The following is a 57,671-nucleotide window of genomic DNA, read 5'->3' on the forward strand; positions in this document are numbered from 1 at the left end:
GAACCGCTTATGAAGATAAAGCGACAGATACGATGTTTGAGACGTATCAAAAAGAAGCTGCCAGCTATTTTGTAATTGAGTATAAAAGTACGATTATAGGTGGATGTGGCTTTGCTAAGCTAGATGGTGATGAGGAAAAAAATATTTGTGAATTACAAAAGATGTATTTCTTACCAGAAGCTAGAGGAAAAGGACTGGGTAGTCTCTTAATAAAGAAATGCTTAGAAAAAGCGGCTTCAATAGGATTTGAGCAGTGTTATTTAGAAACAATGCCATATATGCAAGCTGCTAGAGCTTTGTATAAAAAAAATGGATTCATAGCATTGGATGCTCCTATAGGAAACACAGGACATTACTCTTGTAGTGTTTGGATGCTTAAAAACTTATAAACATATTTTAATGCTATTAAATCAATTTAGAGCTAAATTTTCAGAAGAACTTTCCGCTATTTACCCTAAAACAGAAATAGATGCTATCTTTTTTATTTTGATGGAAGATGTTTTAGGGCTTCAAAGAATAGAGGTTGTTATGCAACCTAATTTTAAGATTCCTTTAGAAAAGGTTTCTTTTTTGAATACCTGTTTAAAGGAGTTATATAAGGAAGTTCCCATTCAATATCTTTTAGGAAAAACAATGTTTTACGAACTTCCTTTTTATGTAAATGAGCATACTTTAATTCCCAGGCCAGAAACGGAAGAGTTAGTTCATTGGGTGTTAAACGAAATTGCTGATTTTCCGAACCAGCAAAAAAGCCATAAAGTATTGGATATCGGTACCGGAACTGGGTGTATTCCTATCGCTATAAAAAAGAATTCTAAAAATACTGCTGTTTTTGCTATTGACATTTCTAAAGAAGCCTTAAAAATAGCTCAAAAGAATGCTCTCTTAAATGAAGTAAATGTTGGTTTTTTTGAGGTAGATATTTTAACTACCAAAAAGTTAGATGGGATCTTTAATACGAGTAATAGTCAAAAATTTGATATTATCATCTCTAACCCTCCATATGTTAGAGAATTAGAAAAAGTTGAAATTCAGAATAATGTTTTAAAAAACGAGCCTCATTTAGCATTATTTGTTACCAATGATAATCCACTGATATTCTATAAGAAAATAGCTGATTTGGCAAAAAAATCCTTATCTCCAAAAGGAATGCTCTTTTTTGAAATCAATCAATATTTAGGAAAAGAAACTATAAATATGTTAAAAGAAAAAGGATTTAAGAGCATTGTTTTACGCAAAGACGTATTTGGCAATGATAGAATGATTAAAGCTAGTTTCTAAAAAACTTTTAGTTAAATTTAGTTAAACCCACTCTTTACTCTTAAGGCTTTTCATCATTTTTCGTACTTTTATAGGTATGAAAAAACTCGTAAAAATAGTAGGTATTTTATTGTTGTTATTGATAGTTATTGGTGCTATTTTCTATACCAGAAATAACGATGATTTACCTAAAGGAAAACAAGGAGCAAAAGCGGATAAATTAGCTCATAAAATGTTAAATGCTTTGAATTATGAAGCCTATAAAAATACTCGTTTTTTAGAATGGTCTTTTAGAGGAAAGCGCTTTTATAAGTGGGATAAAAAAGAGCATGTAGTAACCGTTTCTTGGGAAAATACAAAAGTGATCTTAAATACAAAAGAACCTAATAAAACAAAAATATTCGAAAATGGTGCTCTTGTAAAAAATGAAGCAGTGTTAAAAAAAGCTACTGATTATTTTAATAATGATAGCTTTTGGTTGGTTGCTCCATATAAAGTGTTTGAAAACGGAATAGAAAGACGCCTTGTTAACTACCAAAATAAAGAAGCTTTGCTTGTTACATATACCTCGGGAGGCTCTACTCCTGGAGATTCTTATTTATGGATTTTAAATGAGAAAGGATTGCCAATCAGTTATAAAATGTGGGTATCTATCATTCCCATAGGTGGAACGGAAGCTTCGTGGAGTGATTGGGTAACTACTCAATCTGGCGCTTTGTTACCTACTAAACATGAATTATCAGTAGGAACACTAGATCTTGGAGAGGTAAAAGGTTATAATTAAATATCGTAAAAAATACATCAAAAAAAAAGGAGTAGGATTGAAATCCTACTCCTTTTTTTTAACTAAGAAATAAAAATTACTTACCAAAAGTGTATGTTACACCAATATTGATTCCAAAAGAAGAATAAGGTACTTTTTGTGATAATTGCTTAGTAGCATCAGTATTGTTTAAAGGCAACTCATCAACATACTCAATATTATCATACAATGAATTTGCTAAAGGATTACCTCCTGCTGCTAAAATTCCTCTAACTTGCTCTAGCGATAAAGAAGAACCAGGCACCTCTCTTAAGCTAGCACTAAACTCGGCTATACTAGAGGTATCTCTTGTTACACTAATTCCCATATATTCTAATTCAGCAAATAATGAAACATTGCTAGCTACATCATATTTGTAACCAATAGCTCCTATAAATCCTAAAGGTAAACGACCTTTATAATCTTGAGTAAAGTTAACATCTAATGTTGTTGGAATAGGTAAGTTAGGAATTGCTCCTGCTGGTAATGAAATGCCTTCTAATGTTCCTACAGCCTCTGTTTTTCCACCTACCTTTATTAATGCTCCAAAACGACCATAAATATTGTTTGTAAATTTATATACAAAAGACGCTGAAGCACCATAAGCTCTTCCTCTACTTTTAATATCTACTTCTGGTTGGCTAGGTATTCCTGAAACTTTTAATATTGTTTGATCTGCTCCATATAAATATCCTAAACCTACTTCAACACCAAACTTATCATTAAAGAAGTACCCACCTCTTAATTGAGTGTGCAAACCTTCTCCATAACTTCCATACGTATTTTTAACTCCTGATGGAGTTGTTTCTGTTCCAAATTTAACACCTGCACTTGGTATAGAGTAGCCTCCACTTGCAGACATATAAAATTGTGCACTAACACTTACTGTTGCTAAAAGCATAGCAACCATTATAATACCTTTTTTCATAATTAAAGTTTTAGATTCATATATATTTTAAAGGGAAAGCAAACCTACTAAAAAACTTTGAGTAAGTCTAAGTATCCTATTATAAATATGTGTACATTTACCCTCATTTTTATTCAACTACATGACTTCTAGAAACATATCTAATGGAATTTTGAGAGCCTTAGCTATCATAACAGGCGTTTTTACGTTGTTATATTTCCTATACACTATCCAATCGGTAATTATTTATATCATTATAGCAGCAGTTGTTTCGTTAATTGCAAGACCTATAGTTCTTTTTTTACAACGAAAATTAAAGTTTCCTAATACGCTATCTGTAGTCGTTGCAATGATTCTTATGGTCAATTTTATTTTTGGGTTAATTAGTATGTTCATCCCTTTAATAACGAAGCAAGGAGAAAGTTTATCGCTTCTTCATATAGATAAATTACAAGCAGATGTACAAGATGTATTCAATCAAGTAGATGCTTATTTTGCTTCTAAAGGGATCGATATCTTAGGAGAACTGAAAAATATAGACATTTTTTCTCAAGTAAAAGCTATTCCTAACTTATTAAACTATGTAGTTGGCACGGTTGGTTCGTTAAGCGTAGGCTTATTTTCTGTACTTTTTATCTCTTTTTTCTTTATGAAAGATAGTCAGTTACTTAAAAATGCAGTTATGACAATCATCCCTAATAAAACAGAAGGACGTTTTTCTAAATCGCTAGAAAAAATAAACGACTTATTATCGCGTTATTTCATAGGGCTAATTACTCAAATTACAATTTTATTCATTCTATATACAGTCATCTTATTAGTCTTTGGAATATCCAATGCTATTGTGATAGCATTTTTATGCGCTCTTTTGAATTTAATTCCCTATATAGGGCCATTAATTGGTGCAGTTATTATGTTTACTTTATCTATGACAAGTAACTTGGGATTAGATTTTCAAACAGAAATTCTTCCAACTACATCTTATGTTATGATAGGTTATCTAATAGCGCAACTAATAGATAACTTTTTTAGCCAACCTATTATTTTTTCAAAAACAACAAAGTCACATCCTCTAGAAATCTTTTTAATTATAATTATAGGAGGATTACTTTTTGGCATTACAGGAATGATTACTGCTGTTCCAATGTACACTGCTCTAAAAGTGATTTTAAAAGAGTTTTTAGCAAACAATAAAATTGTAAAATCATTAACAAAAAATATTTAGTCAAACTTGAATTCATATATCTTACAAGAAGAAGTTCAACAATTCATTGCTAACAATTTGCACATAGATGTTGCGAAACTCATCTTAAAAGGAAGTCCCTTTACTAATATTACCGCGCAAGAATTAGCTAATCAGCTCACTGCAAAGGAAAAATCTAAAAAAAAGCTTCCTACGTGGTTCACCACGAAAAATATATATTATCCTTCAAAAATAAGCATTGAGCAAACGTCTTCTGAAATTACAGCCAATTATAAAGCTAGTTTGGTTTCAGGAGATTCTTTAATTGACATAACAGGAGGTTTTGGAGTAGATACTTTTGAGTTTTCTAAAAAATTTAATAACGTTACTCATTGCGAAATTAATACTGAATTATCTACTATTGTTGCTCATAATTATAAGGAATTAAAGATAGCTAATGTAAATTTGATAGCAGGCAACGGATTAGACTACTTAAGAAAAAGTTCGTTAGAGTTTGATTGGATTTATATTGATCCTTCCCGAAGAAATGAAGCAAAAGGCAAAGTCTTTTTACTGAATGATTGCCTACCTAATGTGCCTCAGAATTTAGATTTTTTATTTTCCAAATCGAAATGCATCTTGCTCAAAAATTCTCCTATGTTGGATATTTCAAAGACGATAAATGAATTAAAATTCGTAAAAGAAGTTCATGTAGTTGCTTTGCAAAATGAGGTTAAAGAATTACTTTTTATATTAGAAAAAGGGTTTGATGGTACCCTCAATATAAAAACAATCAATCTACAAAAAACAGACTCTCAAATTTTTAATTTTGAATACAACAAGGAAGTCTTTTCAACATATTCTGAACCTTTAAATTACCTTTATGAACCTAATGCTGCTATCTTAAAGTCAGGAGCATTTCATCAAGTATCGATGCAATTAAAGCTTCATAAGCTACATAAAAACACACACTTATACACCTCAAAAGAATTCGTTTCTTGTTTTCCTGGAAGAGCCTTCCAAATCAAAGCAGTACTTCCTTACAACAAAAAGAATATATACAAAGAAATTGAAAAAGGAAAAGCCAATATTACTGTTCGTAATTTCCCGAAAACAGTCGCTCAAATTAGAAAAGAAACTAAAATAAAGGATGGAGGAACTGATTATTTATTTTTTGCAACGATAAACTCCAATGAAAAAAAAGTGCTTTTTTGTAACCAACTATTCCATACCCAAGAAAAATAACCTTTAGAAGCTTTTGTTAAATTAAAGATAAGAATAATAGTTTTCATTACCTTTGATTCAGTTTATGAAAATCATGCAGAAATTAAACTATCAAGCCATTAAAACAAGTTCTTTAAAATCATTAAAATTTGATGATGAACTGGTTATGGAAGCTCCTCTACAAATTAATATAAACAGTAGCGCTTACACTGTTGTAATGAGAACTCCCAATGATGATATAGAATTGATAAGAGGCTTACTATATGCAGAAGATATTTATAAAGAAAAAAGAGCCATTCAAATTCAAATTGAAGAAATAAAAGAAAATCAATCAGCTATCATGAACTGTATAATTCCTACAGAAAATTTAGGCAAAGGTTATTTAAATAAGCGAACTTTATTGTCTGTATCATCTTGTGGGATTTGTGGCAAACAAGAATTGGAAGATCTTACAATACATGGAAAGGAACTACAGAAAAAAAAGACTATCAAATTGCATGAAATAAAAGCAATGTATCAACAAATGCATAAAAATCAATCTCTTTTTCACGCTACTGGAGGAAGTCATGCAGCTGCTATTTTCAGTAAACAAAATAAATTACTAGTAGTAAAAGAAGATATTGGTCGTCATAATGCAGTTGATAAATGCATAGGAAAGTTATTACTTCATGATACATTAAAAGAGGCTAATACAATGTTAGTTAGCGGACGTGTTTCTTATGAAATAATATCGAAAGCTTTTTTTGCTAAAATACCAATTATAATAGCAGTTTCTGCCTGCTCTAGCTTAGCGGTAGATTACGCTAAAGAGTTTGGTATTTGTTTAATTGGTTTTCATAGAAATAACACAATGACAATTTACTCTAATCCTCAATATATAAGTGATGAGCGATAAAAAAATACAAGCACAACCACCTGCAAAATTAACAGGAATAGAATTAATAGATATTCCTAGGTCCGCCGTTGGAGTAAAAGCAATAAAATCTGCTTTAACTCATGTTACCAATGAAATAGGAATAACCAAAGGCATTGGTTTACTAGCAAAAATAAATCAAAAAGAAGGCTTTGACTGCCCAGGATGTGCATGGCCTGATCCTGATGAAAAACGAGCTTTTTTAGCAGAGTATTGTGAAAATGGTGCAAAAGCTATTGCTGAAGAAGCTACCAAGAATAGAGTTTCTCCCTTATTTTTTGCTACCCACTCTATAGAAGAACTTTCGCAATTATCAGATTACGAAATAGGAAAAAGCGGTAGAATAACCCACCCAATGATATTGAAGGAAGGAGCTAATTACTATGAAGAGATTTCATGGGATGCTGCTTTCAATTTAATAGGAAAAGAATTGAATGCCCTACCCTCACCCGATGAGGCTATTTTTTATACATCAGGAAGAACTAGCAATGAAGCTGCTTTTTTATACCAATTATTCGTTCGTCAATTTGGAACTAACAACTTACCTGACTGCTCTAATATGTGTCATGAAAGTAGTGGAACCGCTCTTTCTGAAACCTTAGGAATAGGTAAAGGATCTGTTACCTTAGAAGACTTTAATCATGCTGATTTAGTTATTGTTATAGGGCAAAATCCTGGAACAAACCATCCTCGAATGCTAACTGCTCTCGGCGAAACGAAAAAAAATGGTGGCCAAATAATTACTATAAATCCTCTGCCAGAAGTTGGATTAATGAATTATAATGACCCTCAAAATCCTATTAAATGGTTTGGTGCTGGACAAAAACTAACCGATTTATTCTTGCAAGTAAAAATAAATGGAGATGTAGCCTTACTGAAGATTATTTTAAAAATGATGAAACAGAAAGAATTAGAAACTCCTAATTCTGTATTTAACCATCAATTTATTAATGAGAAAACTCATGGACTGGAAGATTTTTTACAAGATTTAGATACTTATAGTATTGATGAATTGCTTCCTCAAACAGGGTTAGCACTAAGTGAAATAGAAGCAGCTACCCAACTGATTATCAATAATGATAAGATTATTATTTGCTGGGCAATGGGACTAACACAGCATAAAAATGCAGTAGATAATATTCGTGAAGTTGTAAACCTGCTACTATTAAAAGGGAGCATTGGAAAAAAGGGAGCTGGAACTTGTCCTGTTCGTGGGCATTCAAATGTTCAAGGAGATAGAACTATGGGAATCTGGGAAAAACCAAAAGAAGCTTTTTTACATAAACTGGAAGAAGAGTTTCATTTTGAAGCTCCTAGAAAACATGGTTATGATGTTGTGGGTGCTATTGAAGCTATGCACAAAAAAGAAGCAAAAGTTTTTATAGGTATGGGAGGTAACTTTATTTCAGCTACTCCTGACACCGAATTTACCGCAAAAGCATTACAAAACTGTAGCCTAACAGTTCAGATATCTACTAAATTAAATAGAAGTCATCTTATTCATGGAAAACAAGCTTTAATTTTACCTTGTTTAGGACGCTCTGAAAAGGACTTTCAAGAAAGTGGAGAGCAATTTGTTACTGTAGAAAACTCTATGGGAGTTGTACACCAGTCTCATGGCCACCTAACTCCTTTATCAGAACACTTATTAAGCGAGCCAGCTATTGTTGCAGGAATGGCAAGTGCTACATTAAAAAACACCAAAGTAAACTGGAATAAATTCATCACAAATTATGATTTTATTAGAGATAAAATAGAAGCAACCATACCTGGATTTAATAATTATAATGAACGCTCTCGTATAAAAGGAGGTTTTTACCTCCCTAACAATGCTCGCGAAAATAATTTTGAACCAACAAAAACAGGAAAAGCTAATTTTACGATTAACAAACCTTCGGAAGTTACATTAAATAAAAATCAGTTTCTAATGATGACAATTAGAACTCATGATCAGTACAACACTACAATTTACGGGCTAAATGATCGTTATAGAGGGGTTTTAAATGAAAGACGTGTCATTTTTATGAACCTTCACGATATGAAAAAACTAGGTCTTAAAAAGTTAGATAGCGTAAACTTAGTAAGCCATTTTCAAGGTGAGCAAAGAAAAGCTCCTAACTTTTTAGTAATTCCGTATGATATTCCTGAACAATGTACCGCTACTTATTTTCCAGAAGCAAATGTGTTAGTTCCCATAAAAAGTAAAGCAGACATCAGTCATACACCTGCTTCAAAAACAGTAATAATATCGATTCACAAGTTATAATAAAAAATCTTTGTACTTTAGTGCCTCGATAAACTAAATAATTATAAAATAACCATGCCATATATAGAAGAAGAGAAATTTTTGTTAATGCAACAAGATTTCGATAATGCAAAGCTAGGAAAAGAAGAAGCTGAAAAAGAGCTGGAGCAAATAAAGCAAGATCTTATTAAATATAAAAAAGGTTCAAAAAAAACTTCTATTTTATTAGGAATACTCATAGGTTTATTAGCTGCTTCTACTCTTTATTTTTATAATCGTAAAGCTACTATTGCTCCTACCGTTGATATTGCAGCTATAAAAGCAGCAGAAGCCGAAAGAGTATTAGATAGCATTAGTTCTTTGGAAATAGTAACTACAACAAGTAGCGATACGCCCAATGAAGCATTAGGGTCCTCTGAAGAAAGCCTAGAAGAAAATATTCATACAATTAAGAATAACACTAACAATCAACTTATTTATTCTGTACAAGTAGGTGTTTTTTCAGCTAAAAAATACCCACTAATATCTTCTAAGTTTTTACCAGGTACAATTACTAATAAAAACGGATATTTTAAGTATTCCTTAGGTTTATTTAGTTCGTTGGGAGAGGCTAAATTCTTAAAAAAAGAATTAACAAAAATAGGTTTTAAAGATGCTTTTGTTGCTTCTTATAAAGGAGGAAAACGACTGAAAATTCACAACTAATTAAACGATGTAATTTATGTTTAACAACATAGTTAAAAGAGCACTCCTGTTATGCACAACAATGAGTGTTCCTTTTTTTTATGCTCAAAATAAGGTTCCTGAAAGGAAGACTCAAATAGGCTTTGGGCAATTAGATTTTCTTTCTATTAAGATGCCTAAAAACGAAGTAAATATGGACTTTTCAGGAGTTCATTATAACTTAAAACCTACTAATTGGAGCTATGTAGGTCTAGGTATATATGGAGCTATTGGCGGTATTAGGGGTGGTTTTTTTACGCTAGGAATAAATGCAGGAATTCAAAAAAATATTAGTAAAAAACTTTTTATAGATACTGGAGTTCATTTTGGCGGCGGCGGTGGTGCTAGTGCTCCTGATGGCGGTGGTGCTTTTATTTTACCTCACATCAATTTAGGGTATGATTTTAAATACTTTTCAACAACTGTAGGATGGAGTTATGTAAATTTCTTTGATCAAGGAGCCATTAAAAGTCATCAAATAAATGCAGCTATTCAAATCCCATTATCTTTCGATTATAGTAATTTCGATAAAAGAGAAAATCAATTCTCTATCGAAAATTTAAAAAATACTGATTGGGATCAATCTTCCAGTGATTACTCATTGTTAGTGCATTTAAATAATCTTTCCGTAAAAGGAAAATCTAGATTTAACAATAGTGAATTAACATCTATAAAAGGTAGAATTATTCGCTTAGCAGGGTTTGAATTAGATGCTTATATCAACGAGTCATTTTTTACTTTTATAAAAGCTGATGGTGCTTACGAAGGAATTCCAGCTGGATATATGGATTTATTTGTAGGAGCTGGATACCACCTTTCTATGAATAAAAATAGAACAAATATTTTAGCTAAATTTGGTATTGGAGCTGGTGGTGGTGGTGGTGTAGATACTAAAGGAGGCTTCTTAATTTATCCTGACCTTTCTATTGAACAAAAGGTTTTTGATGATATGTACATTTCTCTTAACAAAGGGTACTTGATGACTCCTGATTCTCATTTTCTCACTTCTACCTTTGGTTTTGGTTTAAAATATTACATCAATAAAGATGGTATTTCATCTAATAGAGGTATTTTTAACGATTTTGTCTTTAAGGGATTAGAAGCTATTGTAAAACAAGATGTATATTTCGACGCAGCTAGGAATGGTCATTTTACTCAAGATATGCATCAAATATCTCTTCAAATTAACTTTTTCCTTAACAAATATGTATATGGGGCTGGCCAAACTTCTTTTGCTAATTTTGGGAGTGCTGGTGCTTATGCTGAAGGAATTATCGGTGTAGGGATTCAAACTACCCCTTTTCTAAATAAAAAAGTAGCCACTTTTCTGCAAGTTTTAGGAGGTGCTGCTGGAGGTGGTGGTATTAGCACTGGAGAAGGTTTAATTATAAAACCAAGTGCTGGTATAAGCTATAAATTAACAAATGCTTTAAATATTAGAAGTAGTTTTGGATATGTAAAAGCTAGTGGAGGAAACTTAAGCAGTCCTTTTGTGAATTTAGGGGTTAATTATAGCTTTTCTTTTTTAAAATTAAAAAAATAACAACCTTTTCTAAGTCCCCCCCCTATTTTTAAGCTATCGATTTAACAAAATATAAGTCTAAGCTCTGTTTAAAATTTAGTAAATTTAATGTTCATAAAATTTTAATTTAAAACTAAAAAAAATGAACACAATTAGATTAGGAGATGAAGCCCCAAACTTTACAGCACAATCAACAGAAGGTGAAATTAATTTTCATAATTGGCTAGGAGATAGTTGGGGAATTCTTTTTTCTCACCCCGCAGATTACACGCCTGTTTGTACAACAGAGTTAGGAACAGCTGCTAAATACAAAGCTGAATTTGATAAAAGGAATGTAAAGGTGGCTGCACTTAGTGTTGACGGGCTTGACTCTCATATAGGATGGGTTAAAGATATAAACCAAACTCAAAATACTACAGTCAACTTTCCTATAATTGCCGATGAAGAAAGTAAAGTTGCTAACTTATATGATATGATTCATCCAAATGCAGATAGTAAACTTACAGTGAGATCTGTATTTGTTATTGGAGCAGATAAAAAAGTAAAATTGATGATTACTTATCCTGCTTCTACAGGTAGAAATTTTGATGAATTATTAAGAGTAATAGATTCTTTACAATTAACTTCTTACCATAAAGTAGCTACGCCTGCTAATTGGAACAATGGCGATGATTGCGTAATTTCTCCAGCTGTAACTAATGATGAAATACCCAGTTTATTCCCTAAAGGGCATAAAGAAATTAAGCCTTATCTAAGGTTAACTCCTCAACCTAACTTAAATTAATTAAAAATTGAATCTAATATAATAACATTGCAAAAAGCATCATCATCCTTTTTGCAATGTTCCTCTTTTCTCGCTATCACAAATCAATGAAAAACATACGTCCTCTTTCTATACTTCTTTTTATGTCTCTTCTTTTTATTGGTTGCGCTGTTAAAAAAGAAAAGACGGTTCTTACTACTACTAAAGCATACATTTCCCCTAAACTAAATAGCGAAAGAATTAAAATAAAATACGGAAATTATGGTGTTGATGTTTTAAAAGCAACAAGCCTGCTAAGAGTTTCTAATTTATACAGTTTACATAAAAATAAAAAGATAACGAGAACACTTGCTTTTGTAGAATATCCTAAGCAAATAAATCAAGCATTTTTAAAAGAACATTCAAGAATTATAAACGGAGCATCCATAGGAAGTACTTTCAAACAAAGCAATTGGATTATCAAAAAGAAACATTTGCTATTTAGTGAAATTTTTCCTTCAGTAAATTATACTGGTTTATATAAACTTATGGGAGGTATTGCTCCTTCAAAATTAGCCATTCACACCTATAAATTTACTATAGAAAAAGAAGGCAAAACATATTTGTATGCTATTATTTCAGAAATTCATCATCCTGATTATCTTTCTTTAACAGCACTCAAAAAAAATTACGGAAATCTAGAGTGCTTTGACGCAGTGTTACTTGCTAAAAAAAACAAATTAATTGAAAAGAAGCAACACTAATTATACCATAAAATAAATATTTAATAAAAATAAAGGCTAACTAATCTTACTCCATAGACCACTCTTTTTTTGCAATTGAGTATATGTTTTTGCTATTGGTATATTTTCTGGATCCGATAAATCCGGATCTTTTTGTAATATTTCAATAGCTACTTTTCTTGCGCTTTGCAAAATAGGAGTATCTTTTACAACGTCCGCTATTTTAAGATTTAAGATACCGCTTTGCTGAGTTCCCATTATATTTCCAGGACCTCTAAGTTTTAAATCTACTTCGGCTATTTTAAATCCATCAGTAGTATCAACCATCGTTTGCAAACGCGTCTTACCATCTGAAGATAATTTGTAGCTTGATAGCAAAATACAAAAACTTTGTTTGGCTCCACGCCCTACTCTTCCTCTTAATTGGTGCAATTGAGATAAACCAAAACGTTCTGAGCTCTCAATAACCATTACACTTGCATTAGGTACGTTAACACCTACTTCAATAACGGTAGTTGCTACCATAATTTGAGTTTCCCCATTAATAAAGCGGTTCATTTCATACTCCTTATCCGCTGGTTTCATTTTTCCATGAACGATACTAATTTGATAATGAGGTGGAGGAAACTCTCTAGCAACACTCTCATAGCCATCCATTAAATCTTTATAATCCATGGCCTCAGATTCTTCTATTAGAGGATATACAATATAAACTTGTCTCCCTTTTGCTATTTCATCTTTTAAAAATTTAAAAACAGCTAATCTATTGCTATCATAACGATGTACTGTTTTTATCTCTTTTCTACCAGGAGGTAATTCATCTATTACAGAAATATCTAAATCTCCGTAAACAGACATTGCTAACGTCCTTGGAATAGGAGTCGCTGTCATTACCAATATATGAGGAGGCAGCTCGTTCTTTTGCCACATTTTACTTCTTTGAGCAACTCCAAATCGATGCTGTTCATCAATAATCGCTATTCCTAAATTATGAAAACGTACTTTATCTTCTAACAAAGCATGAGTTCCTACTAAAATATCTAAGCCTCCTGTTTCTAGATTTCCGTGGATTTCACGTCTCTTCTTAGCCCTTGTAGAACCTGTTAATAGCTCTATTGAAATATCCATTCCTTCTAACAACTCTTTGATGCCATTATAATGTTGTATCGCTAAAATTTCAGTTGGAGCCATTATGGTTGCTTGAAAGCCATTATCTAACGCCAATAGCATTGTTAATAAAGCAACTATTGTTTTTCCTGATCCAACATCTCCTTGCAATAACCGATTCATATGAGCATTCGAACCAACATCTTTACGTATTTCTTTGAGTACTCTTTTTTGAGCATTAGTCAAATCAAAAGGTAAATAATTTTTATAAAAAGAGTTAAACTTCTCTCCTACCTCACTAAAAGAATATCCTTTAATTTTTGATTTTCGTATGAGCTTTTTTTGAAGCAATTGCAATTGAATAAAAAATAATTCTTCAAATTTTAACCGATATTGAGCCTTTGCTAACAATTCTTGGCTTTTAGGAAAGTGTATATTTAATAAAGCTTCTTTTTTATCTATTAACTTTTCTTTCTCTAACAAATAAGCTGGTAAATTTTCGGCTATACCCGCATAAGTTTGCTGAAAAAGATTCTGCATAAGTGATCTAATTACTTTATTAGTAACCCCTTTATTCGTTAGTTTTTCTGTAGAAGGATATACAGGCTGCATCGCCATTTGTAACTTTTTCTTATACTCAGCAACTAATTCCATTTCTGGGTGCGGCATACTATATCTCGATCCAAATAAATTTAATTTTCCATAAATGACATAAAGGGTATTTATTTTCAAACTATCTTTAATCCATTTTACTCCTTTAAACCATACCAAATCAATAGTACCTGTAGCATCAGAAAAAGTGGCTACTAACCTACTCCCTTTTTTTTGCTTTACTGTTTTTATACCTGTAATTTTCCCTACAATTTGTACTTCTGAATTATTATTTTCAAGCTCTTTTATTGTATAGAATTTTGTTTTATCTATATATCTAAAAGGGAAAAAGTTAAGCAAATCATCAGCTGTTTTTATACCTAACTCCGTATATAGTAGCTCGGCTCTATTGATGGTTACTCCCTTTATATATGTAATCGGTTTCTGAAGATTCATTCATTTAAAATAATCATAATACGAAAATACGAAATGATTTTATTACTATCCTATTTATTATTTTTTTAGTTAACAACTATCTTAATAAAATTTAATATAAAACAACATATCTAAATAGGTTAAGTATTAGTTTATTACTGTATATTTGCACCCCACAAATTCACAAGAATGAGATTACATAGAAATTTAACATATGCGGTAATAGATAGTTTACGCGATGTTTTTAATGAAGGTGCTTACGCTAATAAAGCTGTTGAAAAAGCTTTAAAAAGAGATAAACGTTGGGGAAGTAGAGATCGGAAATTTGTGGCAGAAACTATTTACGAAATAGTTCGATGGAAGCGACTATATGCTGAAATAGCTAATGTAAAAGAACCTTTCGACAGGCCTAACTTATGGAGAATATTTTCTGTTTGGTGTGTCTTAAAAGGAATACCACTACCCGATTGGAACCAAATAGAACCTACTCCTACCCGAAGAATCAAAGGAAAATTTGACGAATTATCAAAAATTAGAAAATTTAGAGAGTCTATTCCTGACTGGATAGATGAAATTGGTGCCTCTGAATTAGGAGAAACCATTTGGACTAAAGAAATGGCTGCTTTAAATAAGCAAGCCGAAGTAATTTTGCGTACCAATACCTTAAAAATTACAAGAGATAATTTGCAAAAACAATTGCGTACTGAAAACGTAATTACAGAAAAACTACCTAATCACCCAGATGCTATAAAGTTAGTAGAAAGAGCGAATGTTTTTAAAACGGAAGCTTTTAAAAAGGGGGATTTTGAGGTTCAAGATGCTTCTTCTCAATTAGTAGCTGCCTATTTAGATGTTCAACCAGGAATGAAAGTAGTTGATACTTGTGCTGGCGCTGGTGGAAAAACACTCCATCTCGCATCTTTAATGGAAAATAAAGGGCAAATTATAGCAATGGATATTTACGAAAGTAAATTGAAGAAATTAAAGGTTAGAGCTCGAAGAAATGGAGCTCATAACATCGATTTAAAGGTTATTGACTCTACTAAAGTCATAAAAAAATTGCATCAAAAAGCCGATCGAGTTCTAATAGATGCTCCTTGCTCTGGTTTAGGAGTTTTAAGGAGAAATCCAGATAGTAAGTGGAAATTAGAACCAGAATTTATGGATAGAATTAGAACTACGCAACAAGAAGTTTTACAACAATATTCTAAGATGGTAAAGCCCGCAGGCAAAATGGTTTATGCAACTTGTTCTGTATTGCCTTCTGAGAATCAAAAACAAATAGAATTTTTCTTAGCTTCAGATGCAGGTAAAGATTTTTCATTTATTAAAGATGAAAAAATCTTAGCAAGCACTTCTGGTTTTGATGGATTTTATATGGCACTTTTAGAACGCAAAAAATAATATATTATGGTAAAAAAATTACTTACAGCCTTATTAATCGTAGCTTCAGTTAGTATTACTGTTGCGCAACAAGCTTATTATAGCGATGTAGATCTTACTTTGACAGGAGCAGCATTAAAAGAAGCTCTTGCTTTAAAAATAAAAAGTACTCATACAAATTTACTTAGTTATACCCCAGGAGTTTGGGAAGCTTCTAAAATTACTGATGCAAATCCTGATAACCCTTCAGAAGTACTTCTAATTTATGGATGGGAAGATGGAAGTGACTCCGAAGTAGATAATGATAGAGTTCGTAGTGGAAATTTACAAGACTCTGGTAACGGAGATCTTTTAGTATGGAATAGAGAGCATGTGTATTCAAAATCTCTCGCTACTCCTAAATTAGAAACAGGATCTCCTGGTGCAGGAACAGATGCTCATAACTTAAGACCTGCTGATAAAACAAGGAATTCCACCAGAAACAACTATAGATTTGGAGATGGTTCTGGTAATTCTGGTTTTTCATCAGTTACTTATGTTGGCCCTAACGGACCCAACACTAATGCTTGGTATCCTGGTGATGAGTGGAAAGGAGACATTGCTAGAATGGTGATGTATATGTACTTACGTTATGAAACTCAATGTCTTCCTTCAGGTGTTGGCGTTGGTTCATCTGAATTTACAGATGATGAGATGATCGATTTATTTTTAAAATGGAATGCAGAAGATCCTGTTTCTGATATCGAAAAAGCTCGTAATACCTATCATGGAAATACAGCTAATACTTACGCGCAAGGTAATAGAAATCCTTTTATAGATAATCCTTATTTAGCTACTAGAATATGGGGAGGAGATACTGCGCAAGATTTGTGGGGTATTTATACAGGTAGTGATACTGAAGCTCCTACTGTTCCAGCAAATGTGGTAGTAAGTAATGAAACAACTTCTTCAATTGATGTTTCATGGGATCCTTCTACAGACAATGTAGGTGTTACTGGTTACGAGGTTTTCTTGGACGGAAACTTGATTAAGACGACACCTAATACTACCATGTCAATTACAGGTTTAACACCAAATACTACTTATGGAGTAACCATTGTAGCAAAAGATTTAATTAACAATAAATCAGCTGCTAGTAATGTCGTAAATGGAAAAACCTTAGAAGATACAGAAGCACCTACAGTTCCTATCGGTATTGTTGTTAGCAATCAAACAGATTCTTCTTTTAAAATTACTTGGACTCCTTCAACTGATAATACTGCTGTTACTGGTTATGAAGTTTACGTTGATGGAAACCTAAAAACCACAACTACAAATACAACTTATACGGTTACTGGGTTAACTATATCAACTACTTACAGTGTTAATTTATTAGCTAAGGACGGAGCCAATAATAAATCTGCACAATCTGCAACTGTTAATGCAACTACTACTGATGGAGCTTCTAATGGTGCTGACGAATTATTTTTCTCTGAATATGTTGAACCAGATGGAGGTAATAATAAAGCTTTAGAAATTGCTAACATAACTAGTAGAACTATTGATTTAGCAGGCTATACTGTTAAAAGACAAAGTAATGGATCTGGAGACTGGAAAGACGAATTAGATTTAAGCTCAGGAACAACTACTAGTATCGTACCTGGTGAAGTTTTCGTTATTATCAATGGAGGTGCTTCTAATCAAAAATTAATAGATGAAGCTGACCTAGTAGTTTCTAGTAATTTCGGAGCTCCTGTTAATTTTAACGGAAATGACGCTGTTGGTTTGTTTAAAAATGGTGTTTTAATTGATATTATAGGTGTTTTTAATAGTTCGGATAACTACGCGAAAGATATTACTTTACGTAGAAAAAGTAATATCGCTGCTCCTAATACTACCTTCGATTTGCAAGGCGAATGGGATACTTTTGCAGGGAATACCTTTGATGGAATAGGAACCCACTCCTCTACTTTATCTACTAAGGAGTTCGATAAATCTATTTTCAATGTTTATCCTATCCCTGCTCAGAATAGTTTATTTGTAAAGACGTCTTCTAACATTACTATTGATAAATTTTCTATATATACTATTCGAGGAAAAAATGTATTAAATGTTTATAATCCTTCTAACAGGATTAATGTTAGTCATTTAAATCAAGGGATTTATATTTTAAAGATTAGATCAGGAAATAAATTTTCTATAAAGAAGTTTATCAAAAGATAAAAAAAATAATCTCACATAATAAGTTGCCTAAAGTTAAAGGTAATTAAAAAGCCTCTAGAATTCTCTAGAGGCTTTTTTATCAACTATTAAAAACTAATCAAATTACTAAATTTATCAGCATAGTAATATAATCTCTTATATGACTTATAAATCTCCAATTTGTTACACCTTTTAAAGCTACTTTAACATTTAAGGAGTATTAATCATAAACTAATATTACAAATGAATATTTCACATATATAACTTACCTATATGATAAATAAGTTACAATTGTAATATGTATTTACATCTAAACAATCTTTTTTTAATTCTGTATGTCATATTCATTCAGTAATAACAATTTTTCAGACCCGCTAACAATTATTTTCTTGTTTAAGACACTTAAATAAGCCCTTTACTACCTTTTTTAAACGCTATTATATACCGCAACTAGTCTATAAAAAGCTTTTATAGCTCGAAATCTAACACCTAAAAAATACCTACTTGCATCAATGATATCTTTAGTTTACAAAAACGAACACCTTTACATTTACTTTTGTAACAATGGAAGTTTTTGTATATTATTTACAATTGTAACAAACACATTATCCTCCTACTAATTGACTTTATATAGAAAGATGAATTGTTCTTTGTTTCTTGTTTTTATAGGTGCCTAATTGCTTATATAACAAAAAGAATGATGTCAAGGAAATTACAACCTTTTGAACTCTTAAATAACTTTGAAGAACATAACTAACTAACACGTTCATCATTTTTTAGTATGATTCTTCTCTTTTTTCTCTTATGCTTAAGAAAAATGCGTTTAATACTTATTTAAGCATTAAGAGAAAAAAGAATCCTACTATTGACTAAATAGGATTATTAAGGCTTAAAAGTATTTATTTGTTAAAGATATCGACTTTATTTCTCTGTAAGTAAATAAATCAAAGTATCTGAATTTTTAAGCATACTTTCTTTAATTCTTTGATATAAATTTGTGCAGTTGAATCAATATATCTATACATAGAGCGCATTGATCTTTTGTTGTAGTTTACATTTGTAATCATCCTTTTATAAAGATCATCCCCTACTAATTGGTACGTTATTACTAGTTGGCTAAAATCCTTATCCAATTTTCTACCTAAGCTTATTTAAGAGTTATTCGTGACCTTCCACTTAATTATTAAAAAATAGTTCCATTTTAGATATAATATTTGGTAAGAAATAAGGTCAAAAACAGCCTACAAGTGTAATCGTTGTAATCATACTGCTTGCCAAGCACCATAAGGCTTTTGGTGGAAATCGTAGTATTTACAGTAGTATTGAATCAACAACGAAGTGCGCTATTTCATAAGGCCAAATTTGGAGTTCGAAAAGCTTTTCTCATTTGTTTTGAGATGGCAACTTCCACCAAAGGTTTATCAGCTAGTTATATGGGAGCTTGCTATGAAATCTCCCAAGCTATAGCCCGAATTTTTATGTACAAAGTAAGAGAAATTATGCCCTCTAATAGTAATCATCTCATGGATGGAGATGTACATATAAATGAATTTGTTATTGGAGGAAAAAAAAGCTGTTACAGCAGTTCAGCTAACAAAAGAAGCTAAGTCAAACAGATGTATGCAACGAGAATAGGCGACTTTTCAGCAGAATCACTTCCTTATATTTTTGTAAACCACATGATATAAGCCAAAAAACAAAGATAACCACAGATAAATGGGAAGGCTATAGACTTATTTCAAAAGTATATGATAACAAATTGAAAGCAATAGTAGTTTAAATTTTAAAGCACTTCATAGAACGATACGTCAAGTTAAATCATGGATAAGAACCACTTATTTGCGGATAAGTGATAGAAATATTAACCTTTATTCTAAGGAATGTTGCTATAAGATTAATAGATCATAAGACAGGGGCACGATTTTCAATAATCTAATATGCAGAATGGTTGAAGCTGATGTAAACCAATCAAAATTGATAAGTAAGTGCTGACCTCTATAAAAGCCTTAATCTTACAAACAGCATATGTATAAGCTTAGTAAAAAATGGGGTAATTTACAGAATAACAAAAGGCAATTCAGTTAATTACAAATGTAAATAGTTTTTTATAGACCTTTTCGGTATTTTGATGACTTATATAAAATAGTCAATTCATAATTTTATTTATTATAAAGTTCATTTTAAGGATTACAATCGTAATATTTCATACTCATGCATTAATTATCCAATTAAATGCATTCTTCTTATTGAAACCAATCACTATAAATAAAAACTATATTAAGCATGTAATCACTTAGCAATAAGCATTTTAAATAACTTTATATAAAGTTTTAATTTAGCATGTTTTTTGTTTTATGCTTTTACATTAGTAATTTTGATATGATTAAATTTATCATTACATTTGTAATAAACCCTTTAATATTTACAATAGTGAACTCTACTGAAATTATTTTACGCTTAAAACAAGTACTTGATTATTACAAATTAACATCTTCTAGTTTTGCCGATACTATTGATATTCAAAGATCAACCATGTCTCACCTCCTATCTGGAAGAAATAAACCTAGTTTAGATTTTGTTTTAAAAGTAGTAGATAAATTTCCCGAAGTTAATTTGTATTGGTTTTTAAAAGGAAAAGGAAAATTTCCATCAATGGAGCAAGATGTAATAGATAGGAATCCTCCTTCTTTAGAAGAAACTCCTTCTTTGTTTTCTCATGAAGCACCTATAGACCTCCCATCTATCCCTCAAAAAAAAGGCAAGGAATTGATAAAGATCATTTTGTTATACAACGATGGTAGTTTTGAAAATTTCGATAACAATACATTTCCTATCTAAAAAATGCGATTTATCAAATAGAGAAAGAGTACCTTATTATACGATCGAAAAATATCAGCAAAAATTCAAAAAGCTTTCCTTTTTACTAGATCTTGAATAAACAGTAAAAATTTAAATTATTGGAATTGATGCTTTCTCTGTATTAGAAAGTTTTTGCTAAAGCAGCTAAGTCTTATTGCTCATTTTTTACTTTTTCGTACCCCTATCTCTTAGGCTTATATGGAGAGATGTTCAGAAGGATTTCAAATACGCGATTCTCAGGGAGTTTAAAATACCAGCAAAAATTTGAAAATACCTTACTTATTAAACCCTGATAAAGACTAAGATTGAAATGAATACTTAGAAAAGAAGCTTTTCAAAAAGGAGTTAATTTATTCAGACTTAATTTAAATAAAAAACGTTTTTTATGCTATCATTTTTTACTTTTCAGATGCCTATTTCTTAAGCTGATATGGATAGAGATTCAAAAGGTTTTTCAATATGTGATTCTATGCCTGTGCCTAAGAACACCAACAAGAATTCGAAAATATTTAAGTAGTAAAAATAAAAAAGCTTGATTTTTAAAAATCAAGCTTTTTTTATTTTTTTAAGTTGACATTCCTCCATCCACTGATAATGTTTGCCCTGTAATATAAGCACTCATATCAGAAGCTAAAAAGATGCATGCATTTGCTATATCTTCAGGAGTTCCTCCTCTTTTTAATGGAATCTCATTACGCCATCCTTCTACTATTTTTTCATCTAGTTTTGCTGTCATTTCTGTTTCTATAAAACCTGGAGCAATCACATTACTTCTAATATTACGAGAACCTAACTCTAAAGCAACAGATTTAGAAAAACCTAAAATCCCTGCTTTTGAAGCCGCATAATTTGCTTGTCCTGCATTTCCTTTTATCCCAACAACTGAACTCATATGGATGATGGAACCTTTTCTTTGTTTCATCATCGGACGGATAACTGCTTTCGTTAGATTAAAAACTGATTTTAAGTTCACTTCAATAACCTTATCAAAATCATCCTCTGAAATACGCATCAATAAATTATCTTTTGTAATTCCAGCATTATTAATTAAAACATCAATAGTTCCAAACTCTTCTAAAACAGTTTTTGCTAATTCTTGAGCTGCATCAAAGTCAGCTGCATTTGACTGGTATCCTTTTGCTTTCACCCCTAATCCTTTCAACTCATTTTCCAAAGCAATTGCCGCATCTACAGAAGCACTATACGTAAAGGCCACATTAGCCCCTTGCTTTGCAAACTCTACAGCAATTCCTCTACCTATTCCTCTAGAGGCTCCTGTAATAATAGCCGTTTTATTTTCTAATAATTTCATTACTTAGTTGTTTTATAGAGCGCAAATATACTATAAAAAAAAAACTCACAAAGCTTTATACCTTGTGAGTTTAATTTTATTTTTTGTTCGCTCTTAAATAGCTTTATATATTAAAACCTTCATGAACTATCTAAAATTAATTTTACGCATACGCAAACTTTCTGGAGTTACTTCTAAATATTCGTCTCCTCTTATATACTCCATGCATTCTTCTAATGAAAAGTCAATTTTAGGAGCAATTTTAACACCGTCATCAGAACCAGACGCACGAACATTGGTTAATTTCTTTCCTTTAATTAAGTTTACTGCCATATCATCTTGCTTAGAGTTTTCTCCAACAACTTGTCCTTTGTAAATTTCTTGATTAGGATCAATAAAGAAACGACCTCTATCTTGCAATCTATCAATAGCATATGCTGTTGCTTTTCCTGTTTCAGAAGATACAATAGCTCCTTTTAAATCCTCTGTAAAGTCACCTTTATAAGGTCCATATTCACTAAATCTGTGATTGATAATTGCTTGTCCTCCAGTTGCTGTTAATATTTTATTACGCAAACCTATTAATCCTCTTGATGGAATTGTAAATTCTAGATGTTGCAAATCACCTTTAGGTTCCATCACTAATAAATCACCTTTTCGTAAAGATACTAGATTGATTGCCTTAGAAGCAACTTCTTCAGGAACATCAATAGATAATGTTTCCATTGGCTCATGTTTCTTTCCATCAATTTCTTTGATGATTACTTGCGGACGACCTACTTGTAATTCATATCCTTCACGACGCATTGTTTCAATTAAAACAGATAAATGTAATACTCCACGACCAAAAACATTAAATTTATCTTCTGTATCTGTTTCATCAACACGCAATGCTAAATTCTTTTCCATCTCTTTAAATAACCTATCACGCAAATGACGAGAGGTTACAAATTTTCCTTCTTTACCAAAGAAAGGCGAATTATTAATCGTAAATAACATGCTCATTGTAGGCTGATCTACTTCAATTCTTGGTAATGCCTCAGGATTTTCTAAGTCTGCAATAGTATCTCCAATTTCAAAACCTTCAATACCTGTAATAGCACAAATATCTCCACTTCTTACTTTTGCTACTTTAGCTTTTCCCATTCCTTCAAATACGTGCAATTCTTTAATACGAACTTTTTTTGTTGTTCCATCTGCCTTGCACAGCATATAGTCTTTATTCTCTTCCAAGTCTCCTCTAAACACACGCCCAATAGCTATTCTTCCTGTAAAAGAAGAAAAATCTAATGACGTAATTTGCATTTGTGGAGTTCCTTCTCTGTATGGTGCTTCTGGAATTGTTTCAATAACAGCATCTAATAAATCAACAATATCTTCTTTTGGCTCTTGCCAATCTGTACTCATCCAACCATTTTTAGCCGAACCATAAATCGTTGTAAAATCGAGTTGCTCCTCTGTTGCTTCTAAAGCAAACATTAAGTCAAATACTTTTTCATGTACTAAATCAGGAGTACAGTTTTCTTTATCCACTTTGTTAACAACTACAATAGGAGTTAAACCCAATTCTATTGCTTTACCTAATACAAAACGAGTTTGAGGCATTGGACCTTCAAAAGCATCAACTAACAATAAAACACCATCAGCCATTTTTAATACACGTTCCACTTCTCCACCAAAGTCGGCGTGACCAGGCGTATCAATCACATTGATTTTTACATCTTTGTAGTTTACTGATACATTTTTAGAAAGAATTGTAATTCCTCTTTCACGTTCCAAATCATTATTATCTAATAATAAATCTGTACGTTCTTTACGATCGTCTAAGATTTTAGCTTGATCTATAATTTTATCTACTAAAGTTGTTTTACCGTGGTCAACGTGAGCTATAATAGCGATATTTCTAATTGATTGCATACTTGCTTATTTTGAAGCCGCAAAAGTAGTGTTTTTAGATTTAATAACAGATTAAATACAAAAAAAAATACTCTTTTCCAAATTTTAAATAGGCAATTTTAAGGCTTTTTCTAAAAGCAACCTCCCTTTAAATTGATCAACTTTCCTTCGTATTTATTTTCTATAAGCGCTTGAATAGCTCTTTTACTTCTACCTCCTGACTTACAATATACTACAATGTTTTTGTTTTTAGGAATTTCCTTCATTCTTTCTATAATCTCCCCTAAAGGAATATGTTGCCCTCCAATGTCGTACTCTTTTCTTTCTGAAGTTTCGCGAACATCTAACAGGTGGTATTTATTTTTATTTTTTTCCAATGCTTCTAAAGTGATTTCTTCATTGCTATTATCAATCCCACAAAAAAGATCATAATCTTGTTCTAATGCATCCACCTGAGAACTTTCTACTCTTTTAAAGTTTAAAATCATTTGACGCATGGTCAATGTATCATACATTAGCAGTTTATTAGCTAAGACGTCTCCTAATTCGCATATTATTTTTATCGTTTCATTAGCCTGTAAACTGCCTATAATACCTGGCAATACTCCTATTACCCCTATTTCAGAGCAGTTAAGAGATGCTTCTGGCTTAGGAGGTACTGGATACAAACATCTATATGTTGCGCTTCCTTTATAATTGAATACGCTTACTTGTCCTTCAAACTTAAAAATGGCTCCATATACCAAAGGCGTATCGGTTATTATTGATGCATCATTGGTTAAATAACGAGTTGAAAAATTATCACTTCCATCTACAACAACGTCATACGCATTAAATAATGAAATTGCATTTTGGATTGTTAATTGTTCATTATAGGTGTTGAATTTTACAAAGGGGTTTAATTGTGATAATCTTTTCACTGCTGCCACAGCTTTCGAGATTCCTACATCATTAATCGTATATAGAATTTGACGTTGCAAATTGCTTTGTGACACCGTATCGTTGTCTATCACTCCAATAGTTCCTACACCTACTGCAGTTAAGTATTGTAATATAGGGCAACCTAAGCCCCCCGCTCCAACAACCAGTACTTTGGCATTCTTTAATTTTAATTGTCCTTCTACCCCTATTTTATCTAAAATTAAATGACGGTTATATTGTTTTCGTTCTTCTGTTGTTAAATCCATTTTCTAGTTGTGTAAAGATGATTAGGACAAAAAGTCCTAAATTTTCGCTTCAAAATAAAAAGTTTAAATCACTTCAATTACTTTGTCAGATTGTTCTTACAAAGCTACTCTTTTTTGCCTCCTTATGCTAAGGAGCCTTCAAAATCAATTTAAATAAAAATATGCTTAATATGAATGCCTAATTATCCTGTTTAGCACACCTTTTACTAACACACTTTTTTAGAGAAGGTTCTTTTTTATTGAAGTATTTGTTAACCTCTCATTTCTTGTACAGCATTTTTTTCTCTCGTAAAAACGCTGTACAAGATGTCAACCTCATTTTTTGTACAGTGTTTTTTTCCCTCGTAAAAACACTGTACAAGATGTCAACTTCGTTTTTTGTACAGTGTTTTTTACCCACTCTAAAAAGCTTGTACACAGATAAATTAAAAATCAATTAGTTATACTTTTAAACAAAAAGAATAGTATTATTTTTTATAGGGAGTACTGGGGTTTATAGAAGTATCAAGCCTCAATAAATTGACTTTTTAGATATGTATGTTTGCCATAAGTCTTCAATAAACTTTACACTAAAATTTAAGAACTACTTCCTACCTACTTGGCTACTAACTCGCCTATTATCTGTACATGTTAATCACTACCTTTGGAGTTTTATAAGTGAACTTCCTCTTCATTTTTTAGAGAAAAGGCGAAGTAAAAATCAAGCGCAACATAGGGAATTCTATCGTTCTTTCCGTAACTCCATACATCGCTTATGCAAACTGCTCCCAATCTTTCCAAACCACCTCCATTCCCTGACTCTTTAGCATGCTTACGAAATCTTCCGTACTTCTTTCATCTGATATTTCAAACTGTTCTAAAGATTGAGGTGCTACGGCATAGCCTCCTGGATTTGTTTTAGACGCTGCGCTAATTGAAGTGATTCCTAAATGAATAATATGATTTCTGAATACTTCACTCTCTCTGGTTGACATGGATAATTCTACATCTTCATCCAACAAGCGAAATGCGCAAATTAACTGTACCAAATCGGTATCTGTCATTTCTATTTTTGGTGCTATTCCTCCTGAATGAGGTCGCAGACGAGGAAAGGAAATAGCATACTTTGTTTTCCAGTAGTTTTTTTGCAAATACTTTAAATGTAATGCGGTAAAAAAGCTATCTCCTCTCCAGTCTTCTAAACCCAATAATGCTCCTAAACCGATTTTATGAATCCCTGCCTTACCTAATCTATCAGGAGTTGCTAATCGGTATTCAAAATTAGATTTTCTTCCTTTTGGATGGTGTTTTTTATATGCCGCTTCATGATATGTTTCTTGGTACACCAATACGGCATATAATCCGTTCTCTATCAGTAATTCATACTCTTCTTTTTCCAAAGGTTGTACTTCTATAGTTATATTTGAAAACTGCGACTTAATGAGTGCTATTGCATTTTTTAGATAAGTAACTCCCACCGTTTTATCAGCCTCTCCAGTAACCAATAAAATATGATCGTAACCTTTCTTTTTTAAAAAAGCTACTTCTTCTAAAATTTCCTGATCCGTTAATGTTCTTCTCGGAATTTTATTCGTCAAGCTAAACCCACAATACGTACATATGTTCTGACACTCATTGCTTAAATACATGGGGGCGTACATTTGCATTGTATTTCCAAATCGTTTCTTCGTTAGCATATGGCTCTTTTGTGCTATTTGTTCTATAAAAGCTGTTCCTGCTGGAGAAATCAGGGCTTTAAAATCTTCTATATTACACCTGTCTTTAGATAATGCACTTATAACATCTCTCTCTTTTTTAGTATAAATACTTTCCAAAACTTCATTCCAATTATAAGTATCAAATAGTGCTTTAAATGTTTTCATTTATTATGATAAAGTATTTTTAGTCCAATAATTCTTTTTACTTACTTCTTTAGAAGCCATTTTCTTTTTCATTAATTTTAAACAATCACTTGTATAAAAAGTTTGTTAACGGACTACTCCCTTCAGCATGCCTACTGATTACTCCTAACTTTGCTTCGTATGCCATTCTGCCAGCAATTACCGCTTTTTTAAAAGCTTTTGCCATCATTACAGGATTTTCTGATACTGCAATAGCTGTATTTACCAATACCGCATCTGCTCCTAACTCCATAGCGTGGGCTGCTTGTGAAGGTGAACCAATACCCGCATCTACCACCACAGGTACTTTGGACTGTTCTATAATAATTTCTAAAAAATCCAATGTTTTTAATCCCTTGTTCGTACCTATTGGAGCTCCCAATGGCATCACACATTGTACTCCTACTTCTTCTAATCGTTTGCATAATACCGGATCAGCATGAATATAAGGCATTACAACAAAGCCTAACTTTACCAATGCTTCGGCTGCTTTTAATGTTTCTATTGCATCTGGCAACAAATACTTAGGATCCGGATGTATTTCCAACTTTATCCAATTGGTTGCTAAGGCTTCTCGTGATAGTTCCGCTGCAAAAACAGCTTCTTTTGCGGTACGAACTCCAGATGTATTCGGAAGTAAATTCATTTTAGGAGCATTTAAATGCATTAAAATATCATCTGATTTATCTTCTAAATCTACTCTTTTTAAAGCAATAGTTACCAATTCACTTTCTGATGCTAATAGTGCTTCTTCCATCCATTGAGAAGAACTAAATTTTCCTGTTCCTGTAAATAATCTAGAACTAAACTTTTTATTGGCTATTTGTAACATTTTTTTGCTGTTTTGGGCGTTTCCTGCGGCCGGGCTTTCCGCGCTATCTTTTTTATCCTTTTACGGTTATTGTGATAAATTAAAAGATGTTTTTTAAAAAAGGATGCTGCTGCAATCCCTAACGCAATACTGCAACTGACCTCTTTTTCATCTTTTTAATCTTCTTGCCGTTTTAAAATCTGTTTAAAAATTGAAATTTTATTAAAATCAAGTGTTATTTCTCTTGAAATAGCAATGCCATGTATTCCTGTATTCATAAGAGTAGGAATATCATGTTGTTGAATTCCACCAATGGCAATTATAGGGGTAGTAGTAGTTATATTTTTTAAAATAGTTTTATACCCTTCCTCTCCTAATAAGGGGCTCAAATTTGCTTTCGTTTGCGTAAATCGAAAAGGACCTAAACCTATATAAGAAACTCCTTTAACTAACAACGCTCTACATTCGTCTAACGTATTTGCCGTACCTCCTATAAGCTGCCAATTTTCTAAATAAGCACGAGCCTCTAGCGGGCAAGCATCTAACTTTCCTAAATGAACTCCGTTTGCTTTAACAAGTTTTGCTATTTTGTAATGATCGTTAATAAGTAGCTTTACATGGTAAAAATTGGTTATTTCTCTTGCTCTTTTAGCTGTTTCCAATACCACGTTATCATCAAAATTTTTCAATCGAAGTTGTACCCATTCAATGCCTGATATACAGGCTTTCTGAAGATTTTCTAAATGTTCTTCTGGTGTTTTTCCTTGGGTGATATACTGTAGTCTATCAATCATGGTATTGCGCTTTTAATACGTTTTTATAAGTATGCGTTCCTAACAAGGATTGGTTAGAGCTCAAAAACTCATCTATATAACTTTTGGTATTTCGGCAAGCATCCTCCAAAGCATATCCTTTTGCCAAATTACACGCTAAAGCAGCTGATAAAACACAACCACTACCATGCTTTTCAAAAACAGTTTCGACAACAGGAGGAAGCAACAAGCTTAGAGTACTATCATAATATACTTCATCCCACCCTTTTTTATCTATCCGATGGCCTCCTTTCAAATATATATTTGTTTTTTGTGAAATAAAGCGAATTGTTTCCGCTATATTTTTCTCTGGCAAAATGGTCTTTATCTCCTCATAATTAGGGGTAATAAAATAACAGTTAGCTAATACTTCTTCTAAAATTTTTTTGGGGGCTTTATGATGAAAATCAAAACCTGTACTGGCCTTTAAAACAGGATCTAATATTATTTTTACCTCTTTTTTTAATTCTTTTAGTTTTTGAACCACCTCTAATAAAAACTCCCAAGACTGAATAATACCTATTTTTACTACGTTGATTGTAAAACGTTCAAAAAGAATATCAATTTGGCTTAAAATAAGGTTCTTAGCCATCCAAGTACAGCTTTTGAAAGACAAATCATGCTGAACGGTAATGGCTGTACAAACCGATAATCCATATGCATTATGTGCCTCAAATGTTTTTATATCTGAAGTAATTCCAGCACCTCCTGACGGGTCTAAACCTGCTATAGTTAGTATATATTGTTTTCTTTTCATTGTTTTTCACTATTATAAATTGCTTTCATTTCTTTAAAACTAGCTACTGGGTTACTCTCGCTCCATACGCCTCCTAATATTCCTATTCCTTTAAAACCTAATCGGATCGCCTGCTTAATAGTTCCTTTATGAATGCCTCCTACTCCTACGATCCTTTTATCAATAGTACTCACATCAAAATTTCTGCCTTTGTATCCTACTTTAGAAATTGAAGAAAAAACAGGACTTAGCAAATGGTAATCAAATTTTATTGGGCAATTTATCAAGGCTTCCAATTCGTGAAAAGAACTGCTCATTATTTTATTTCCTATGCTTATTTTCTTAAAATACTCTCTTTCATTTTTTAGCAGCTCTCTTCTTCTCTTCTCTTGAAAATGAATTCCTTTTAAATCAAATATTGCTGCTAGTTCATGAAAATGGTGTGTTACAATTCTCTTATGGTACTTCTTATCAATTGCTTTTAAATAAGCGATATATGCTTCGCGAGTTTTTCTAGGCTTTCTAACATGATAGTGCGTTACACCTTCTTCAAATAACTGATGTAAAATAACTAGCTCATTTACAATATCTTCCTCTGGAGAAATGAGTACTATCATAATTTACAAGGCTTTATAAATAAACTTCTGAACCACTATCTTTAAATTCCTTCGATTTTGCTTCCATTCCTTTTGCAAATACTTCCTCATCATTTACTTTATTTTTCGCTGCAAAATCACGTACTTCTTGCGAAATTTTCATAGAACAAAACTTAGGGCCGCACATAGAACAAAAGTGAGCTATTTTTGCCCCTTCAGCAGGCAAGGTTTCATCATGATATTCTCTTGCCAGTTCAGGATCTAAACTTAAATTAAACTGGTCTTCCCAACGAAACTCAAATCGCGCTTTGCTCAAAGCATCATCTCTATGCTGTGCCCCTGGATGTCCTTTTGCCAAATCTGCTGCATGAGCTGCCAGTTTATACGTAACTACTCCAGTACGAACATCTTCTTTATTAGGCAACCCTAAGTGCTCTTTAGGAGTCACATAACACAACATAGCACAACCAAACCAACCTATCATAGCAGCCCCAATACCTGAAGTTATATGATCATACCCTGGAGCAATATCAGTAGTTAATGGTCCTAAGGTATAAAAAGGAGCTTCGTCACAAACTTCTAATTGTTTATCCATATTTTCTTTAATCATATGCATTGGCACATGCCCCGGCCCTTCTATAAAACACTGAACTTCATGCTTTCTAGCTATTTTAGTAAGCTCTCCCAAAGTTTCCAACTCTGCAAACTGCGCTTCATCATTTGCATCAGCAATACACCCTGGACGCAATCCATCTCCCAAAGAAAAAGCTACATCATATGCTTTCATTATTGCACAAATTTCTTCAAAATGAGTATATAAAAAACTCTCTTTATGGTGTGCCAAACACCATTTGGCCATAATGGATCCACCTCGAGATACAATTCCTGTAATTCGCTTTGCGGTCATAGGTACGTATTGCAGGCGAACCCCAGCATGGATTGTAAAATAATCTACCCCTTGTTCTGCTTGCTCTATGAGTGTGTCTCTAAAAATTTCCCAAGTCAAATTTTCAGCAACTCCTTTCACCTTCTCTAATGCTTGATAAATAGGTACTGTTCCTACTGGTACAGGAGTGTTACGTAGGATCCACTCTCTCGTTTCATGAATATTTTTCCCTGTAGATAAATCCATAATGTTATCTGCTCCCCATCGGCAAGCCCATACAGCCTTTTCTACTTCTTCTTCTATGGAAGAAGTTGTTGCGGAGTTTCCTATATTAGCATTAATTTTAACTAGAAAATTACGTCCTAAAATCATTGGCTCTGCTTCTGGGTGATTGATATTAGAAGGAATTACCGCACGCCCTTTAGCTACTTCTTCTCGTACAAATTCTGGAGTAATTTTATTAGGAATGCTTGCTCCAAAATTTTGCCCAAGATGTTGCTTTGACAATCTGGTCATTTCATCAATTCGTTGATTCTCGCGAATAGCAATGTATTCCATTTCAGGAGTTATTATACCTCTTTTTGCATAATGCAATTGAGTTATATTTTTTCCTTTTTTCGCTTTTAATGGTCTTTTTAAATGATTAAAACGGAGATGACTTATCCCCTCATCCTTTAATCGCTCATGAGCATACTTTGATGAAAAAGTATGAAGTTGCTCAACATCTCCTCTTTGTAAAATCCATGGCTCTCGAATACGTTCTAATCCATTATGAATATTTATTTCTTTATTAGCATCTGTGTAAGGTCCTGATGTGTCATATACTGTTACAGATTCATTAGGGGTTCTTTTTTTAGTGATAGCATCAACAGTGTCATTAAGTAAAATTTCTCGCATAGCTACCTTGATTTGCGGATAAATTTTTCCTTCAACGTACACTTTCTTTGAGCTAGGAAATGGTTGCCTAGTAATCCCTGCTTGGCTAGGTGCGGTGTTTTTTTTCTTCATTATATAATAATTAAATTAGTTAATTTCAAACGATTTACCCTCCTTGGGTAGCGCTAATAATTAAAATATCATCATTACTTTGAAGTAGCTGTAAAGACCAATTTGTTTTTGTTATAATAACATTATTAACAGCAATAGCAATTCCACTTGATTCAATTTTCAAGTCTTTTACGAATGTTTCTAACGTTAAATTTTCTGAGATTTGATATTCTTTTTGGTTCACTTTTATAGTAATCATATTCTTTAAAATATTACTGTAAACCAAATGGTAGTAACTCGATATAGTAATATACCGAAAACAACTTTTCCCTACGTTGGTATTAACCAAATCAGGTTCTAAGGATCTTTCTCAAACTAATTGAATAGCTACTCCTAAAGTTTACATTACAAATATATTATTTTTAGTCAATTATAAATGCATAAATATGACTTCTTTTATTTTTTATTCCTTTTACTATTTTTTCTATAAGTTATTAAACTTTCATTAAGGAGTTATTTTTATAAATTTTGTAATAGGAATAGGCAAATCAACACCTTCTGCAACAAAACGTTTATATACGGCTTCCTTTAACATACATTTTATTTTAAACTCTTTAAACGGATTATTTATCCATATATAAGCTCGTAAATGGATATAGCCATCCAAAACCTCTATCAAACGAACTTCTATTTGCGGTTCATCTTTTAGCACCTGTTCTGGTGTTCTATTGTCTATAACAAACTCCAATTCTTGTGCTTCTTCTTGAATAATTTTTCTTGCAAGATCTATATCCCCTTTGATTCCTATTTTAAAATTATTAAAACTTAAAATATGAGAATCTTCAATTGTATGGTTTAATACAGACTCGGTACTGATTACCGAATTAGGAATGATTAATCTTTTATTTTCAAAATTATTAATCACTGTATGCCTTAAGGTAATATCTTCAACGATTCCCAATCGATTTTCATCTAACTTGATATAATCTCCTACTCTAAACGGACGAAACATTACAATAAATGCACCTGCTATTAAATTAGATATGGCGGCTTGCGCTGCAAAACCCAGTATGGCCGCTAAAATACCCGCTCCAGAAAAAATCAGCGTAGCTTTACTTCTAAATAATGGTACTGTTAGTATGATATAGATAAAAGCAAAGAGTCCTATAAAAAACTTTATAGAATTTCTAAAAAATTGAATGCTTGTTCTACCATATTTATCTGCCTTCTTTGCTTTTAAATATTGCACAATACCATATCTGGTAGCACGAGATATCAACCATGATACAAATACAACAAACAAGCAGTAGAAAAATATACTCCAAAATGAATCTAACTCATATGTAAAGGCTCCTATTTTTATCATCTTACGATATTCTTTTTTAACGATTAAGGATCGCTTTTATCCGTTACAAATAAAGTGCCATTATCTTCTTTGTAATTTTTTTCTAGCATCAAATACTATGAAAGACATTCCTATAAAAAACATTTGCTATACTTGAACGTTTCCTGCTGCAAGTATAGCAAATTCTTAAAATTAACTATGTTAAATAAATAGGTTTATAACTTCTTTAAAATAATGTTTCTTGATTATCTTCTCGCTCTTCTCGTTTTATTTTTTTCTTTTGTATGGCTCTTTCCAAAGCTCTCCTTACCTTTTCTTCTTTACTTTCTACAGCTCTTTTTTCTATAGGAGCTACTTCTAAAGGCAATTTATCTTCGATAACTTCTTTTTTAGCTTCTATATTATCTTTGACTGCTTCTTTAGGTACTTCAAAAGGTAAAGGATCCAATATATTTACTTGACGTATTTTTTCTTTCGTCAATTGATTTCCTAATGCTTTTATCCCTTTTACAGCTATAAACTCTTCTATACTAACATTCATTTTTTCTAAACTTCTTTTAGAAAAAATAACTTCTACCATCGGTCTATAATCCGTAGCTATAATTTCTAGCTGAGATTTTTCATGATCTGAAATAAAAGTTTCTTCTTTTTCCGTAATTTCTACCAAAAATCTTTTGATATAGTAACGTGCTTTATCTCCATCAAAATAAATTGCTGAAATGGGTTTATTAGGCTCCCATTTTTCTAAAACAATCATATCTTGCTCAAAGTGCATTGCTAAATCAGGTTTCACTGCTTTTATTTTTCCTGATTGAGTTGCTATTAATAACTTATCTTCAGCCCTAAACTCCCCTAATAAGGTACCCCTTCCATCTACATTTAATCGCTGTACAGCTTCATCAAACCAAATTTTTCGTGGCTTTAATGTTGAAACTCCTTCCGATTTAAATTCTATTTTTTTAACAGCATATTTTGTTACTAGATTACCTCTAACTCCTCTTCCTTTTATGGCTAAATCAGCAAAATCAATATCCCATTTAAGTTTTTTGATACTTCCTACAGCTCTTAAATTTATACTTACTACTTCTGCTTCCCCATTTGGATTTGCTGTAAAATAAAGAATAGCGGAGCCTTTATTCCCATTTGTTAAATCATATTCTTTATCTCTCGTTATACTAGTCACATTAAAACGCTTCATGTAAGAGGGGCCATTTTTCCCGTCTTTATAAATCATGTTATACACTGTTCGCTTATCCTTCTTTTTAAAGATAGCTATATGTATAATTCCTTTTCCTACAAATGTTTTTGAGGCTACTTTTGTAACCAACATTGTACCGTTACTCTTAAAAATAATTACATCATCAATATCCGCACAATCCGTTACATATGTATCTTTTTTTAATGAAGTTCCTATAAAACCTTCTTCTTTATTAACGTAAAGCTTCGTATTTCTCATGACTACCTTGGTGGCCACAATATCATCAAAAATTCTAATTTCTGTTTTTCGCTCACGCCCTTTTCCGTAGGTGCTCTTTAAATTTTTAAAATAGTCAATAGCAAATTCAATCAAATGTTCTAAATGATGTTTTACTTCTGCTATTTTTTCTTCTAAACTTTCAATATGTTGCTTTGCTTTATCAATATCAAACTTTGAAATCTTTTTTATTCTAATTTCTGTTAAACGCGTGATATCTTCTTCAGTAACTTCTCTTTTTAAATGCGTAATATGGGGAGCTAATCCTTTATCAATAGCTTGGATAACGCCTTCCCATGTTTCCTCTTCCTCAATATCTCTATATATTCTATTTTCAATAAAAATACGTTCTAAAGATGCAAAGTGCCATTGTTCTTCTAATTCATAAAGTTGAATTTCTAACTCCTTTTTTAATAATTCAACAGTATTATCTGTTGAGTGTTTTAACATTTCCGTAACCCCTATAAATAAAGGCTTGTTATCTTCAATGATACAACATAAAGGTGATATAGAGTTTTCACAACTTGTAAAGGCATATAAAGCATCTATTGTTTTATCAGGAGATACATTTGGTGGCAAATGCACCAAAATTTCAACATTTGCCGCTGTATTATCCTCTATTCTTTTTATTCTTATTTTTCCTTTTTCATTTGCTTTTAAAATACTATCAATCAAAGAGGAAGTTGTTGTTGCAAAAGGAATTTCTGTAATTGCCAATGTTTTTTTATCTATTTGCGATATTTTGGCACGAACTCGTACTTTTCCTCCTCTTTTACCATCATTATAGTTTGTAAAATCAGCAATACCTCCTGTTTGAAAGTCTGGAAATATAGTAAAACTTCTTCCCTTTAAATACTTAATAGAAGCCTCTATCAATTCATTAAAGTTATGCGGTAAAATTTTAGTAGAAAGCCCTACTGCAATTCCTTCTGCCCCTTGCGCTAATAACAATGGAAATTTTACAGGCAAATCTACTGGTTCTTTTTTACGCCCATCATAAGACATTTTCCATTCAGTTGTTTTGGGGTTAAAAACAACTTCCAGTGCAAATTTGGACAAACGCGCCTCAATATAACGTGAAGCTGCTGCTCTATCACCTGTTAAGATATTTCCCCAGTTTCCTTGCATATCTATGAGCAAATCCTTTTGTCCCATTTGAACCATTGCATCAGCAATAGAAGCATCTCCATGCGGATGATACTGCATTGTATGTCCTACAATATTAGCTACTTTATTATAACGACCATCATCCAAATCTTTCATTGAATGCATGATTCTACGTTGCACAGGTTTAAACCCATCTTCAATAGAGGGTACTGCTCTTTCTAAAATTACATACGAAGCATAATCTAAAAACCATTCCTTATACATTCCTGTAACTTTGGTGATGGTTTCTACAGAATCTGATTGATGATTCATTTCTTCGTCATGTTCTTCCTGCTCGTTTATTTCTTCACTCATTAAATAAAGCTTCTTTTATTAGTTTAAAGAAAATAATTTACTGTTATTCATATTTTTACTTTTTCTCTCTTCATATGCAAATTTTACCCCCCTCCGCAGCCACCGCAGCCACTACACGAGCTACAAGAACTACTCGAACTATTAGAGCTATCAGAATTTTTTGAAATACATGATGATGATATAAATGACGATGAATCATCATCTGCTATATTTAATTTATTTGCGAACAAAACTGTTGTCATACTTGCCCCCAACACAATCTCCTGATTATTAATAATTTTCTCTAAATAGCTATCTTTATCAATTTCTTTTTCTCTAAATTTAAAAAACTGAATTAAGTATTTTTTTAAATTTCTTGAATATATATTCTTTAAATAGGAATACACTAAACATATAGAAAATATTATAAAAAAGACCAAATAAGAAACTGCTTTACCTCTAAGAACTCCTAAAATTAAACGAGAAAAAACAAATGAATAAAAAATAAACAACAATCCTGATATCATTAATGTGTTTTCAAGTATTTTTTCTGATTTTAACAACTTATCCCTTAACAAAGAAACTGTATTTTCTATGTTTAGAAAAGCAGGCTTTCCTACAATAAATTCTTTATTCTTACTAAATGATTCGTAAGGTAGTTCTTTAAATTGATTTATAACACATCTTTCATAAGTGTCATTATTAGGAAAAGTCTTCTCTAAAATAATCCTTTGAGGAGTATCTTCTGAAAGCTTTAAAGAATTCCTATGTAATAAATCATCTATTTTATAAGTCACTAATTTACCTATGCTATTCTCTATAAAAGCTATTAATTCATATTTATGAAGTTTTTTGATATAAAAGTTATCTAAGGAACGATATAATGTTCTAAAACTATCATCTGTTATCTCCTCTATCAAAAGAAGAATCACTAATAAAAAAACTGCTAATACAATGAAAAAAGTAGGATTTCCTATTTTTAGTAACAAAGGCTTCCATATAAAGAAAACTGGAATTAATAACAATCCTCCTAATAAAATCAGTTTACCATTATCAATATATTCATACTCCTTATCTATCGGTTTAATACCTATCACTTCTTCGAATTCTTTCATCTCCCATATCATCTCATTTCTTGTTCCAAAATACTCTTCATATACTTTTAGAGTATCTTCTTTTGCTTTTTCTAGTGATTTTTTTTCACTCCTTTTACCCGTAGTCGCTGGAATATGGTATATTTTTTTACCTAATATTTCACACAACATATCATATGATTTGGAAAATGTAAGGTGCAAATGCCAAACCGTATCTACTATATCTGAAGGAGAAACCATTTCATTTGATACCGCTGCTAAAAACATAAACTTCTTATACTCCAATACGGCATCTTCTGTAAATCTAATTGTCCATCCATTTTCAAGAGATAACCTCGTTAAAAATCCATATTCTTCATATACTTTTTCTAATTCAAATTTTTTCACTTTTTTCCAAAGTTCTTTTTTTTCTTTTTCCATTTATTTTTATTCTTCTGCTAAATCTATTTCTACTTTTAAATTTTTAATGATAAACTTTTGACGATCTGGAGTATTTTTTCCCATATAAAATTCTAACATTTGCTCTATAGACATTTCTTTATCTAACATTACAGGTTCTAAACGAATGTCATCTCCTATAAAATGTACAAATTCATCTGGAGATATTTCCCCTAATCCTTTAAATCGAGTTATCTCTGGCTTCCCTCTTAGCTTATTCATAGCTTCTTGTTTTTCTGTTTCAGAATAACAGTAATAAGTATCTTTTTTATTACGGACTCTAAATAAAGGAGTTTCCAAAATATACAAATGTCCTTCTTTAATTACTTCTGGAAAAAATTGTAAGAAAAAGGTAATTAGTAATAAACGGATATGCATTCCATCAACATCAGCATCAGTAGCTATTACAATATTATTATACCTAAGTCCTTCCAATCCATCTTCAATATTCAAAGCGGCTTGTAATAAGTTAAATTCCTCATTTTCATATACAATTTTCTTAGACAATCCGTAAGAATTTAAAGGCTTTCCTTTTAAGCTAAATACTGCTTGAGTATTTACGTTTCTCGATTTTGTTATAGATCCCGATGCTGAATCTCCCTCTGTTATAAATAAGGTAGTATCTAAATAATTTTCTTTTTTAATATCTCCTAGATGTACGCGACAATCACGTAATTTTTTGTTATGTAAGCTTGCTTTTTTAGCACGATCTTTAGCTAGTTTACGAATGCCTGATAATTCTTTACGCTCTTTTTCTGCTTGTAAAATTTTCTTTTGCAGTTTTTCTGCTGTTTCTACATTCTTATGGAGGTAATTATCTAACTGTGTTTTTACAAAATCATTGATGTACGTACGAACAGTTGGGAGGTCTCCTCCCATATCTGTAGAACCTAATTTTGTTTTTGTTTGACTTTCAAAAACGGGTTCCATAACCTTTATAGATATAGCTCCTATGACAGATTTTCGAACATCCGATGCTTCAAAATTCTTACCATAAAACTCGCGTATCGTTTTTACCAAAGCTTCTCTAAAAGCTGCTTGGTGCGTTCCTCCTTGTGTAGTATTTTGACCATTTACAAAAGAATGGTACTCTTCTGAATATTGTGTTTTACTATGTGTAATGGCTATTTCTATATCTTCACCTCTTAGGTGTATAATAGGATACAACATATCTTCTTGATTGTTATTATCCTCTAACAAATCTTTTAACCCGTTTTCTGAGTGGTATTTTTCACCATTAAAAATAATCGTTAATCCAGGATTAAGATATACATAGTTTTTTAGTAGCTTAACAATGTACTCTGGGCGATATTTATAATTTTTAAAGATGGTTTCATCAGCTATAAAAGTAACTTTCGTTCCCTTTCTTCTTGAAGTTTCTTCTAAAAATTCTTCATTAGTAAGATTTCCTTTTTCAAATTCTGCCGCAGCTGATTTTCCTTCTCTTGTTGATTCTACTCTAAAATAGGTTGACAGGGCATTTACCGCTTTAGTTCCTACTCCATTTAATCCTACCGATTTTTTAAATGCACGAGAATCGTACTTTCCTCCTGTATTCATTTTAGAAACTACATCCACTACTTTTCCTAAAGGAATACCACGCCCATAATCACGCACTATTACTTTATTTCCTCCTTGCAAAGAAACTTCAATAGTTTTTCCTGTTCCCATAACAAACTCATCAATTGAGTTGTCCAATACTTCTTTTACTAAAATATAGATTCCATCATCTGCCGAGGATCCATCCCCTAATTTACCTATATACATTCCAGGCCTTAAACGGATATGCTCTTTCCAGTCTAACGATCGTATATTATCTTCGGTATATTTTGTTTCTTGCGTCATAAATCTTAGTAGTAATTGAAGTCTTTGCTAAAATAATACTTACTACTTAAAAACAAAAACTCTGCTGAATTAATTATCAACAGAGTTCAAAACATTTTTTTGTAGTACCTTTTAAATATACTACTAGCTTCTCTTTAAAAAATATAGGGCTATCTTCATTTTTTTGCTTCCCATTTACATAAAACCCTTCCTACTTTTTTTGCTTTATCCACAGCTACTTTTTTCACTATTGCTTTGCATTTTTTTAAACCTTTACAGGTTGGTTTTAAATGATATCTTGTACTCGTTACTGTTTTACAGATAAAAACTTTTTTCTCTTTTTTTTGCTGGTACCCTGTTAAAACGAATATAGAAAACACCAGTAGTATTATTTTTTTCATTGTTAAGAAAATTTGGTTAAAAATCAGCTCTCTATTAAAAATGTATCTCTTTTTCTTATCAGATCATTGAAACACCTGAAAAAGAGGATTTTTTAAATGTATTAAAATCGAATAGCGAATCAGACTCTTCAAAATTAATAATACAAAGACATACATTTATACGGAAAACCATAAATATGCTTATTTTACAATATTTAAAACAATATTCTTTTTAGAATACCTTTTTTCCAAAAACTGCAAAGCTTTGTAACTGCCTTGATTTAGCTTACTTCGAATTGACCCCCATATTTTTAATGCAGCATATATTGCTGATTGATTAATTTTGATTTTCGTGCACTGGAGCTACTGATGGGGCCGTTACGTTTACTACAACATTTTGACTTTGGTTTCCTCCTCTTAATCCTCCATAAATTAAATTATACTTATCAACCATTCCTCCTAAGATAAAAGCATCAATAATCCACCCTATACCAAATAATTGTCCCGTAAATAAATAAATTAAAGCCGAACCTGTTTTTCCTAAATAAAATCTATGCGCTGAAAAAATTCCTAAAAAAAACCATAATACATAAGCTGTTCCGTTTGATTTCATAATTTGTAATTTTAAATTTATATGAAATCAAAACTAGCTTTATAAAAACTCAAATCCCTACGGCTTTCCGTAGGGATTTGAGTTTTTATTGATGCTACTCTAGAAAATATTTTATAGATAATCTTATTTATTTGATAAAGCCTTATATCAGTCCAAAATCTTTAGTGATCGCAATTAATTGCGCAGATGTATTTGCATTAAAATATTCCTTAAGCAGTTTTAATCGCTTTTCAATAGTACTAATACTACTTGGTTGCTGCTTATTCTTTTTTAATTCATAACTAATTTCTTTTTGCTCTAGCCCATTGGCCAAACTTTTTAATAAAAAAATATCAAAATCAGTAATTTCCATATTTTCTTTTTTCTTTAGTGCATGTGCTACATTTTGAGAAATAAAAAAATCATTATTAAATACTGTTCTGACAGCTCTTTTTAAATCTTTTTCACCGTGAATAGATTTCCAAACGTAAGCATCTATTTTTAAATTATTGCACAATTCTTGAATTCTGTAAGGCTTATCTTCTATAGAAAAAACAATAGTTTTAATAGAGGGCTGTATCTTTTTTACTTCATGTATTAAATCTTCTCCTGTTTGTAACCTTTGAGGGTTAGGATTATCTACAAATGATAAATCGCTTATTAATAACTCATACGGCTCATCTTCTATGAGTTCTTTTTTTAATTTCAAAAACGCTTCATCGCAATACTGTGCATGATTTATTGTTTCTATTCCTAAATTTCCTAAAGCTATTTTTACCCCACTTGAAATAAAATCAGCATCTTCTGCAATTAACACTTTTTTAAACATCTACTTTTATTTTTTAAACTGAAAAACAGATTTGAACCCTTTTTCTTCTTCTGTTTCAAAAATAATAGAACCCCCAATCGAATTTATACGGGTTTCCATATTTTGAAGGCCATTTTTAATTACTGCTTCTTTTGCACCTATGCCATTATCTTTATACTGTACTTTTATACTATTCTTTAATTTAAAAAAAGTAATTACTACCAAAGTAGCTTTGCTATGTTTTTTCATATTAACCAATAGTTCTCTTAATAGCCTATACAATACAATTTGCTGCTCTTTTGACAAGGTATTAGCTTCTATTTTAAAAAGATCTTTGCTTAAAATTTTACATCCGTTAGTCGTGAAATCTAAAAAAAGTTGCTTCAAAAAATTCTCAAAAGAACCTCCTGTTATAATAGGACTGTTTTCATGTGAAATGTCTCTTGTTTGGTAATAGATACTTTCTAAATCATCTAATAATTCTTCATTAGAAACCTTTCTATTTTGAATTTTATTCATTACATGATATACATCACTTGCTAATTCATCATGTATTTTTTTTGCCAATCTAGTTTCTGTTTTATATACTTCTTCTGCTTTTTCTTTTCTAGTTTTTGCTCTTTTATAAAAGAAATAAACAATGAAACCTAAAACAGAAAAAATCCCTACAAATAATAAAATAAGTTTTTCTTTTTTTTGTTGTTCTGCTAATAGTTTTGTTTCTGCTAAATCTGCCCTAGCTGCTAATCTCAGCTTTTTTTCTTCTTCATAATTGTAGATAACTTTTACAAACTTATTTCTCGATCGTTTTTTTGCCAATTGTATGCTATCACTTAAATAAGCTCGTTCTAATGCATACTCCTTAATGTTATCTCCTTGTGCTAATCCTAAAATTTTATCTATCGCTTCCACTCTATCTTTTGGAGCCTTTATTTTTTTCGATAACGCATACATTTCGAAAGCGTACCTTAATGCTTTCTTTCTATTTTTAACTTTATAATAATCTGATAAATGAGAATAATTAGCAATCAATCCTTGATTATCCTTACTTTTCCTTTTAATTTCTTGCGCTCTTAAAAACTCTTTTTTTTCAACTTTTTTACCTCCTAAAAATTTTACAAAAGCATAATTATCAATAATCTTTCCTTTTGAATATAAAGGAAGACTATCATAGTATGCATCACGCATAATTCTTCTATACAAATCAATGGAATGCTCGTACTTTTTTAACTCTTTGTAATTCACCGCCATATTACTCATATACCTGAGTTTTTTAGGAGTATCATTTGTTGCTTCAATAGCTAGCTTATACCATTTAATAGCTTCTTTGTGTTCTTTTTGCTCATTAGCATTTATACCTAAACAATTGTAAACTGATGCAAGATGATTGTTCTTTTTTCCTTTTTTTCCTTTCTCATATTTCAATGCTAAAACTGCTGTAGAATCACTTTTAAAATAAAGCTCATTATCAGACTCTATTTTTGCTAAGTTTAAGAGTCTCTCTGCAATCTTTGCAGAATCTTGTAATGAAAGATATATGTTTTTAGATTTTTGATAATATTTATAAGCGCTGTCTATTTGATTATTTTTCTTAAAGTAATAACCTATTACATATAAATAATGACCTAAATCTCGTTTATTTTTTAACAATGGAACAATCGCCTTGGATAAAGCTGCTGCTTCATCATATTTTTTGAGAGCTACTTTTTCTATTATTGCTGATTCTAAATTATTTTTTAAAACGCTATCAGTCTTTTGGGCGCTTATTTTTATTATAAAAAATAGTATTAAAAAAAGGGATAAAATATTTTTCAATTCCATCCCCCTAAAATACTATTTTTTTTGTATTTGACGACTACTAAGCATTCGGATCTTCATCTGGATCTTGCTCATTTTCTCCGCCTGTATCAATACTTTGAATTTCTAGCTGCTCTGGACTATTATCATCCAACTCTGTGCATGAAATACATATACTACTGCTTATTATAATTGCTATTGCTAAAATTACTTTTTTCATTATTCTTTCTTTTAAAATTTTGAAATATGCCTCCTGTCCAAGTTCTTCTACTCAGATTCAGATTGCGTTTAAAACACATTAAATTTTAAAAGAGTCGCGCGCCTCTTTCATGGGAAGTAATACGATTTAGCTCACAGCGTTCTAGCTACAATTATTTCTTTCTGTTGGCTTATCATTAAAAAAATAATGAAAGTTACTTATACTAAAAACCTAAATCATATGATACTTCTAAAACCACTTTTTTTATAGCCTCCCGATTCTAAAAAAGAAGCCGCTTTAGAAGCGTTTTTTACGTCTTAACCAACAATTTCTTTTTAGGTAGTTGATTAATTCTATGGCAAATATTCAAAAGTTTTCAAGATGCTCATGGGGCAGTTTTTAGGCAATTATAAATTGTCTATTTTATGGATAACCATCACCAAAAAATGTCTAATAAACTTAGCTTTGGACAATTATTAGACAACCAACTTAAACTACTATGATTGAAAGACTTATAGTTGATTTTTTCAATGCTATTGAGAACGAAGAATCAATTACTTCTAAACATGGAAAAGCTGTCTTTTTTATTGAGGAACTATTAGAACGGAAAAACAATAAGTTCAGCTATATAGAAAAAAAGAAAGCAATACGATTACAAGAAAAATATATAGAAAAAAAGGAGAATGTCAATGCCAAAACAGATCCTTTTTTAAGAGATGTAATGGCACAATACTTAAATTATCAAGATTATGAAGCTTATAAAGCCTCCTTTATCAGTATAACACAAAACAATCCTTCTAATCCTCATACCATTAAGTGGTATCAGAAACGTATCAATAAACTGGTTATTGCTAGTTCTATTCTCTTTTCGTTGTTATGCAGTTTTTTGATGTACCAAATAAGCAGTACCCATATTACAACTTGCATTGTATGGAAGGACAATCATTTTGAAAAGACCTCTTGTCATACTCCAAATGCCATTGATAACGAAATATATGCCATTAATATTAAAAGGTTTAGAAAGATAAAGGTGATTAAAGGAAAAACTACTTTTTTTAAAGAAGGAAAAGCTATTGTTTGGTATGGCAAAAATAAAGTAGGAAGCATCGATTTTTTTACTATGAGAGGAATTCATCCTGAAACCAAAAAAGAATTAAAACTTGTTACGAGATATATTTTATATAGAGAGAATCTACTTTTATAATGCAAAAATGGCCGTTAATTTTTAAGTTTAACGACCATTTTTGTATGCTTATCTTCTACTATAATTAGGAGCTTCTTTGGTAATTGCTACATCATGAGGATGGCTTTCATTAATACCAGAAGCTGTTATTCTCACAAACTTTCCTGTATTTTTTAATGTTTCAACATCTTTAGCACCACAGTATCCCATACCTGCACGTAATCCTCCTACAAACTGATGAATACTCTCTACTAACTCTCCTTTATAAGGAACACGCCCTACGATACCTTCTGGTACTAACTTCTTAATATCATCTTCTACATCTTGAAAATAACGGTCTTTAGATCCTTGTTTCATGGCTTCTACAGATCCCATTCCTCTATATGATTTGAATTTTCTTCCTTCGTAAATAATCGTTTCTCCTGGACTTTCTTTTGTTCCTGCAAGTAAGGAACCTAACATCACACAATCAGCTCCGGCCGCTATTGCTTTAGGAATATCTCCTGTATAACGAATACCTCCATCTGCAATTACTGGAACTCCGCTTCCTTTTATGGCAGCTGCCACTTCTAATACTGCTGAAAACTGAGGAAAACCTACTCCTGCTACTACTCTAGTAGTACAAATAGATCCAGGCCCAATTCCTACTTTTACTGCGTCTGCTCCAGCTGCTACTAAATATTTAGCTGCTTCTGGTGTAGCTATATTTCCAACTACAACTTCCAATGTTGGAAATTTAGCTTTTACTTCTTTTAATACAGCAACTACTCCTTTTGTATGACCATGCGCTGTATCAATAATAACAGCATCAACTCCTGCTTTTACCAATGCTGCCGCTCTTACAACAGCATCAGCTGTAACTCCCAATGCTGCGGCCACTCTTAAACGTCCATAAGAATCTTTATTCGCTATAGGCTTTTGGGTTACTTTTGTAATATCTCTAAAAGTAATGAGCCCTGAAAGTTTATAAGCTTCATCAACAATAAGTAATTTTTCTATTTTATTTTCTTGCAAGATACTTTCTGCTGACTTTAATGAAGTTCCTACAGAAGCTGTTACTAAATTATCTTTAGTCATTACCTCAATAATAGGGCGATCATTTTTACGTTCAAAACGCAAATCTCTATTGGTTACTATTCCTTTTAAAATTCCATTTACATCAACCACTGGAATTCCTCCAATACTATGCTCTTTCATCAACTGTTTTGCGTCTAAAACACTTGCTGTTAAAGGCAATGTAACTGGATCTATAATCATTCCACTTTCTGCTCTCTTTACTTTTCTTACCTCCTGCGCTTGCTGTTCAATAGTCATATTCTTATGCAAAACTCCAATGCCTCCTTCTCGAGCCATCGCTATGGCCATAGCTGATTCTGTTACAGTATCCATAGCAGCAGATACTATAGGCACATTTATTGTTATGTTTTTCGTAAATTTTGTTTGAATACTTACTTCTCTTGGTAAGACTTCTGAAAAGGCTGGTACTAAAAGTACATCGTCATAAGTTAGACCTTCTCCTACAATTTTTGCATTGTGAGCTATCATATAGTAATCAATTTTATCCTTGTTAAGGATGTTTAAGTTGTGTTGAAAATTAATTACAGGCAAATATACTATAATTATTGCAACTATACGTTTTAACTTTGAACTCATTGAAACTTTTTCATTTTCAAATAAAGAAATATAATAGTTCCTATATTCATAATACTTGCCTCACAATACTTCTAATGCGTACCCCTTTTATCTACTATCAAATCACTTCAAAATTGCAATCAGTATAAGATTGCTGTTTTTAGCAATCAATATTATTTAAATTAAATCTAAATAAATTTTGTCCTCTTACAAAAACTTCTTTCTTTTGTAACTACTTATATATAATCTAAATAAAAATTAAAGAAATGAAAAAAGTACTAGGATTATCTTTACTACTTACATCTGCAACATTTATAAATTGTGCTGATGATGACCCTATAGATCCCGCAACAGTAATTGAAGCTTCTAAAACTGAATTTGTTGCCAATTATGTAAACATTGTAGAAGCTAGTTATGACGATGCTTTAGCAAAGGCAAAAGACTTAAAAACAGCTATTGATGCCTTTACGAAAGCGCCAGATGCAACCAAATTTCAAAAAGCAAAAGAGGCTTGGCTAGATTCTCGTGAGCCCTATGGACAAACAGAGGCATATCGTTTTTATGATGGTCCTATTGACGGAGCTAATGGAGAGCCAGAAGGTTATATCAACGCTTGGCCATTGGATGAGGGATTAATTGATTATGTTACGGCAGGTACTAGTGGGAGTACAAAAAATTTAATTAATGATACCTCTTTTAATTTAACAAAAACAAGTATCAAAGAATTATCTGGAAATAATAATAATGAATCTAATGTTACTATTGGTTACCATGCTATTGAGTTTTTATTATGGGGGCAAGATAGTACTGCTCCTTCTGAGAAAAAAGCAGGGCAACGTGCCTATACCGATTACACTACCGCTGCGAATGCTGATAGAAGAAAACAATACTTACAGCTAGCTGCTGAGATATTAGTAGATGACTTAGAATCTGTTGTAAAACAATGGAAACCTGGAGCAGCATATAGAAAACAATTCTTAGCCCTATCTAAAAATGATGCCATTGATAAAATTTTAACGGGTGCTGCTAAATTGAGTAAAGGTGAATTAGCTGGAGAAAGAATGGCTACTGCTGTTGAAAAACAAGATCAAGAAGAAGAGCATTCTTGTTTTTCGGATAATACACATAGAGATATTTACCTAAATGCTCTATCTATCAACAATATTATTCATGGAACCTACAAAAGAATCGACGGATCTACCGTTACTGGTTTTTCTTTATTAGATCTTTTATTGTTAGTGAATGCTACAGAATCTGCAACATTAAAAACTACATCTGAAGTTGTGATGACTAAAGTAAAAGCTATTTCTGATGCTAAATTCTTTGATTATCAAATTATAGGAGAGGCTCTTGATAATAATACCAAGCCTGTAATGGCTACTGTTTTTAGTTTGAGAAAACAAGGAGACCAATTGGCACAAAGCGGTAAAACAATTACTGGTAAAATAATTGATGCTAGCGTAGAGTAAATATCACTACATCTTCATCAAATAATGAAACACCAAACTGCTTTTTAGTAGTTTGGTGTTCTGTAATAAAAATATAACAATGACAAAGTTTTTAGCTCCATTATTAATAGCCTCTATTTTCTTTTCTTGTAGTAATAAGGAGACTTATATTCCTACTAATATTGCCACTTATGAAAAAGATGAAGAATTACTAGCAGGAAAACTAACTACTCGTATATTAGGTTCAAATGCTTTTGATCAAGCTGTTCCTGGCCTGCCTGATCAAACGGATTTACTTTTTTTTGTTGGAAATTCTTTATTTCGCCAAAACTGGGTAAGTGCTCCTGCTTCTACAACTGCCAGAGATGGCTTGGGGCCTACTTTTAATGCTAGGGCTTGCTCTTCTTGTCATAATAAAGATGGAAGAGGAACCCCTCTTCAAGTAGGACAGCAATTTTCTGCGGGGTTTTTAATGAGAATTAGTTTGAATGGTAATAATCCTCATGGTGAACCTATCCCTGTTCCTAACTACGGTAATCAAATCCAAGAACACGCTAATTTAGGAATTCCTTATGAAGCCAAAGTAACGGTAAAGTTTGAAACAATTAAAGGAAGCTTTGCTGATGGAGAAACGTATGAATTAAAAAAGCCTATTTATACCATCATTGATGAACAATTTGGGACGTTGCAAAATGTATTGACTTCTCCTAGAGTTGGGCAACAAGTAATTGGTTTAGGCTTAGTAGATGCCATTGCGAATGAAGCGATTCTCGCTAATACAGATGAATTTGACCTTGATGATGACGGTATTTCTGGAAAAGCCAACTATGTTTGGGATGTTCTTAAAAAAGAAACTGTTTTAGGAAGGTTTGGCTGGAAAGCAAACGCTCCTAACTTACAACAGCAAGTTGCTGGGGCTTTTAGTGGAGATATGGGGCTTACCACTTCTTTATTTCCTAATGAAAATTGCCCATCTCCTCAACAAGATTGCCAAAATGCTCCTAATGGAGGAGCTCCAGAAATAACAGATAGAGCGCTGAAACAAATCATGATTTATTCTTCTTCTTTATCTGTTCCTATTCGACGAAATTTTAAAAATGAGAACGTCCTTAGAGGTAAACAACTATTTAGAGAAATGAAATGTGCTAGCTGCCATATTGAAACATTTACAACTTCTGATAAATATCCTATAAACCCTACTTTAACGAATGTAAAAATTAGACCCTATTCCGATTTTTTATTACATGATATGGGAGCTGATCTAGCTGACAATAGACCTGATTTCTTAGCCAATGGTAAAGAATGGCGCACACAACCTCTATGGGGTATTGGAATGATTGAAGAAGTAAATGGCCACACTTTTTTATTACACGATGGTAGGGCTAGAAATATTGAAGAAGCAATTCTTTGGCATGGTGGAGAAGCTCATAAAGCCAAAGAATCTTATAAAAAATTAAAGAGAGATGACCGATTAGCAGTACTGGCTTTTATTAATTCCTTATAATAACATGATACATAAAAATTTAACTTTATTATTAATTATTTTTCTTTTTACTGCTTGTAGTGATGACACAGTAACCCAATCATTCGATCTCAAGCAATTAAGAAATAACTTTATTAAAAACATTGAAACACCAAGCACTAATAAACTTCTTCAAAATATTGAGCTTCTAAATAAAGAGATTACTGCTTTTTCTATGGAGGCAAACAGACAAAATTTAGAAAAACTTCAAAGCACATGGAAACTGACTGCCATTGCTTTTAGTGGAAATGAAATATTAAACATTGGAGCAATTAAGGCCTCTGGAATTCATAATGCTTTTTATAGTTGGAACGCAAATGAAGAAGGTATTAATAATTATATAAACTCTTCAAACGTTATTTCAGGCACTACCATCAATACTTTGCCTACAAATTTTCGTGGGCTGAGCGCTATTGAGTTTTTAATTTTTGACGCTTCCTTCACTGAAACCCTAGCTTCTTTTAGTAATCAAAGACGGGTTCAATACTTAAAAATGCTAGGTGAAAATCTACTACAAAAAGCCATTTCTTTAAATAAAATATGGAAAAACTATCGCGCTGTTTTTATTTCTAATAACACTACTGGAATTGATGGTGGAATTAATATAGTTATAAACCAAATAAATGCTTCACTAGAAAATATAAAACGGTTTAAAATAGGAGAGCCTGCTGGTATAGAAAGAACTACCTTCGTAGATATTAATAAGCTTCAAGCTGAAAAAAGTGCCTCTTCTATAGCACTTATAAAAAAGAATATAAATACCATTAAGGAAATTTACTTTGGAAAAACAGAGGGATTAGCTGACTATGTTAGCTTTATTACAAAGAATAACGATTTAAATATTAAAATTGGAAAGCAATTTGAACTCATTGAAAACAGTATTACTAAACTAAATTCAAAAGCATTAAAAGATGTGCTTCTTAGTAATCCTAATGACGTAAAAGAGCTATATGATACTATTAAATCCTTAATCATACTTATCAAAGCCGATCTTGCTAGTGCGCTATCAATTACTATTACCTTTACCGATAATGATGGCGATTAAACTAGTTTTAAACGTTAGCTTTTAACTATAAAAGCAGTGCTTTTTTCTTATAGAAATTTAAATGAATTAAACGCTCAAAAAAATTATAAGCTAAATTCCAATGTTACATAATAACTTCTAGGAGCTGACGGTATAATACCTGGTCCTGGATATCCTGTAGCTCTTCTTGTAAAGTAATTTTCATTTAATAAATTATTTATACCTGTTTCCAATTTCCATCTTTTATATGAATATGAAAAAGATGCGTCTAAAATTGAATATGCTGGTATGCTACCTACTAACCCTTCTCTACTACTACCTACTTGTACTGTTTCTCCATTGGTAGCATCTGTAAACTGTTTAGATAAATGCGTATATTGAACGCTTCCTAAGAAGTTCTTATAACCAAACTTAACTCCTGTTTTAAAATTCATTAATGGAATAAATTCTACTTTCTTCCCTACCACACTACGCTCTTTAGATTTGGTATATTCAGATGCAGTCACCGCTATATTGGTAAATAGATTTAAAACAACTTCGTCATTAGCACTATGAAATACTGATAATAAATTCCAATCTATAAAACTTTCTACACCATAAATAAATGCTTCCCCGATATTATCTCTTACTCTATCCCCTTTATTGGGGCCTGTAGAAACTAAAGTTACTCCTATACGATCTTTATAAAATAATCCGTAGGCTCCTACATCATAAGATAAAAAGTTATTCCATCTACCTCTTAATCCAATATCTGCTGTAGCTCCTTTTTCATCTCCTATATTTTCCCCTACCAAAAATGATGGATTTACCGTTCTAATATCATTAAAGGTAACCGAGCGATAATTTTGAGATATATTTCCATATAATTCAAAACTAGCTGATGGTTTATAACTAACTCCTATTCCTAACAATGCAAAACTTCTTTCCTTCACTTTATTTTCTATTGCTGTACTAATTCCTCCAGGTAATGCATTTCCTGCTCCATCTCTTAAAACTCTAGAATATTCACCATTAGCACTAGTTTTTATATATTCCAAACGAATTCCCGGCGTTAACGTGAAACTCTCTGATATTTTAAAGATATTTTCTCCAAAAATTGCTACATTTTCGTTAGGAAATTTAAAGAAAGAGCTATTATAATCCTCTTTATCTACAAATTTAAAATCAGCATCACTATCTCTGGAACCCGCTCCTTGCTTTTCATCATTATTCGCTCGGTAATACTTGGCTCCTACTAGAAATATACTTTTTTTATTTCCGAGGGTATAATTTGATAAAAAGCGCGTTTCTATTCCCCAGTTTTTATAATTCCCTATGATTAAATCTCTAAAATCATATACTCCATTCTCTGTTTCATCAGGTGCTGAAACTGGATTTAATCCAATAAATTTATAGTTTCCTCTATACCCTAAAGCTTTTCTTGAAGCGCTTAATCCAAAAAGATTAAAACTCAACCTTGTGGTTTCTGTAAAATTATGCTCGAGCTTTAACGCCCATAGATTCCAATCTATATCAAACCAATTTCTGCTTCGTAAACTTTGCAACGGATTTTGATTGAACTGGCTATCTGTAAGCCCTCCAGGTTGTTTTGCTAAATAATTTAAATGTGTAAATTCTGCTATGAATGTAGTTTTATTTGATATTTTATGATCTACGTGAGCATATATATTTTTTGAATTAAATGCAGAATTAGGTCTAAAACCATCTCCTTCCTTAAAATTAAAATACCCATAATATCCTGTTTTTCCTACTGTTCCTCCTACACTTGTAAAACTATTAAACAAACCAAATGATCCAATTGATTGACGCGTTATCAATTCAAACCCTTCATTTCTATTGGGGCCTTTAAATTTAAAGTTTAGCAAACCTCCAAATTGGGTTCCATATTGCAAAGAGGCAGCTCCTCTTATAATTTGTATTTCTTTTAAAGCCTCTCCTGGAGGTGTATAATAACTTTCTGGGTATCCTAATACATCGGCACTGATATCATAACCATTCTGTCTTGTGTTAAAATTGGAAGTTCTATTAGGATCCAATCCTCTCCCTCCAATATTTAATTGCAACCCTGCATCATCATTTTCGTAAATATTCAAACCCACAACTTGGCTATATATTTGACGTGCATTATTGGCAGCCTTATTTCCTATAGATTGATCTACTAATACAACCTCTGTTTTTTTTCCTGCAAAAATTGCTGTCCCTTCTACTTCTTTTAATCTCTTAAGTGTAAAAGCTTTTCTTTTTCGTTGATTTATAACTACTTCTGATAGCTCTTCTTCTAATGCTTCTAATACAATATTTAGCTGTAAGTTTTTATTCGTTATCGCTATGTTTTTTTCATTTATTTTAAAATAATATGAGAAGAACACAATTTTATGTTTCCCTGATTTTAAAGAAGTGATTTTATAACTTCCTTGGAGATCAGATTTTGCTAAAATTCCTCCAGAAGCACTATAAACTTCAACTCCTTTAATAGCATTCCCTTGACTATCTACTACTTTTCCATAAATAGTGTGCTGAGCAAGTAAATTTTGCAGTGAAAAAAGTAGCATTATAATAATGCTATAATCCTTTAATTTTAATTTCATGATTAAATGGTATAATCCAATTTTTGTGTTTAAAACTATCTTTCTCTTGGTATAAGTTTACTGTTGCATCTATAAATTGTGAACTCAATCTCCCGTTAAGAGTTACGAAACTTTCTACATAAACCTCTGGTTTTTTTATTCCCTTGTCTTTAAAAGTATCTCCTAAAAAATGAGCAAATTCTAAAATGAAATCAGGCTGGAAACTCATTTGCTTTTCTTGTAAAATGGTTAGATAATCTCTATTATTTATATAGAAATATTTACCAGTATCAGCATCCACTATTTTAAAATCAGCTATTCCTGCCTTTTCCATAAGCATTACTCTCCAAGAAAAACGAAATCCTTCTTCTGTCCAAAATAACTCTCCTGGGTATGCTAGATATCTAAAAGGAAAAAGTAATTGAAACGTAAAAAAGACAGCAAATATTTTTACTGCTATTTGTTGTTTTACCGAGTATGTTAATATTTTTCCATTGTCAAAATTAGCCTTAGAAGTTCTTATCAATTTAGCTATAAAGGCTATGATTTTATGATGAAAACTGGGTGTAAAAAACAGCAAAGTGTTTACTATCATTATAAAGGGAAACATTCCTATTGGAAATAATATTCTTGTAAATACATGAAATATTACTACCATAAAAAAAGCAAACAGCCTTGTTCTTTTATATAATAATAAAAAAGGAATGGTCAAATCATATAAGGTTCCTCCCCAACTCATTGCAAAATGAAACCAAGTTTTAGGCATCAAGCTTCCTACTATTGGCAAATCATATTGCACAGGTAACCATATACTTAGAGGAGAAGCTCTAAATAACCAATCAGAGTTTAACTTTGCTAAACCCGCATAAAAATACACTATTCCTAGCATTAATTTTAATACATCTACGGTATATTGGGGTACTTTTTGATAAGATAACTTAGAATTTAATTTTGCATCTATTGAAAAATAGGCACTTGCTGGTAAAAAGATTAGCATAAAACTAACCAAACTTATAAAATAATAATGATTCAAATAAGTTGTTTTATCCATTAATTCTATATAGGTAAAACTCAAAAAGAAAATAACTATGGCTACTCTATATTTATAACCAATAGTTATTAATAACGCTGCCAAAGCACAAATAACAAATAGCAAGTAGGTATAACTTCCTAAAGGTTTTACCCACTCAAAACCAAAATAAGAGAAATGAAACTTTGGATTGACATACAATGATTCAATCCATCCATGATACCAAAAACGTAGCATGCTTGCAAACATCATGATACCAAAAAAAATACGGAAAACAGCCAAAGAAGCTGCTTCCGTAGTTTTTTCTAAATAGTTTCGTATTTGACGACTAATCGCCATCGTTATCTTCAATTGTAATTTTTATACTCATTGCACTTGCCATATCAACCTTTAAGTCTTTTACTAAAAGTTGTAACTTATCAAATGCCAATGTCATTTTCGTATTATCCGTATTTATCTGGCGCACAAAATTAGCATCTAAAACATCTATCGCGCTTCTTACATCAGTAATCTTAGTATTGATTGCTGCAATTAAATCCTCTCTCTTTAAAAATTGTAAGTATGCCTTTAAACTTTTACCTGTAGTATTGCCATCATATGTTTTTCCATTAAAAAAGTCTTCTGTGGCATCAAAAGCTGCCTCTAATAATACTTTAGAAATATCTTTTTTGTAATAAGCTTCTGCATTTCTTGGAATAGGAGTTCCTGTTCTTACCCCTGAAGGAAATGAAATTTTCTTTTCTCTAACTTCTCTTTCAAAGAAAGAAACCACATAAAAGTTAACTAACTTATCTACACTACTTGTTATAGAAGAACCATCATTTTCTATAAACAAATTCTTAAATTCTCCATTCCAATCTGCTAGAACCTCTTTAGCTAAAAGGTCTATTCTTATTACCAAATCATTCAAATACTTTTTGTATTTAGCAGCATCAACTCCTGTATAAAATGCGATGATACTAGCATCATCTGATGCTACCCCATTTATCATATAATCTAAAGCAGGAAATCCTTGTTCATCATATTCATTCTGAGAAGTTAAATCATAATTTCCTGAAGTAATATTCAATGTTAAATCTTCAATATTTGTAGGAAAAGTATTCATATTACTAACCATATTCAAAGTTTCTGCCTTTCCTATTTGAAATATTGAAACTTTTTGCCAAACCATATAAGCCGTTTTCCAACTTGTTCTTAGGGTTAATAAATTAGCTTGATTTGGCGTTACTGCAAAATTATTTGCAGCATCTTTTAAATTTTCTGTTTTCTCAGCAAAGTCTGTATAACCTGGTACAATTAAATTGTTCGCCCAATGCGTTAACATCTCTTTTCTGTCAAACCCGTCTCCTACTTCTAAGCTATTATCAGAACTAGAGCTACACGCATATAGTATTATTATCGAAATAATGGAAAGTAAACTAACTTTTTTAAACATATTATTACTATTTATTCTAAATAAAGATGTGCAAATATATAAAAAAGTAGCCGATAAATCGGCTACTTTTTTTATATATCTGTTTTAAAATAGACTAGTTATTAGCATCTTTAGCTTCTGCTACAGTAAATTTAAACGCTGCTGCAATTTCTTTTGAAATTGTATCCAATGTTTCTGGAGTTACATCCCAAAATCCATCTCCTTTCATTAAAGTTGTTAAATAACCTTTAACCTTTGTCTTGTCTAAATGCGGGTTTCCTGATGCATTACGAGCAAAACGTAAGCTATATACAAACCCATATCCTTCAGATAAATCATGAAAAGCTGCTGTTTTATCTGTAGCTAACTTTTCTTTACCAGCTTGTAAATAATAAACAGCTCTAATTGCAATCACTTTAGATATAGCCTCTCTAATAATTTCAGCTTGTGTATTTCGCACTTCATAATTTTTAGCTACAATTGCTGCTCTACCTAATTTAAAAGCGTCATATATTTTTTTAGCTATTCCTTTAAAGCTAGGATCTTTTTCTACTCTACTTAAGTATTTATTTAAGAAGTTATCAGCTCCTAGAACTGGTTTTTCTGGGTTTTCTTCGGTACCATATAAGTATCCAAAAGCTTCATCCCATTTATGCTCCATTTTAGTATAGCTCTTCCCTGACTCTAATACTTCTGAATCATTATTCGCTTTATTTTCTCCAGCATCAAGAACATCCATACTTAAATAGTTATTTAAAATTTGATCAGCCATTAAAGCCCCTATCAATGATTTCCCAAAAGCTTGATCTAGCTCTAACCCTTTGGCATTCACATAACGATAAGAAGCTGGGTTAGAATTTAGTTTTTGCAATCTACCTGCATTCCCTTTTGATGCATCTGCATTCCACTTTGGAAATACAACATCTACTTGCGAATTCATCCAGCCATCAAAATCGGCTAATAATTCATTTCTTTCTGTTAAGTTCGCTTTGAAGTAATCTTGAGATGCCGCTACCTTTTCACGTACTTTTTTTCCTGATGTATTTAATGCCGCTTCTGTAAATCCGGTACCATCTTTAAACATCTCCATTAAACCTGCTTTAGTACTAGAAGTTTTTTTCAGTCCTGCAACAATCTCTGCCGACATCTTAATTCTAGCTGTTTGACCAGAAAAACTAACTGTAGTATTTTTATTTCTCTCAAACTTATATGTAGGAGGTGCTGTTACATTATTAATTGGTGTATCATCATCACTAGAGCATGAAGTGAACACTAAAGCTGAAATAGCTAATGCTGAAAGAATTACTCTTTTCATTTTTATTTAGATTTAATTTTAATAAAATTCACAACAAAAGTAACCTAAGAATTTGAAGTTACCAAATCTATTAAGATTTATTTTAAATAAAAATAAGCGATAACATTCTCCGTCTTATTTTTTAAAATATTGTATAATAGCACTACGAATGTCATGCCCTTTTTCACCTAGTTTTGGTTGATAAACTCGAAGGATTTCTTTATTTTTTTCTGACAAAAAAGGAATATCAAAACCTTTCAATAAATAATCTGATATGGCAACCTTATATACTTTATTTTTATCTATCAATTCATTTTGAACAAACCATCTTCCCTTATTATTATCAACATTATACCTTTGTAAGTAAGCACCCGTTCCTACTGACTCAGCTCCAAAATCCAATACTTTTTTAAGTAAGCTACCTTTTAATTCAATCTTTAAGATAGCTCCCCCATAAGGCAATACTTTAAATATATCTATTGGGGTAATATTTCCTGTTAAGGTATCATCTAAACGTATAGATCCTCCATTTACCAAAGCACAATCTACCGAGTCATCAAAAGCAAAACTCATTGCTTTGGCTATGAGTTTCCCCATATTAGTTTGCTTGCTCCGTATAGGTGTATCTCTTGCATCTAAGGGAATTATAGCATTGTATATCACTTCTTCTGGATTTGCTACTAATTCTTTTATTTTATTTTTTAAAATAGCTTGCCATTTATTTACTATTTTAGCTATCTTTTTATCTGGCTGTATTTCTTTATTAATCTCTTTAAGTTCTGAATAAACATCTACTTCTTTAGTTAATTTGTTGTAAGATACTTTATGTATATAAACTGTTTTAGCATTTGCATCTGCTTTAGCTATGATTACCTTTCCTTCCTTATCATAACTATTTGTATGTTCATGCCCTCCCATAATTAACGGTATATTCGGCAATAGCTTTGCTATTTCTTTATCTTGATTTATTTTTACATGTGTCAAGCCAAAAACAAGATCTACCTTTCCCTTTAGCTCATTATAAGATCTTTTCGCTTCTTCAATAACATCCCCATAAGCAATGTAACTTCTAGGATTAGAAGGAATACAAACACTTATAAAACCTATTTTTACCCTTGTTCCATCTATATTTACAAATTCGCGAATAAAGGTATCTTTTACAGGGAATTTCTTACCCTTTAATATTTTACTAAAAAGTTCTTTCTTTCCCGCTTTATAATGTTTAATATTTCCAGAAATCCATTCAAAATTACTTTCATTCAAG

The 57,671-nt window shown here is 31.7% G+C and carries 45 protein-coding genes, 1 pseudogene and 1 riboswitch (2 of these 47 running past the window's edge); of the genes and pseudogenes, 19 read left to right on the forward strand and 27 right to left on the reverse strand.

Going from position 1 to position 57,671, the window contains the following annotated elements:
• The 3 genes from MARIT_RS07740 to MARIT_RS07750 form a co-directional block, all read left to right on the forward strand.
• Window positions 1-389 carry the 3' portion of a GNAT family N-acetyltransferase gene (locus tag MARIT_RS07740; RefSeq protein ID WP_024742046.1) on the forward strand. The gene continues 106 nt to the left of window position 1, outside the view, so the window shows 389 of its 495 coding nt (coding positions 107-495); the start codon falls outside the window, past its left edge; its stop codon occupies window positions 387-389.
• 10 nt (window positions 390-399) lie between these two features.
• Window positions 400-1,281: a peptide chain release factor N(5)-glutamine methyltransferase gene (gene prmC, locus MARIT_RS07745; RefSeq protein ID WP_100211203.1), complete on the forward strand. Its 882-nt coding sequence runs from the start codon at window positions 400-402 to the stop codon at window positions 1,279-1,281.
• A gap of 76 nt (window positions 1,282-1,357) precedes the next feature.
• Window positions 1,358-2,044, forward strand: a complete 687-nt coding sequence (locus MARIT_RS07750) for a hypothetical protein (RefSeq protein WP_100211204.1) — start codon at window positions 1,358-1,360, stop codon at window positions 2,042-2,044.
• Between the two features lie 76 nt (window positions 2,045-2,120).
• On the opposite strand, the gene MARIT_RS07755 is transcribed toward MARIT_RS07750, so the two are convergent.
• Window positions 2,121-2,990: an outer membrane beta-barrel protein gene (locus MARIT_RS07755; protein WP_024742049.1), complete on the reverse strand. Its 870-nt coding sequence runs from the start codon at window positions 2,988-2,990 to the stop codon at window positions 2,121-2,123.
• Between the two features lie 121 nt (window positions 2,991-3,111).
• On the opposite strand from MARIT_RS07755, the gene MARIT_RS07760 reads away from it, so the two are divergent.
• The 8 genes from MARIT_RS07760 to MARIT_RS07795 all read left to right on the forward strand — a co-directional run bounded on the left by MARIT_RS07760 (window position 3,112) and on the right by MARIT_RS07795 (window position 12,285).
• A complete protein-coding gene (locus MARIT_RS07760) occupies window positions 3,112-4,194 on the forward strand; it encodes an AI-2E family transporter (RefSeq protein ID WP_024742050.1) in 1,083 nt (360 codons plus the stop codon).
• 6 nt (window positions 4,195-4,200) lie between these two features.
• Window positions 4,201-5,397 carry a class I SAM-dependent methyltransferase gene (locus tag MARIT_RS07765; RefSeq protein WP_024742051.1) on the forward strand — a complete coding sequence of 399 codons (1,197 nt, stop codon included), beginning with the start codon at window positions 4,201-4,203 and terminating at the stop codon, window positions 5,395-5,397.
• A 73-nt stretch (window positions 5,398-5,470) separates the two neighbouring features.
• The gene (gene fdhD / locus MARIT_RS07770; protein ID WP_024742052.1) at window positions 5,471-6,271 is read left to right on the forward strand and encodes a formate dehydrogenase accessory sulfurtransferase FdhD; all 801 of its coding nucleotides are present in this window, start codon (window positions 5,471-5,473) and stop codon (window positions 6,269-6,271) included.
• Window positions 6,261-8,555, forward strand: coding sequence for an FdhF/YdeP family oxidoreductase (locus MARIT_RS07775; protein WP_100211205.1), 2,295 nt, complete (start codon window positions 6,261-6,263; stop codon window positions 8,553-8,555). The genes fdhD and MARIT_RS07775 overlap by 11 nt, the downstream gene beginning before the upstream one ends.
• A 54-nt stretch (window positions 8,556-8,609) precedes the next feature.
• Window positions 8,610-9,239 carry a hypothetical protein gene (locus MARIT_RS07780; RefSeq protein WP_024742054.1) on the forward strand — a complete coding sequence of 210 codons (630 nt, stop codon included), beginning with the start codon at window positions 8,610-8,612 and terminating at the stop codon, window positions 9,237-9,239.
• Between the two features lie 61 nt (window positions 9,240-9,300).
• Window positions 9,301-10,800: a hypothetical protein gene (locus MARIT_RS07785; RefSeq protein ID WP_024742055.1), complete on the forward strand. Its 1,500-nt coding sequence runs from the start codon at window positions 9,301-9,303 to the stop codon at window positions 10,798-10,800.
• A gap of 121 nt (window positions 10,801-10,921) precedes the next feature.
• Complete coding sequence (locus tag MARIT_RS07790) at window positions 10,922-11,563, forward strand: peroxiredoxin (protein WP_100211206.1); 642 nt, start codon at window positions 10,922-10,924, stop codon at window positions 11,561-11,563.
• Window positions 11,564-11,649: 86 nt separating this feature from the next.
• A complete protein-coding gene (locus MARIT_RS07795; RefSeq protein WP_100211207.1) occupies window positions 11,650-12,285 on the forward strand; it encodes a hypothetical protein in 636 nt (211 codons plus the stop codon).
• Between the two features lie 36 nt (window positions 12,286-12,321).
• On the opposite strand, the gene recG is transcribed toward MARIT_RS07795, so the two are convergent.
• Window positions 12,322-14,418, reverse strand: a complete 2,097-nt coding sequence (recG, locus tag MARIT_RS07800) for an ATP-dependent DNA helicase RecG (RefSeq protein ID WP_100211208.1) — start codon at window positions 14,416-14,418, stop codon at window positions 12,322-12,324.
• A 168-nt stretch (window positions 14,419-14,586) separates the two neighbouring features.
• On the opposite strand from recG, the gene MARIT_RS07805 reads away from it, so the two are divergent.
• From MARIT_RS07805 to MARIT_RS07820, 4 genes and pseudogenes are all read left to right on the forward strand, one after another.
• The gene (locus tag MARIT_RS07805) at window positions 14,587-15,801 is read left to right on the forward strand and encodes an RsmB/NOP family class I SAM-dependent RNA methyltransferase (RefSeq protein WP_100211209.1); all 1,215 of its coding nucleotides are present in this window, start codon (window positions 14,587-14,589) and stop codon (window positions 15,799-15,801) included.
• A gap of 6 nt (window positions 15,802-15,807) precedes the next feature.
• On the forward strand, window positions 15,808-17,982 hold the full coding sequence (locus MARIT_RS07810) for an endonuclease (protein WP_100211210.1): 2,175 nt from the start codon (window positions 15,808-15,810) through the stop codon (window positions 17,980-17,982).
• A 1,203-nt stretch (window positions 17,983-19,185) separates the two neighbouring features.
• Window positions 19,186-19,953 (forward strand): annotated as a pseudogene (locus MARIT_RS15900) (IS1595 family transposase); the annotation flags it as partial.
• Window positions 19,954-20,340: 387 nt separating this feature from the next.
• Window positions 20,341-20,799 carry a helix-turn-helix domain-containing protein gene (locus MARIT_RS07820; RefSeq protein WP_231975091.1) on the forward strand — a complete coding sequence of 153 codons (459 nt, stop codon included), beginning with the start codon at window positions 20,341-20,343 and terminating at the stop codon, window positions 20,797-20,799.
• A gap of 586 nt (window positions 20,800-21,385) precedes the next feature.
• On the opposite strand, the gene fabG is transcribed toward MARIT_RS07820, so the two are convergent.
• The 19 genes from fabG to MARIT_RS15480 form a co-directional block, all read right to left on the reverse strand.
• Complete coding sequence (gene fabG / locus MARIT_RS07825) at window positions 21,386-22,132, reverse strand: 3-oxoacyl-[acyl-carrier-protein] reductase (protein WP_024740461.1); 747 nt, start codon at window positions 22,130-22,132, stop codon at window positions 21,386-21,388.
• 126 nt (window positions 22,133-22,258) lie between these two features.
• A complete protein-coding gene (typA, locus tag MARIT_RS07830; RefSeq protein ID WP_024740462.1) occupies window positions 22,259-24,028 on the reverse strand; it encodes a translational GTPase TypA in 1,770 nt (589 codons plus the stop codon).
• A gap of 110 nt (window positions 24,029-24,138) precedes the next feature.
• Complete coding sequence (gene moeB, locus MARIT_RS07835) at window positions 24,139-25,194, reverse strand: HesA/MoeB/ThiF family protein (protein WP_024740463.1); 1,056 nt, start codon at window positions 25,192-25,194, stop codon at window positions 24,139-24,141.
• Between the two features lie 752 nt (window positions 25,195-25,946).
• The gene (gene thiH, locus MARIT_RS07840; RefSeq protein WP_024740464.1) at window positions 25,947-27,056 is read right to left on the reverse strand and encodes a 2-iminoacetate synthase ThiH; all 1,110 of its coding nucleotides are present in this window, start codon (window positions 27,054-27,056) and stop codon (window positions 25,947-25,949) included.
• Between the two features lie 85 nt (window positions 27,057-27,141).
• Entirely contained in the window at window positions 27,142-27,906 is a 765-nt protein-coding gene (locus MARIT_RS07845) for a thiazole synthase (RefSeq protein ID WP_100211212.1), read from the reverse strand.
• A gap of 155 nt (window positions 27,907-28,061) precedes the next feature.
• Window positions 28,062-28,679 (reverse strand): thiamine phosphate synthase, encoded by a 618-nt coding sequence (thiE, locus tag MARIT_RS07850; RefSeq protein ID WP_100211213.1) that lies wholly within the window; start codon window positions 28,677-28,679, stop codon window positions 28,062-28,064.
• Window positions 28,672-29,454, reverse strand: coding sequence for a hydroxymethylpyrimidine/phosphomethylpyrimidine kinase (locus MARIT_RS07855; RefSeq protein ID WP_100211214.1), 783 nt, complete (start codon window positions 29,452-29,454; stop codon window positions 28,672-28,674). Before MARIT_RS07855 ends, thiE begins: the two co-directional genes overlap by 8 nt.
• Entirely contained in the window at window positions 29,451-30,050 is a 600-nt protein-coding gene (locus tag MARIT_RS07860; RefSeq protein ID WP_100211215.1) for a thiamine phosphate synthase, read from the reverse strand. The genes MARIT_RS07855 and MARIT_RS07860 overlap by 4 nt, the downstream gene beginning before the upstream one ends.
• Window positions 30,051-30,063: 13 nt before the next feature.
• Window positions 30,064-31,923, reverse strand: a complete 1,860-nt coding sequence (thiC, locus tag MARIT_RS07865; protein WP_100211216.1) for a phosphomethylpyrimidine synthase ThiC — start codon at window positions 31,921-31,923, stop codon at window positions 30,064-30,066.
• Window positions 31,924-31,957: 34 nt separating this feature from the next.
• On the reverse strand, window positions 31,958-32,161 hold the full coding sequence (gene thiS / locus MARIT_RS07870; protein WP_100211217.1) for a sulfur carrier protein ThiS: 204 nt from the start codon (window positions 32,159-32,161) through the stop codon (window positions 31,958-31,960).
• A gap of 51 nt (window positions 32,162-32,212) precedes the next feature.
• A riboswitch (TPP riboswitch) is annotated at window positions 32,213-32,307 on the reverse strand.
• A gap of 100 nt (window positions 32,308-32,407) precedes the next feature.
• Window positions 32,408-33,268 (reverse strand): mechanosensitive ion channel family protein, encoded by an 861-nt coding sequence (locus MARIT_RS07875; protein ID WP_100211218.1) that lies wholly within the window; start codon window positions 33,266-33,268, stop codon window positions 32,408-32,410.
• 205 nt (window positions 33,269-33,473) lie between these two features.
• Entirely contained in the window at window positions 33,474-36,182 is a 2,709-nt protein-coding gene (locus tag MARIT_RS07880) for a DNA gyrase/topoisomerase IV subunit A (RefSeq protein ID WP_100211219.1), read from the reverse strand.
• A gap of 83 nt (window positions 36,183-36,265) precedes the next feature.
• On the reverse strand, window positions 36,266-37,675 hold the full coding sequence (locus MARIT_RS07885; protein ID WP_100211220.1) for a hypothetical protein: 1,410 nt from the start codon (window positions 37,673-37,675) through the stop codon (window positions 36,266-36,268).
• Between the two features lie 6 nt (window positions 37,676-37,681).
• Window positions 37,682-39,538 (reverse strand): DNA topoisomerase IV subunit B, encoded by a 1,857-nt coding sequence (locus MARIT_RS07890; RefSeq protein WP_100211221.1) that lies wholly within the window; start codon window positions 39,536-39,538, stop codon window positions 37,682-37,684.
• 155 nt (window positions 39,539-39,693) lie between these two features.
• Window positions 39,694-39,918: a hypothetical protein gene (locus MARIT_RS07895; RefSeq protein ID WP_024740473.1), complete on the reverse strand. Its 225-nt coding sequence runs from the start codon at window positions 39,916-39,918 to the stop codon at window positions 39,694-39,696.
• A gap of 316 nt (window positions 39,919-40,234) precedes the next feature.
• Window positions 40,235-40,510, reverse strand: a complete 276-nt coding sequence (locus MARIT_RS07900; protein ID WP_024740474.1) for a TM2 domain-containing protein — start codon at window positions 40,508-40,510, stop codon at window positions 40,235-40,237.
• Between the two features lie 142 nt (window positions 40,511-40,652).
• Window positions 40,653-41,318, reverse strand: a complete 666-nt coding sequence (locus MARIT_RS07905) for a DNA-binding response regulator (RefSeq protein ID WP_024740475.1) — start codon at window positions 41,316-41,318, stop codon at window positions 40,653-40,655.
• Between the two features lie 6 nt (window positions 41,319-41,324).
• Window positions 41,325-43,118: an ATP-binding protein gene (locus MARIT_RS07910; RefSeq protein ID WP_100211222.1), complete on the reverse strand. Its 1,794-nt coding sequence runs from the start codon at window positions 43,116-43,118 to the stop codon at window positions 41,325-41,327.
• A 37-nt stretch (window positions 43,119-43,155) separates the two neighbouring features.
• Window positions 43,156-43,314, reverse strand: coding sequence for a hypothetical protein (locus MARIT_RS15480; RefSeq protein WP_157926227.1), 159 nt, complete (start codon window positions 43,312-43,314; stop codon window positions 43,156-43,158).
• 478 nt (window positions 43,315-43,792) lie between these two features.
• Between MARIT_RS15480 and MARIT_RS07915 the strand changes: the two genes are divergently transcribed.
• The gene (locus tag MARIT_RS07915; protein WP_024740477.1) at window positions 43,793-44,497 is read left to right on the forward strand and encodes a hypothetical protein; all 705 of its coding nucleotides are present in this window, start codon (window positions 43,793-43,795) and stop codon (window positions 44,495-44,497) included.
• A 48-nt stretch (window positions 44,498-44,545) separates the two neighbouring features.
• Here MARIT_RS07915 and guaB read toward each other — a convergent pair whose 3' ends face one another.
• A complete protein-coding gene (gene guaB / locus MARIT_RS07920) occupies window positions 44,546-46,021 on the reverse strand; it encodes an IMP dehydrogenase (protein ID WP_100212016.1) in 1,476 nt (491 codons plus the stop codon).
• Between the two features lie 353 nt (window positions 46,022-46,374).
• Between guaB and MARIT_RS07925 the strand changes: the two genes are divergently transcribed.
• The 3 genes from MARIT_RS07925 (at window position 46,375) to MARIT_RS07935 (ending at window position 50,123) form a co-directional block, all read left to right on the forward strand.
• Window positions 46,375-47,577 (forward strand): imelysin family protein, encoded by a 1,203-nt coding sequence (locus tag MARIT_RS07925; protein WP_100211223.1) that lies wholly within the window; start codon window positions 46,375-46,377, stop codon window positions 47,575-47,577.
• 79 nt (window positions 47,578-47,656) lie between these two features.
• Entirely contained in the window at window positions 47,657-49,060 is a 1,404-nt protein-coding gene (locus MARIT_RS07930; RefSeq protein ID WP_100211224.1) for a di-heme oxidoreductase family protein, read from the forward strand.
• 4 nt (window positions 49,061-49,064) lie between these two features.
• Window positions 49,065-50,123, forward strand: coding sequence for an imelysin family protein (locus tag MARIT_RS07935; protein ID WP_100211225.1), 1,059 nt, complete (start codon window positions 49,065-49,067; stop codon window positions 50,121-50,123).
• 83 nt (window positions 50,124-50,206) lie between these two features.
• Here MARIT_RS07935 and MARIT_RS07940 read toward each other — a convergent pair whose 3' ends face one another.
• From MARIT_RS07940 to MARIT_RS07960, 5 genes are all read right to left on the reverse strand, one after another.
• Window positions 50,207-52,690: a TonB-dependent receptor domain-containing protein gene (locus MARIT_RS07940; protein ID WP_231975094.1), complete on the reverse strand. Its 2,484-nt coding sequence runs from the start codon at window positions 52,688-52,690 to the stop codon at window positions 50,207-50,209.
• Window positions 52,665-54,038, reverse strand: coding sequence for an HTTM domain-containing protein (locus MARIT_RS07945; RefSeq protein ID WP_100211226.1), 1,374 nt, complete (start codon window positions 54,036-54,038; stop codon window positions 52,665-52,667). The genes MARIT_RS07940 and MARIT_RS07945 overlap by 26 nt, the downstream gene beginning before the upstream one ends.
• Window positions 54,028-55,134 carry an imelysin family protein gene (locus MARIT_RS07950; RefSeq protein WP_024740484.1) on the reverse strand — a complete coding sequence of 369 codons (1,107 nt, stop codon included), beginning with the start codon at window positions 55,132-55,134 and terminating at the stop codon, window positions 54,028-54,030. The genes MARIT_RS07945 and MARIT_RS07950 overlap by 11 nt, the downstream gene beginning before the upstream one ends.
• A 94-nt stretch (window positions 55,135-55,228) precedes the next feature.
• The gene (locus tag MARIT_RS07955) at window positions 55,229-56,428 is read right to left on the reverse strand and encodes a DUF4856 domain-containing protein (RefSeq protein ID WP_024740485.1); all 1,200 of its coding nucleotides are present in this window, start codon (window positions 56,426-56,428) and stop codon (window positions 55,229-55,231) included.
• A gap of 114 nt (window positions 56,429-56,542) precedes the next feature.
• A protein-coding gene (locus tag MARIT_RS07960; protein WP_100211227.1) for a bifunctional metallophosphatase/5'-nucleotidase crosses the window boundary here: on the reverse strand, window positions 56,543-57,671 show its 3' portion. 446 nt of this gene lie beyond the right edge of the window; only the last 1,129 of its 1,575 coding nucleotides appear in the window; its start codon lies off the right edge, out of view — the gene reads right to left on this strand; the stop codon is at window positions 56,543-56,545.

Source organism: Tenacibaculum maritimum NCIMB 2154, assembly GCF_900119795.1.
In the GTDB taxonomy this organism is placed as follows: domain Bacteria; phylum Bacteroidota; class Bacteroidia; order Flavobacteriales; family Flavobacteriaceae; genus Polaribacter; species Polaribacter maritimus.

What these genes read in the sequence shown, in the direction of transcription:
- MARIT_RS07795 (WP_100211207.1), top strand. Translation starts at nt 11,650, where the DNA reads ATGAAAAACATACGTCCTCTTTCTATACTTCTTTTTATGTCTCTTCTT.
- thiH (WP_024740464.1), bottom strand. Translation starts at nt 27,056, where the DNA reads ATGAAAACATTTAAAGCACTATTTGATACTTATAATTGGAATGAAGTT.
- MARIT_RS07845 (WP_100211212.1), bottom strand. Translation starts at nt 27,906, where the DNA reads ATGTTACAAATAGCCAATAAAAAGTTTAGTTCTAGATTATTTACAGGA.
- MARIT_RS07780 (WP_024742054.1), top strand. Translation starts at nt 8,610, where the DNA reads ATGCCATATATAGAAGAAGAGAAATTTTTGTTAATGCAACAAGATTTC.
- MARIT_RS07955 (WP_024740485.1), bottom strand. Translation starts at nt 56,428, where the DNA reads ATGAAAAGAGTAATTCTTTCAGCATTAGCTATTTCAGCTTTAGTGTTC.
- MARIT_RS07860 (WP_100211215.1), bottom strand. Translation starts at nt 30,050, where the DNA reads ATGATAGTACTCATTTCTCCAGAGGAAGATATTGTAAATGAGCTAGTT.
- MARIT_RS07890 (WP_100211221.1), bottom strand. Translation starts at nt 39,538, where the DNA reads ATGACGCAAGAAACAAAATATACCGAAGATAATATACGATCGTTAGAC.
- MARIT_RS07905 (WP_024740475.1), bottom strand. Translation starts at nt 41,318, where the DNA reads ATGTTTAAAAAAGTGTTAATTGCAGAAGATGCTGATTTTATTTCAAGT.
- MARIT_RS15480 (WP_157926227.1), bottom strand. Translation starts at nt 43,314, where the DNA reads ATGAAAAAAGTAATTTTAGCAATAGCAATTATAATAAGCAGTAGTATA.
- MARIT_RS07750 (WP_100211204.1), top strand. Translation starts at nt 1,358, where the DNA reads ATGAAAAAACTCGTAAAAATAGTAGGTATTTTATTGTTGTTATTGATA.
- prmC (WP_100211203.1), top strand. Translation starts at nt 400, where the DNA reads ATGCTATTAAATCAATTTAGAGCTAAATTTTCAGAAGAACTTTCCGCT.
- MARIT_RS07915 (WP_024740477.1), top strand. Translation starts at nt 43,793, where the DNA reads ATGATTGAAAGACTTATAGTTGATTTTTTCAATGCTATTGAGAACGAA.
- MARIT_RS07895 (WP_024740473.1), bottom strand. Translation starts at nt 39,918, where the DNA reads ATGAAAAAAATAATACTACTGGTGTTTTCTATATTCGTTTTAACAGGG.
- thiE (WP_100211213.1), bottom strand. Translation starts at nt 28,679, where the DNA reads ATGATTGATAGACTACAGTATATCACCCAAGGAAAAACACCAGAAGAA.
- thiS (WP_100211217.1), bottom strand. Translation starts at nt 32,161, where the DNA reads ATGATTACTATAAAAGTGAACCAAAAAGAATATCAAATCTCAGAAAAT.
- typA (WP_024740462.1), bottom strand. Translation starts at nt 24,028, where the DNA reads ATGCAATCAATTAGAAATATCGCTATTATAGCTCACGTTGACCACGGT.
- fabG (WP_024740461.1), bottom strand. Translation starts at nt 22,132, where the DNA reads ATGAAATTATTAGAAAATAAAACGGCTATTATTACAGGAGCCTCTAGA.
- MARIT_RS07810 (WP_100211210.1), top strand. Translation starts at nt 15,808, where the DNA reads ATGGTAAAAAAATTACTTACAGCCTTATTAATCGTAGCTTCAGTTAGT.
- fdhD (WP_024742052.1), top strand. Translation starts at nt 5,471, where the DNA reads ATGCAGAAATTAAACTATCAAGCCATTAAAACAAGTTCTTTAAAATCA.
- MARIT_RS07805 (WP_100211209.1), top strand. Translation starts at nt 14,587, where the DNA reads ATGAGATTACATAGAAATTTAACATATGCGGTAATAGATAGTTTACGC.
- MARIT_RS07925 (WP_100211223.1), top strand. Translation starts at nt 46,375, where the DNA reads ATGAAAAAAGTACTAGGATTATCTTTACTACTTACATCTGCAACATTT.
- MARIT_RS07760 (WP_024742050.1), top strand. Translation starts at nt 3,112, where the DNA reads ATGACTTCTAGAAACATATCTAATGGAATTTTGAGAGCCTTAGCTATC.
- MARIT_RS07790 (WP_100211206.1), top strand. Translation starts at nt 10,922, where the DNA reads ATGAACACAATTAGATTAGGAGATGAAGCCCCAAACTTTACAGCACAA.
- MARIT_RS07875 (WP_100211218.1), bottom strand. Translation starts at nt 33,268, where the DNA reads ATGATAAAAATAGGAGCCTTTACATATGAGTTAGATTCATTTTGGAGT.
- MARIT_RS07910 (WP_100211222.1), bottom strand. Translation starts at nt 43,118, where the DNA reads ATGGAATTGAAAAATATTTTATCCCTTTTTTTAATACTATTTTTTATA.
- MARIT_RS07950 (WP_024740484.1), bottom strand. Translation starts at nt 55,134, where the DNA reads ATGTTTAAAAAAGTTAGTTTACTTTCCATTATTTCGATAATAATACTA.
- MARIT_RS07935 (WP_100211225.1), top strand. Translation starts at nt 49,065, where the DNA reads ATGATACATAAAAATTTAACTTTATTATTAATTATTTTTCTTTTTACT.
- MARIT_RS07930 (WP_100211224.1), top strand. Translation starts at nt 47,657, where the DNA reads ATGACAAAGTTTTTAGCTCCATTATTAATAGCCTCTATTTTCTTTTCT.
- thiC (WP_100211216.1), bottom strand. Translation starts at nt 31,923, where the DNA reads ATGAAGAAAAAAAACACCGCACCTAGCCAAGCAGGGATTACTAGGCAA.
- MARIT_RS07880 (WP_100211219.1), bottom strand. Translation starts at nt 36,182, where the DNA reads ATGAGTGAAGAAATAAACGAGCAGGAAGAACATGACGAAGAAATGAAT.
- MARIT_RS07885 (WP_100211220.1), bottom strand. Translation starts at nt 37,675, where the DNA reads ATGGAAAAAGAAAAAAAAGAACTTTGGAAAAAAGTGAAAAAATTTGAA.
- MARIT_RS07855 (WP_100211214.1), bottom strand. Translation starts at nt 29,454, where the DNA reads ATGAAAAGAAAACAATATATACTAACTATAGCAGGTTTAGACCCGTCA.
- MARIT_RS07940 (WP_231975094.1), bottom strand. Translation starts at nt 52,690, where the DNA reads ATGAAATTAAAATTAAAGGATTATAGCATTATTATAATGCTACTTTTT.
- MARIT_RS07945 (WP_100211226.1), bottom strand. Translation starts at nt 54,038, where the DNA reads ATGGCGATTAGTCGTCAAATACGAAACTATTTAGAAAAAACTACGGAA.
- guaB (WP_100212016.1), bottom strand. Translation starts at nt 46,021, where the DNA reads ATGATAGCTCACAATGCAAAAATTGTAGGAGAAGGTCTAACTTATGAC.
- MARIT_RS07775 (WP_100211205.1), top strand. Translation starts at nt 6,261, where the DNA reads ATGAGCGATAAAAAAATACAAGCACAACCACCTGCAAAATTAACAGGA.
- MARIT_RS07755 (WP_024742049.1), bottom strand. Translation starts at nt 2,990, where the DNA reads ATGAAAAAAGGTATTATAATGGTTGCTATGCTTTTAGCAACAGTAAGT.
- MARIT_RS07820 (WP_231975091.1), top strand. Translation starts at nt 20,341, where the DNA reads ATGATTAAATTTATCATTACATTTGTAATAAACCCTTTAATATTTACA.
- MARIT_RS07900 (WP_024740474.1), bottom strand. Translation starts at nt 40,510, where the DNA reads ATGAAATCAAACGGAACAGCTTATGTATTATGGTTTTTTTTAGGAATT.
- MARIT_RS07785 (WP_024742055.1), top strand. Translation starts at nt 9,301, where the DNA reads ATGAGTGTTCCTTTTTTTTATGCTCAAAATAAGGTTCCTGAAAGGAAG.
- moeB (WP_024740463.1), bottom strand. Translation starts at nt 25,194, where the DNA reads ATGGATTTAACAACAGAAGAACGAAAACAATATAACCGTCATTTAATT.
- recG (WP_100211208.1), bottom strand. Translation starts at nt 14,418, where the DNA reads ATGAATCTTCAGAAACCGATTACATATATAAAGGGAGTAACCATCAAT.